This window comes from Nocardioides taihuensis, assembly GCF_042657275.1.
GTDB lineage: Bacteria > Actinomycetota > Actinomycetes > Propionibacteriales > Nocardioidaceae > Nocardioides > Nocardioides taihuensis.
The window spans coordinates 1-56,393 of the sequence record NZ_JBHSKD010000029.1 but is presented as its reverse complement, the minus strand read 5'-3'; the positions used below and the strand labels follow the sequence as shown (position 1 = coordinate 56,393).

Below are 56,393 nucleotides of genomic sequence, written 5' to 3'. Positions count from 1 at the left end.
GCCGGGGGCGGCATGATGACCCGGTGACCCACGGCATCTCCTTCCCCCGGCGCCCCGACGGTCGACGCAGCACCACCGCCGTGGGACGAGCGGTCGTGGCCGCGGCACTCGCCCCGGTGGACCCCGTGGGGTCGCGGGCTGCCGCCCAGGAGACGGCGTGGCGCAGCGGCTACCTGCTCCACTTCCGCCGCCTCGTCGAGGCCGGGCTGGCCCGGCCCGCGGACGCCCGGGCGATCGCCGCCGCCGGGCTCGGGGCCGTCCGCGAGGAGATGGTGGTGGCGCCGGACGACGAGGGCGACGACCTCCCGCTCGCGTCGCTCGCCGACGCGCCGGGGCGGCGACGCCTGCGGAGCGCGGAGGTGGTGGGCACCGGTCGCCCGGTCGAGGAGCTGGTGCTGCCCCACCACGGGCGGCGCCTGCGCGGCGCCGAGCTGCGCGGGCAGCTCGACGAGTGGGTACGCCTCGGCGTGCTCGAGCCCTCCGCCGCCGAGGCCGCGACGCAGGTGCAGGCCAACCCCGACTGGCTGCGGCTCGAGGGGCGCACCGTGGTGGTGCTGGGAGCCGGCGCGGAGATGGGGCCGCTGGGGCCGCTGCTCGGGTGGGGCGCGACGGTGGCCGCGGTCGACCTGCCCACCAGCGGGATCTGGGAGCGGGTGCTGCGCACCGCCCGGGCCGGCGCGGGCCGGCTGCTGCTGCCGGTGCCGGCCGAGGGCGACCTCGAGGACCGCGAGCTGGCCGGCGCCGCGGGGGTCGACCTGCTGGCCGAGGTGCCCGAGGTGGCCACCTGGCTGCACGACCTCCCGGGGCGCCTGGTGGTCGGGAACTACCTCTACGCCGACGGCGGGACCCACGTGCGGGTCTCGGTGGCGGCGGACGCCCTGGCCGAGCGGGTCACCCGCGAGCGGCCCGACTCGGCACTCGCCTTCCTGGCGACCCCCACCGACGTCTTCGCGGTGCCGCGCGAGGCGGTCGAGCAGTCGGCACGGGCGTACGCCGAGAGGTCGCGCGCCGGCAAGCTGGTCGGTCGTCCCCTGCGCTGGGCCAGCCGCGGCCGTCTGCTGCACCGGGCCTACGCCCCCGACGCAGACCCGGGGATCGGCGACTGCCTGGTGCCGGTGCAGGGGCCGAGCTACGCCCTGGCCAAGCGCATCCAGCGCTGGCGTGCGACGACCGCCCGCGCCGCCGGGCAGGAGGTGTCGCTGCACGTCGCGCCCTCGACCCGCACCCGCTCGGTCGTGAAGAACCGCGCGCTCGCCGCTGCCTTCGCCGGCGCCCACCGGTTCGGCGTGGAGGTGTTCGAGCCCGACACGGCGAACACCTTGATGGCCGCCCTGCTCGTCCACGACCTCGCCGCGGGCGCGCCCGTCCACGAGCACCCCTGGCAGGACGAGGCGTACGGCGCGGTGCACGGCGGCCTGTGGCGCGCGGCGTACGAGCCGCGCAGCGCCCTCGGCCTCGCCGCGATGCTCGGCTACGCGAGCGCGCGCGGCTGACGAGGGGGTACCGATGTCGACGTTCGTTCCGGGCATCGACCTCAGCCGTCGGCTGCACGACGAGGTGGTGCGACCCATCATCGAGGCCCGACTCCCCGGGCTGGCGTATGCCGCGGGGCTGCTCGGTCGCGGTTCGGAGGTCCTCGGGTTCGACGACCAGATGTCGACCGACCACGACGGGGGCCCGCGGCTCCTGCTCTTCCTGGGCGAGCGCGACGTCGAGGCCGGCGCCGGGGACGTCGTGCGCGGCGCGATGCCGCCCACCCACGACGGGCGGCCGGTCGAGCTCGAGGTGCACAACCTGCGCGGCTGGTTCCGCGACGAGCTCGCCCTCGACGTCGCCCGGGAGATCGAGGTGGCGGACTGGCTCACGTTGCCCGAGCACGTCCTGGCCACCGTCGTGGCCGGCGAGGTGTTCCACGACGACGTCGGGCTCGGTGAGGTCCGCGACCGTCTGGCGTGGTACCCGCGGGACGTGTGGCTCTACCTGCTGGCCACCGGCTGGTGGCGGATCCACCCGGAGGCGAACCTGGTCGGCCGTGCCGGCCACGTCGGCGACGACCTGGGCTCGGCGCTGATCGGGTCACGGCTCGTCACCGAGATGATGCGCCTCTGCTTCCTGATGGAACGCCGCTACCCGCCGTACCCGAAGTGGTTCGGGACGGCGTTCGCCCGGCTGGACAACGGGCCCGACCTCATGCCGGCGCTGACCGCGGTCGTCCGTGCCGAGAACTGGCAGGCGCGCCAGGCCGCCCTGGGCGAGGCCTACCGCAGGCTGGCGTCGGTGCACGACCGGCTCGGGCTCACCGAGGCCGTCCCGCTGGAGACCGTGCGGATGTGGGACCGGCCGTTCGAGGTGCCCTGGGCGGACTTCCCGGGCCTGCTCCACGCCGAGATCCGCGACCCCCAGGTCCTGGCGGTCGCCGAGCAGTTCCCCCTCGGCCCGGTCGACCGGTTCCGCGAGCTGCTGTCGCCCCCGCGGAACCGGCGCCGGTTGCGGCGCGTCCTCGACGCCGACGAGATCAGGCCACCGCGAAGCCCGGGCGCCGCAGGCTGATCCGACCCGGGACGCCGTCGGACACCCGCACTGCCGTGAAGGTCCTCCGACCAGTCCTGGAGGTCGAGGCCACGCCGCTGCGCGGGCTCGTCGATGTGCACCTCGTCGGTCTGCCCCGCCAGCCAGCCGCCCACACGCGACCTGGCCAGCCCTTCGAGGCGCGGTGGAGCACGACGAGGGCGATCGCCATGCCACGCGCGACGTCCACCCACTGCACTCGCGGGACCCGGTCGCTGCCGAATCCTGGGCCGGCGGCGCGGAGCCCGGGTCGTGCCTCGGTGGACTAGTCCTGACGGGGTCGGCGCGTTGCGGCCCTCCGTGACCGGGATCACACTCGGTATGGAGGGAGGGGGATCCCCATGACCGAGGTCATTCCTGACTACGCGGTCGACTTCCGTGGCCATCCGGCGTGTCCGTGCCAGGTCGAGTGGCTGCCGGCGTACGAGGCCGAGCTCCGGCGTCGGGGCATCATCTCGACCTCGCTGAGCATCATGCAGCTGATCGGCTTCGCTGGTACGTCGGGCGGCACCCACGCCCGCGGCGGGGCCGCGGACCTGCACCACACGTCCGACGAGGCGATCTTCGTCGCTCGGCAGATGGGGGCCGACGCGAGCTGGCACCGGCGTCCGAACTGGGACGGCGCGGGTGGCGTCGAGCACGACCACATCGTGCTCAGGGGCTGCCCGCACAACCTGCCGGCCCGTTACCAGCTCACCGCGGTCGACAACGACGGCAACGGCCTGGGTGAGGGCGGGATGGCTGCCGCCGACGACGGGCCGCGCCCGCTCTCGAAGCGGACGTGGCGTCAGGGCATCACGTGGGCCGAGAAGCAAGGGGACTGGTTGGACATGGCTACCGAGAAGGAAATCCGCGCCCTGTTGAAGGAAGAGGTCAGGGCTCCGCTGCGCGAGACGATGAAGCGGATCGCGGCGAACCAGAGGGCCCGGGTGACGAGTCAGCACGCCGAGCTCTCGAAGGGCCTCACGGACCTGCGCGAGATGGTGGCCGACGAGGCGACCAAGGCCCAGGTCGACCGATTGCGCGACATGATCAAGAAGTTCGACACCGACCTGAAGGCCGAGGCCACTGCTTTCGACAAGGACGACGGCTGACGCTCGGCACCCGGGGCGTACCGGGGTGCGTACGTCGGGGGCCGAGCTCACGGGCCCCGTCAGTCTCAGTCGCGGCCGGGAGTCGCGGCCGGCTCGCCTCGGACCAAGGAGCCACAGCGTCCCCGCGTTGCAGAGCACGCCGACCACGAACGCCGCCAGGAGCCACACGCTGCCGTCCTGGTCGACCGCTCACAGCCCGCACCCGGCCTCGATCCGGCGGCTCTTCGGTTTCCCGCATATCGGCGATGACAGGCTCAGCTCGACGGGCGATGGTGGTGCGCAAGAGGCAGTGCGCCCGACACGGCGGCGTTGTGGACCCCCGTCCATTCCCGTGTGTCGGCTGTGGAGGGCGACACTCCTCGCCACGATGCGTTGTGGCACCCGCACCCACGGGGGGCGCACTGTGGGCGCGGGGGCCACACACCAAGAGACAGCAGAGCCGCCCCGGCACCCACTTGCCGAGGCGGCTCTGTCGTCGGTGTTCAGAACTGCGCGGTCGGTTCCCTCACTGGGCACCGGCCCCTGACCTGCGTAGACGCTGGTGGGCGATACTGGGTTTGAACTTTTGAGAACCGGGATCGCGGCGGACTCGCTGGCGACACTGCTCTGACGTAAACTCGCAGGTCAAAGGGCACTTTCGGGATCTTCTGACGCCTGACAAACCAAGTCATCTCCGGACACGTTCTGACGTCTATGTTCCCCGTATGTTCCCCGAAAGGCGACACTGGAGGGACAATAGATGGCTCGGGAAACCAGTAGCGCCCGACGTGGCTTCGGCCGGATCGAGCGGCGCGAGTCGGGCCGCTACCGCGCGGCGTACACGGGACCCGACGGCCGGCTCTACCGTGCGCCCACGACCTTCGACGCCAAGGAGGACGCCGTCGCCTGGCTCGCCAACCGGCGGGCCGAGATCCAGATGGAGGTCTGGGCACCGGACGCGGCCGCGCGCGGCGCCTCGCGTCGCACGGTGCCGACGATGGAGGCGTACGGCGACCAGTGGCTCGAGGGCCGCAAGACCCGCGGCCGCGAGCTCCGACCGACCACGCGCCAGCAGTACCGGATGCTGCTCGACGTCTACATCTATCCGACCTTCGGGGACGAGCGGCTCGACCGGATCACCGCCGAAGACGTCACCAAGTGGTACGACGCGCTCGCCCCCGGGAAGGAGACGGTCCGCGCGCAGGCCTACAGCCTGCTGCGGACGGTCCTCGGCTCGGCGGCATCAGCTCGACCGAAGCCGCTGATTCCCTACAACCCTGCGCACATCCGCGGCGCCGGCAACGTGGTGCGCGCACACAAGGTCCGGCCCGCCTCGCTCCAGGAACTGGAGAAGATCGTCGAGGCCCTGCCCGATCGGTACAAGCTGATGGCGTTGCTCGCCGCCTGGTGCGCGATGAGGTTCGGCGAGCTGGCCGAGCTGCGTCGCGGCGACATCGACCTGCGGACCAACCGGGTCTCGATCACCCGTGGCGTGGTCCGCGTCGGCGGCAAGTTCGTCGTCGGCTCGCCGAAGTCCGACGCCGGGGTTCGTGATGTCGCGATCCCGCCGCACCTGCTGCCTGCAGTGAAGGCGCACCTGAAGAACCACACCGGCAAGGGCAAGGAAGCGCTGCTGTTCCCAGCTGCCGCTGATAGCAACGCCCACATGGCGCCGTCGACGCTCTACAAGGTCTACTACCCGGCCCGGAAGGCCGCCGGTCGCGAGGACCTCCGCTGGCACGACCTTCGCCACACCGGCGCGGTCCTCGCCGCCCAAACCGGCGCGACTCTTGCCGAGCTCATGGGCCGTCTCGGTCACTCGACCCCTGGTGCCGCGATGCGCTACCAGCACGCCGCCGCCGACCGCGACGCCGAGATCGCTCGGCGACTCTCCGCGTTGGTGTCGGAGCCGAGTGAAACGGTGGGCCAATGACCGAACCGATCGCCAAGCTTCGTCTCGAGGATGTCCTCCGCGGGACCGAGTCGCCCGACGATCTGGTCTTTCTGCTCCGAGCCGGTGATCAGGACGACAACCTTGATCGACTGCAGCACCAAGCCGCTCGCCTGAGCCGTCGATACACACTCGGAGGTGTCGATTGCTACGGCGTCTCTGCGTTCGCTGCCACCGAGGAGAGCGAAGCCTGGGTGCTGGCCACCAAGATGGACGTCCGGCGCCGCTATTACCGGATCACGTCCGCCGACGTGGCGGGGCTCAGGCTCGTGCCCACGTTCACGGCACCGCACTGGACCGTGCTGTTCTCCGGACCCGACGGCCCCGAGTACAAGGCATTTCTGGACGCTCTCGGCGACTTGCGGGAGAATCCATACTGGAAACGGACGGCCGGAAGGAGGCCACGATGACAACTCAGAAGCTCGACGACATGGCCGACTACCAGGTCGACCTTGAGGTGGACTTCGCCAACGAAGACGAGACCGGCTACATCTGGGTGTTCCTCGACGAAGCCCGCGAACCGGAGCGAATCGTCCCCGGCGCTGTACTCACGCTGCGCGAGGGCGAGGACCTAGCCATGGGGCAGGTGATCGACCTCGTTCCTGCGGCCGACGGGACCGTCGTGCACATCGAACTGCTCCCCGGAGCCATCGAGGAGTACCAGGCCGCGATCGAGCGACTGACCGCTCGGCACGCCTGAGCGAGCAACCCATGGCCAAGACCTTTGCGGAGTACGCCCGGGAGCGGAGGGCTCGCATGGGCTCGGAAGGCCGCGAGGCCGAGCGTGTGTTCAGGGCCTACTACGCGTCACTCACTGACGAGGAGCTCCTGGCCGTCTCGATCGAGGACGACGAAGCTCAAGACTGAGTCCGGTCGCCGGTCGGGCCCGAGGCTGCTTCAGCATTGATCGCTGCGTCCACAGCGGCGATGCGCGCGGCCTCGGAGACGTAAGCGCGCCGGAACTCGGGGTCGCCGAGGTCCGTGGCGAGGTCGTCCCAGAACGCGTTCGTGCTCACCAGTCGATTGTGCCGGGCACGCCGCGGCGCCGCCATCGCATTGCGCTCAGCCGATCGGCTCATCGTCAGCGTCCTCTTGTGTCAACTGCAGATACTTCGCCCGCTCGCTGGGGCGGAGTCGGATGAGTGCGCCAGGTGGGCCGTTGCCCTTCCGATCGGACGCGCGTCGCCGGCGGCGTGCGGGAAGGGTCTTGCGGATGAGCGGCTGCCACGCTCGACGGATCGGGTCGGGCAGCTCGAGTTCCTTCCAGATGTCGACCAGGAGCGCGCCGTCGATGAAGTCGAGCATGTCCGTCGGCCCGCCCTCGCGGAGGACGAGCTCATAGGCGCGCGCCCGGTCGGTGCGGTCGGCGAGGTGGTACTGCTGGCGCGGTGCGGACCAGTCGTGGTGGGGCCCAGGAAGCAGGACAGTGGCGAACGCTCGGTCCGGATCCAGCCGCCACAGCTGGTGGGCGAGCCAGAACGGGCGCAGCCCGTACTGCCCCGGTACCTCCACGAATTCCACGGTGGGCCGGACCTCGAGCCGGTGGTGAGCAGCCTCGATGATCCGCTCGGCGACGGCCAGGGACGGTGACTTGGTGCCGCGCTCATACGCCGAGAGCGTCGGCTGCGACGTACCGGCGAGCCGCGCGAGGGCGTCCTGGGTCAGCCCGGCCGCGCGGCGGGCGTACACGAGCAGGGCGTTCCCGGACACGTTTCGAGAATATCGGATCGGATCTGACCGTGGATCGGCCGTGATTTAGGGGCCTGACCAGCCCGAACGCGGACATCGGCCGATGTCCGCGGTGGTTCACTCGCGGCGTGTCCCTGCCAAATCTGGACGGGCCTGCACACCTACCTCTTGACAGGGGTCTGCCCTGAGACAGGAGGAGCGACGATGAGCGTGGGGAAGTGCCTCGGCCTCGACGAGATTGACGGCCCGGCGATGGTGGCTGCCGCAGGGGCGTGGCAGCGCTGGTGCCTTCAGGATCCAGAACTGGCGGTCGTGGATGACCTCCCCGACTTACCCGGCTGGACGCGCCGGGCCCCAATTGCGACCAAGGATGTCCTGCTGGTCCGTCTGCACCGGCTGGCCCAGGACGACGCCGAGGCGGCGACGGTCCTGGCATGGCTCCTGCTGCCCGGTGCGACCCGGTTGGCCGACGGCCTGCGGGATCTGTCGCCGGACATCGACGCGCTGACCGCCGGCGAGCTGTGGCTGCAGATCCGGAGCCGACCGGCGAACCGATGCGTGGCTGCGGCCATCCTCCGCGCTGTGCGCCGCTCTCTGCTCGCCGAGCTGGGCCGCTCCGAGGCAGCGCGGCGGAGCGATCGCACCTGGGCAAACACCACGCTGTGCGACAACCCCGAAGACCTCGACCTTCTCGCGAGTGTCCCCGAGCTTCACGCTGATGCCGTGTTCGAGACGAGCTTGCTCATGCAGTCAGCGCTATTGCGGGGCTTGGTGAGCCTTTCCGATGCATCGCTCCTGAAGCAGCTCGCTGAGGCCGCCGAAGAGCGTTTCGCTCCCGCGCGGCGGGGACGTGCTGGGCTCACCTCACCGTCGGTTGTCGAGTATGTCGCCCGCGACCGCCCTCAGTCGGTGCGATGGATCCGGCGCCGCGCATCGGTCCTCATGGACCGGCTCTGTCGGTACGCCATGGACGAGCGTCTCGTCGAGGAGCTCCGCGCGTTCGTCGCGGCCCACGAGGTGCCGCCGATGAGCCTCGACGAAGTCCTCGAGGAGTACCTGTGGCAGCACAGAGAGAAGTACGTCGACGAGGTTCACGGCGAGTTCGACGAGTCCGCGTGATTCAGAACGTTGCCGTGACCTTCTCTGCCGAGATGGGTGCGTCTACCTCTCCGGCTCCCATGAAGTGTTCAGGATGAAGTGTTCAGGCGACCAGCATCGAACTCGCGCAGGGTGACTTTGGCCTCGAAGGCACCGGGTCCCTCGTCTTCCACCGACCTGAAGCCATCCGGTGGCCGAGGTGGTGGTGTTCTCGAACGACTTCGCTAGGCAGCGGGACCGTGCGCAACCTCGACGCGCCAGGCGTGCCGGATGGGTCGGAAGGTGACTGCCTGTCGTCCCACCCAACCCGGCGCACTTCGACGCGGTGGTCGCGGCCGAGGGTGCGGGCCGCGGCGGCGGTGACTCCGCGGTCGACCAGGACCAGCTCGAGCCGGTCGGTGACGCCCTGCCGGTCCAGGTGCTCCAACATCAAATCGCTCGTCCGGTTCTCGTGGGTTGAGGCGGGCACGACCAGCGCGGCCACCGGGAGGCTGGTGACTTCGACGGCGACGAAGCGCTTGGCGCCCTTGGTGCGGCCGTAGGGGCCGCCGCGCTCGTGGAAGGTGAGGCCGCCGTTCGAGGCGCCGCGGGCGAGGTGGGTGTCGATGACGACCCTCGACGGGCGTCGTGACCATCGGCCCAGCCGTGAACCACAAGCACTCCCAACCCATGCGCATCGCGTGTGGGACACTCGATCGTCCTAGCCCCCGAACGTGGGGTCGTCACCGCGCGGATATGGGTGATGTGGCACCTCGCGGTCGACCACCCGGCGAGCCAGTGCTCTCGTTGATCGCATCACTCATGGTGCAATCCCTTTCGGATGCGGATGGTCGAGCTCGGGCGGGTCGTCGACTGCGGCCGCCACGGTGGGGTAGGGGTCGGCGAGGCCGGCGAGTTGCTCGTGCCCTAGGCGCGCCGCGTACTGCCGGACCCCGGCGTGGGCTCCGGCGAACCGGACGTCGATCGATGCGGCGCGGAGGTCGTCGACGGCCGTCGCCAACGCATCGGCCGCGGTCACGTCGATCTCGGAGGTGGAGTCGAAGTCGATGACGACGCGCGCCGGTCGGGGCTCGACGTCGAGGGTGAGCGAGGTGAGCTTGTCGATCACCGGATCGACGCTGGCGAAGACCAGGGGGCCGTCGGTGCGCAGGATCACGGTGCGGGGAACCGGGGTCGTGCCCGGGTTGGCGTCGATCTCGACGAACCCGCGCTCGGGGTGGCGACCGAGCACGGCGACGTGGGGCGTGCTCATCCGCTGCAGGAGCAGAACGAGGCTCAAGACGATTCCGATCAGGACGCCTGCCATCACCTCGATCAGGACGACGCCGAGGAAGGCGGACAGGGCGAGCCAGAAGTCCGGCACCCGCACCTGGTGGAGGTGCCAGATCCGGCGCGGCGTGATCATCCCGATCACGGCCGAGATGACGATGGCGCCCAGGACCGGTTCCGGGAGGTTGGTGAACAGCCCGGTCAGGAAGAGCACCGTGAGGGTGACCAGGCCGGCCGTGGTCACGAACGCCATCGGCGTACGGGCACCGCTGTCCTCCGCGGCCGCGGACTTCGAGAGGCTTCCGGCGGGCGGGAAGCCCTGCAGCACGCCGGCACCCACCGAGGCAGCGCCGTAGGCGAGAAGCTCGCGGTTGGCGTCGACGGTGGTCCGGTCCTTGGCGGCGTAGGCCTTCGCGACCGCCAGGCCCTCGGCGAACCCGACCACCACGATCCCGAACGCGCCGGGGAGCAGGTCGAGGACGTCGCGGAAGGTGACTCCGCTCCACGACACGAACGCGAAGCCTGACGGGATCGTGCCGACGATCTCGACGCCCTTGTCCTCGAGGCCGAGTGCCGGCACCAGGAGCAGTGCCAGCACGACGACCAGCAGGGCCGCGGGGGCCTTGGGTGCGTAGCGGCGGAGCAGCAGCAGGGCCGCGAGCGAGCCGACGCCCACGGTGACCGCCGCGGTGTTCCACGAACCCGCGGAGGTCGTGACCTCCCACAGCTGCATGAGCGTGCTCCCCTCGGGCGTCTCCATCCCGACCAGCTTGGGGAGTTGCCCGACGACGACGTACACGCCGAGACCGATGATGAACCCGTCGAGGACCGGCTCGGCGAACAGCCGGGAGATGAACCCGAGCCGCAGGGCGGCGAGCCCGAAGAAGACGGCGCCCACCAGGAGCGACAGCACGGCCGTCAGTGCGACGTACTGGTCCGTCGCGGTCGCCGCCAGCGGTGCCACCACCGTCGCGGTCAGCGCTGCGATGGTGGAGCTCGGCCCGACGAAGAGCCGCTGCGAGCTGCCCAGCCAGGAGTAGGCCAGGACGGCGAGCGGCACCGAGTACAGGCCGAACTGGGCGGGGACGCCGGCGATCGAGGCGTAGGCCATCGCCTCGGGCACCACCAGGGCCCAGAGCGTCAACCCGGCGACCAGATCACGGGTCAGCCACGTCGTCCGGTAGCCCCGTAGCCATGCAGGAACGACCGTCGGTCTCCTCGACCGGGCGGCCGGTGTCGGGCGCGCAACGTCCACCGGTCAACCTCTCCTGCTTCTGGGGCAAGGATCGGGATCAGTCGGGAAGATCGGCACAGTCGTCCCCCATGGGGGATTGTCCCCGCGGTGCCCCGGGCGTTGACTGCTGCCATGAACGACGAAGTCCCGAGTGCGCCACGCCAGCCCCTGCTCGACGACGACAGCCGTCGCGTCGTGGCGGCTGCGCTCGCCGGTGCTGCGCTGGGCGCCTGGCCGGCGTTCACGCTCGGCGTCTACGGCGTCATCTTCTTCGAGCAGCACCTGTCGCTCTGGGCCGCGGCGACCTCTGCCTTCCTCGCCCTCGGCTACGCGCGAGGGCCGCGCGTGTGGCGTCGGCCGGCCGTCCTGGCCCTGCTGCTGCCCACGCTGTGGATCGTGCTGGCCTGGATCCTCCCGGTCGGAGGCACCTCCGGGATCTACCAGGCGCTGTTCTGGCTCGGGGTGGTCATCACCGTCGCCGGGCTCCCCGCCATGGCCGCCTTCCTGGTGCGCCTGATCATCCCGACCGCCGAGCGCCTCCAGGGCCGCGAGCGGCTGGCGGCGGTCGGAGTCGTCGCCACCGTCATGCTCGCCTCGTTCCTCACCGGCACGCAGCACCCGCGGATCCTCACCTGCGAGGACTTCAGCATCAGCGGCAACTACTCGCCCGACAACTGCTCGCCGGGCACCGGCAGCACGGTTCGCTGAGCACCGTCCGGCGGGCACCGAGTCACCGGTCACGGTCACGAGGAGTCCTGAGCATGGCCGGCGGTCCTGGCGTGCTCCCGCCGCAGGTTCCAGAAGACGACCGCGATCGCGACGGTCGTGACCGTCCCGGAGATCACGACCGATGCGAGGGGGTACTCGCCGAGGCTCAGGCCGATCCAGTAGGCAAGCAGGCACGTGTACACGCTCCACAGCACGCCGCTGAGGACCGACCAGCCGAGGAACCGCCGGTAGCGGATGTCGGAGAGCCCCATGGTGGCGTTGACGACGAAGCGCAGCCCCGGGACGTACCGGCCGCCGACGATGAGGACCGGGACGCTCCCGGTCATGATGGCGAGTCCCTGGCTGACCTTCGGGTTCGCCTTCGCCTTGTCCAACTGCGGCCGTATGCGACGGGCAGAGCGACGGGCGATCCAGAAGAGGCTCGAGTCGCCGACGATGGCGCCGAGTGCTCCCATCACGATGACAGGTAGAAGGTCGAGCGTGCCCTGGGCCGCGGCGGTTGCAGCCGCGTTGAGCGTGGTCTCGGCCGGGAAGATGGGCACTACCCCGTCCAGGGCGACCAGGCCGAAGATGCCGAGGTAGGTCAGGAGGTCATTTGAGGCGTCGGTGACCGAGAACCCGTCACCAGTCGCCATGTACAACCCAGCCGCCACCACGGCGACCACGACCGCCACCCCCACGAGCACGACGTACGCACGGTGCCGCCCGGAGGCAGCGGCCCACCCATCCCTCGCCGCTCGTCGCCAGCCCTCCGCACGCGTCACATGCTCACGATCCCACACAGCGGGTCGACCGCAGAGTAGAGCCCGCCATCGAGCCGTGCCGGAGGTCGAGGATGGATGAAGAGTCCAGTCTGTTCGCAGCGGTGCGGCAGCCGAGGGCGGCCGGTATCGCCGGTCTCGCCTTCGGGCTGATCCTGATAAGCGTCCTGCTGCTTCTGCAGTCCGCGACGCCGACCTCGTTGGCCGAGTCCGGCACCTGGACCAGCGACGAAGGGCGACGGGAGGCTGTCTCGGCCGCGCTGGCGCTGATCCCGTGCGCGGGCATCGCCTTCCTTTGGTTCATCGCTGTCGTCCGTTCGTCGTTCGGGCACCGTCAGGGCCGGTTCTTCGACGCGGTCTTCACCGGGTCGGGGCTTCTCTTCGTCGCCATGTTGTTCGCAGCGGCCGCGGTGCTGATGGCCGCCCTGTCCCTGGTGGACGCCGGCGTCGCCCGGGATCCGGCCGTCGTCGCCGAGGCTTGGGCGCTGGCGAGCGCCCTGCTTGGCGCGTTCGGCGCGCGGATGGCTGCGGTGTTCACCCTGACCGTCTCGACCGCCGGACTGCGCCTGGGGTCGCTGCCGAAGGTCGTCGCCGCACTCGGCTACGCGACCGGGTTGCTGCTCCTGCTCACGCCGCCGCTGCCCCGATGGGCCCAGCTGCTGTTCCCGGTCTGGGTCATGGCGCTCAGCATCCTCGTGCTGGTGCGCGAGCACTCCGCACGAAGGCTCCCGTCCGCCTGACCCGTGGCCTCAGGCCTTGGGACCGACGACCCAGGCCTGTGCCTCGTTCATCGCCGCCCAGGTCGACTCGCCGAGCACGGGCGTAGCACCGAATACCTGGTCGGGCGGTTCGACTGTCACCGGCACCGTGCGGGCGAGCAGTCGTGCCATCTTCGGGTCGAGCCCCGACACGTAGAGCCTGCCGCCTGCCGCACCGATCTGCTCGGCGTACGTCGCGAGGATGCGGAAGAACGTCGCGCCCAGGGAGACCCGGCCGCGCAGCCGTAGCACGACCGCCGGCTGCTCGGCGTCCCCGACCTCCGGAAGCCGGGCCTGCAGCGTCCGGGCACCGGCGAAGAACAGGCTGCCGTACACGTCCAGGACGGTGACCTGGTGACCGACGAGCTGCTTCGGTGCGGGCTGCTCGGCGAAGCGGCCGTCCTCGGTCGGGACTAGCTCGACGACCGTGAGGTCCATCGCCTCGCGGTTGAGCTGCAGCAGCAACGAGAGGACGACGCCCACGCCGACCGCCGAGGCCACCGGCAGGAAGAGCGTGGCCACGAACGTGGCCGTGATCGCGATCTGCGACAGGCGGCCAGTGCGCCAGATCGTCATGACGACGCTGGGACGCAACGAGCCCACGGCCGCGAAGATCAGGACCGCGGCCAGGGTGGGCATGGCCACCTTGCCGACCACCCCCGCAAACACCACGAGGATGATCACCATCCAGAGACCCGACCAGATCGCCGCCCAGCGGGTCCGGCCACCGACCGACACGTTGAGCGCTGTCTGTCCGACGGATCCGCCGACCGGCTGACCACGGAAGAGTCCGGCTGCCACGTTGCCGAGGCCCTGGGCGAGGAAGTCCTGGTTCATCCTCGAGGGGCGGCCGTCCGCGTTGGGCGCTGCCTCGCTCACGCCGGCGCCCTGGACCAGGACGATGACCGCGATCGCCAGCGCCCCGGTGACCAGGTCGACCGAGAGCAGCCCGAAGTCGGGGATCGCCGGCAGCGGCAGCGACCGCGGGATGGCGCCCTGGTCATCGACTTGGGCGACGGTGACAGCGCCTGCGATCACGACCGCCACGGTCGGCACGACCAGCGCTATGAGGGCGCTCACGCTGTTCAGCTTCGTCCGCGCCAGCCCGAAGAGGATCGCCAGCGCACCCAGCCCGGTCAGCAGCGACGCTACGTCGATCTCGGACGGATGCGTGACGACGTCGATCGCCTTGGCGAGGGAGTTGTCGCCCTCGGCGGTGGTGCCGGTGAGGTCGGCCAGCTGCCCGCACAGGATGTTGACGGCCACCCCGGTCAGGAATCCGGTCATGACGGAGTGGGAGACGAAACGGGTGTAGCGGCCCAGCCGGAGCAGGCCGGCGGCGACCATGGCCAGGCCCGCCAGGAGGGTCAGCAGGAAGAGTGCGTCGGTTCGTTGTGAACCTTCGAGTCCGGACACAGCCGAGCCCGCTGCGAGCGCAGCAGCCGTGGTGGTCGTGATGACCATGAGCCGGGTGCTGGACGTGAGGCCGCCGGCGATCGGCCCCGCGAAGCTGGCGTAGAGGCCGTGGACGGGGTTCACCCCGACGAGCACGGCCGAGGCCATTCCGTCGGGAACGCTGCTGATCGCTCCTGGGAGCCCCGCAATCATGTCCTTGCCGATGGTGGCGCGCTCCGGCTTGACCGACTGCAGCCATGCGCGGAGCCCTCCGGAGGTGGCGGCACTGGCGTCGTCTTCGGCGTCGTCGGCCGGACGATGCTCGGTCATCGCCGGCTCACCCCGCTTCCACTCGGGCCCGCAACCTCGGCGGGCGAGCTAGACAGTAGGTCCGTCCAGCCGTAGCGGCGCAGGGCATAGGCCTTGCGGTGCGGTGCCCGCCGCGGTGGGCATAGAGAGGCGGTGTGGACCGGCGACAGCACCGAGAGCCCGCCGACGAACATCTCGTAGCCGGCGTGGCCGAACTCGGATCGCGACGACTCCGCCGCCGGCATGCCGCCCTCCTTACTTCCCGTGGCGCTTCGGGCCGCCGACCGCGGTCGCAGACCGGATCTGCCGCGACGAGTACGCGACCATGCCGATGAGCGGATGCTCACAGGTCGAGGAGCGCCTCCGCCCACCAGGTCGGTGGCGTTGGCAGTGGGTCGAGTTCGGGGCTGGTCTGCGAGGGTCCATGGACCGGCTGAGCAGCGTCATTCACCTTGGCCTGCCGGGCGACCACTGCGTCGCTCGTGACGTTGAAGACCGTGAAGTCCTGGCTCACCGTGACCGGCCCGCTGTAGTGGGCACCGACCTCGTCGAAGACGCTGTCCACGCCTGGTGTCACGTCGAGGTGCCACAGGGCACCCATGCGGGGCTTCGTCAGGTCGAGGATCTTTCCCATCTGGTCGGGGATCGTGTGGGCGCTTCGGGTGATGTTCAGTGCCGCCTCCAACGGAAGTCCCGCGGCGCGTGCCAGGACCGCGGGCGACTGGAAGCACTCGTGGATCAGCAGATCCGCGCCCACAGCGGCCTCCACTACGTGTCGGCACGGGCGGGTGTCGCCGGAGAAGACGACCTTGAGCCCGGCGTAGCTGACGGAGTAGCCGACCGCCCCGCTGAGCCCGTGAATGGCGGGGAAGCACGAAACGGTGACCCCGTTGCGCTCGTAGACGGTCTCTGGGCGGTCGAAGGGGATCTCGTGGCCCACCATCGCGAAGCCGGTGGACGGACGGACTCCACGGATCGAGGCGGTGTCCCAGGCCATCGCTTTGCCCATGTGCTCGACGAAAGCGGTCAGACCCAAGTCCGGGTCCTCGTTCGCCCCGCCCCAGATCTCGACCGGGTCGACCCGTCCAACCTTCGCCATACTGCCGAGCAGGCCCGGAATGTCGCCGATGTGGTCGGCGTGCAAGTGCGACAGGAAGACCTTCGTCGTGGACTCCAACGGCAGCGAGAGCGCGGTGAAGTTCGCCACGGACCCCGAGCCGAGGTCGAAGAAGAAGAAGTCCCGCTCCGGGTTGCCCACCTCGATCAGCAGCGACCCTGACGCCTGACTCCGTCGGATCCACGGATCTCCGCTCCCGAGCACTGTCACGCGGATCTCGCCGGTGGCCAGTTCTTCGGTGCCAGGAACGAATACCTGCGGGCGCACCTGGGCGGGATCCCCCACTACCGGGGTGGTGGTCAAGGCCTGGGTTCCGCCCAGGTGAGCCAGCGTGGGCATCGCGGATTCAGTCATCAGTTCATCTCCCGATCTCCGAGACGGTCTCTGCGATCAACATAGCCGCTCCCTTGGTCCGCCCGGCGCCGGTCCCCGCAAGCGGCTCGACGGTAGAGTGGAGCCCGGGATCGAGACCCGTCGGAGGTTGATCGTGGACGAGGGATCGGGTCTGTTCGCAGCGGTGCGGCAGCCGAAGGCGGCCGGTATCGCGGGCCTGGCGTTCGGGTTGATCCTGATCGGCGTCCTCCTGCTGCTGCAGTCGGCGACGCCGGACTCGGTTGCCGAGTCGGGCACCTGGACCGACGACGAGGGTCGGCGTGAGGCTGTCTCGGCCGCGCTGGCGCTGATCCCCTTCGCGGGCATCGCCTTCCTCTGGTTCATCGCCGTCGTCCGCTCGTCGTTCGGGCACCGTCAGGACCGGTTCTTCGACGCGGTCTTCACCGGGTCGGGGCTCCTCTTCGTCGCCATGTTGTTCGCAGCGGCCGCGGTGCTGATGGCCGCTCTGTCCCTCGTCGACGCCGGCGTCGCCCGGGACCCGGCCGTCGTCGCCGAGGCCTGGGCGCTCGCGAGTGCCCTGCTCGGCTCCTTCGGCGCGAGGATGGCCGCCGTGTTCGCCCTGACCGTCTCGACCGCCGGGGTGCGCCTGGGGTCGCTGCCGAAGGTCGTCGCCGCACTCGGCTACGCGACCGGGTTGCTGCTCCTGCTCACGCCGCCGCTGCCCCGATGGGCCCAGCTGCTGTTCCCGGTCTGGGTCATGGCGCTCAGCATCCTGGTGCTGGTGCGCGAGCACTCCGCACGAAGGCCCCCGGCCGCCTGACCCATATGGCCTCAGTCCCCGGGGCCAACCACAGCGGGTCGCTGGCCACCGTTGGCCCTGCACCCGATGAGCGCACCTCTCCAGCGTCACGATCGGGGACCTCGTCGGCGCCAACTGAGTGTCCATCTGGTCCGGGTTGATGCGACCGTCGGCACCGACCGACCTACCGGATCTGCCGCGATCCGCACGGGTGGGACTCAATGCGAGAGGCCGATCCGGCGCTACATGCCGATGCCCGGCGCCTGCTGTGAAGGCACCTGGCGGTGGGGCTCGACACTGGGTTCCACGTGTCGACGTTTGGGAGCCCACTGCTTGCGTATCCGGTATGCGAGCGCTGAAGTCGGATGCTCCTCTGGCAACGGGCGGACCGTCGCGTTCCTGAGCAGGCGCTCGGGGTCGCGTCCCTGCCGGTGGAGCCTGTCGAGCTCACGCGCGAGGTCGAGGGTGCGCTCGTCGGAACGACCGACGTACGCGACTATGCGCTGCTCCCAAACGCGAACGGCGTCGTCGTGCCGGCCGTTGACGGTGCGGATGAGCCCCCGGCGGAAAGCGGCGGCGCGGTCGTCGTCCGGCGCGGGACCGGCGATCGTGCGTTCGTCGGGCGTGATGCCCTGGGCAGCGCGCCAGACGGCGATGTCCGCCCGCAACTCCGGGGTGAGGACGTCGGCATAGTCGTCCAGCCAGGGCGGGAGCGTCGTGTCGGCACGGTCGCCGACCTCGGCCGCAAGGCTGCGCACGAGGCGAGCTCGTGCGGACAGACAGGGACCCCAACGCGGGTGTTCGGCCGCATCGCTCGGGATGGCGGGCAACCACGGGAGCGGACCTGGGGTGAGTGGTCCGTCCTCCTTGCCGAGCAGCTTCTGGGTCGCGAACCCCACAGCGTCGGCGTACCTCGCCGCGGCATCCTGAAGACGAGCTTCCGGAGTGGCCGCCAGTGCGCGGGTCGAAGTCGCCGACACAGCGGTGCCGTCGAGGGCGAGCACGTACTCGAGGGTCTCGGTGGCGGTGAGTTGTTCGGAAATGCCGGGGAGCTCGAAGTCGCGGTCGTCGCCCATGTCGTCGGTGATGACATGGACATGGTTCTCGGCGCGGCCGCGGGTCAGCATCGTGTAGAGCAGCTGCCGGGTCTCCTCACCGGTGACGACGCCGTGCATGACGTCGGCGGTCAGGCCTTGGGCGGTGTGAACGGTGGACGCGTAACCAAGCTCTACGTCGGCGGCGGCGTAGTCCGCAGGGAGGATCGTGGTCAGCCCGGAGTCGCGGTGTCGCACGGTTAGGTTGCCGCCGCTGATGCCGGTGACGGTCCAGCGGTCGCCGTTCTTGACCCAGTCGGTGCCGCTCACGCTGAGCCGGCGGTCGTTGCGTCGGGTGAGTACGACGTCGCCGACCGACGCGTGGGTGCCATCCCGCAGCCGGACCTCGTCGCCATCGGCCGTGTCCCCGAGCCGGGCGGACCGCGCTCGCCCGTTCAGCTCCCGCACGAGGTCGTGGGTCGGCGCCAGCATCAGACAGTCGCGACCGGCATCCTGCTCGCGGTGCCACGCGTCGAAGACCTCGTCGAGGACGGCCTGCTGGTCGCCGACGTGGATCCGTTCCTGATCGAGGTAGTAGCCGAGCGCGGACCGGTCGCCGTCCCGGAGTGCCAGCGATGCCTCGGCCTCGACCGGGTCGTCGAACCGGACGACCTCGTCGAGGCGTACGGCTCCGTGCGTGCGGGCGATGTCGCGGAGGACGCCGCCCGCTCCGATGGCGGCGAGCTGCTGGTCGTCGCCGATCAGCCGGACAGTGGCGCCGCGTTCGATCGCGAAGCCGATGACCCGATCGAGGGTGATCGTGTCGGCCATGCCGGCCTCGTCGACGACGAGCAAGGTGCCCGGTCTAACGGCGGCTGCGAGCGGTGACCCGGGCCGTGTGTCGAGGTCGTGGACGAGTTTGGCGAGCGTCTCGCACGGCATGCCGGTGGCGTCGCGCAGCGCGGCCGCGGCGGCTGCCGATGGGGCCAGCCCGAGCACCCCGGCGCCTGCCTCGGTCCACACGTCGGCGAGTACCCGCATCGCGGTCGTCTTGCCAGCTCCCGCTGGGGCGAGCGCGAGCCGCACGCGTCCGCCGCTGGTGGCCATCGCGCGGACCAGCTGCTCTTGACCGGTGTTGAGCTCGGTGCCGTCGACGCGCGCGGCCAGGAAGGCCAGTTCGACGTCCTCAATCGACCATGCCGCCGCACCGGTACTCGCGGCCGCGGCGAGGATGCGGGCCTCGGCGTCGAGCACGCGCGTTGTGGTGAAGTGGTCGCGGCCGGTGTGGCGGTAGACGCTCGTCCCGTCCGAGCGGCACAGGCCGGCTGGTTCGCTGATCAGGTCGCGGTCCGGCGTGAGGTTGACCGACAGCTCCCTGACCTCGTCGACGACCCAACCGACGGCCTGGGCGACCAACTCGGCGGGGAGCCCGGCGTCGCGGATCTGACGATGAACCTCGGCGTGCATGTGCCAGGACTGCCAGGTCGCCCGGTGCGCCTCGAGCTCGCCGAGCACGCGGTCGGCCACCTCCCGGACCCACCACGACGACACAATGGCCTGTGCGGACGCGCCGGTCGGGTGGAGCGCGGCCAGCACCATCCGATCGACGGCTTCCGGAGATCCGAGTACGTCGACAGCCTGCCTGCGCCAGGTCGTCCGCTGCTCAGCAAGCGATCGCGGCTCGTGCTTGGTCTCGCGCGTCTCCAGATTCGCCTGTTGGGCCAGTGCAACGGCTTCGACCGGCGTCGGCGTACGGCCATGAGCGTCGCGGAAGTCACGCGTCAGCTCGCGCTGCCTGGCCACGATGTCGGCTCGCCGACGCGACCACCCGTCGCAGAGTTCCCGGTCGACGCCGACGATCTCGCGGATCGGTCGCTTCTCGCGATCGGTCCCCGGCCGTTCGGCGAACTGCACTCCGAGTGCGTTGACGAGGTGTAGCTCCAGCGCTGTGTTGTAGGTCTCCGACGCGGCGACCACGTGCTGGTGCAGGACGCGCCCGTAGATCGACAGCCACTTGCCCTGCTTGGTCTGCACCCTGTTCGCGACCGCCACGTGCGTGTGCAGGTCCGGATCGCCGGCGCGCGAGTCACGGTGTTGGAAGGCAGCGGCGATGAGCCCGCGCGTCTCGACCTGCCGTACGCCGTCCTTGCCCTCGCGGGTGAGCAGGGCCTGCTGCTCGACGAAGCCCAGTGCGTCAGCGACCGCCGCCTGGTGGGCCTGCTCGATCTTCGCCGCGACCTCAGGTGGAGCGATTGCCCAGAGCGCGGAGACCGACTTCACTGGGCTGAACGTCAGGTCGAACCCGGCGACAGCCGTCTGCCGCGGCCGCGAGTACCGCGCCAGCGCCGCCGACAACTCCCGGGCCGACGCCGGCTCTCGCCCGTTCTCGGCGACGAAGAACTCACGCGCTGCAGTCGAGCGAGAAGTAGCGCGCTCGGCCGGCGTCGGCGTGGGCACGGGAGCCAACAGCTCGTCCACCCGCTTCGTGAACGCGTCGACCGTCTCGTTGGCGTAGACCTTGTACGCCACGCCGAGCGGGAGCCCGGTGACCGGGTCGCAACCGCTGCCGAACAGATGCTTCATCTGCTCGCCCGTGACGACGTCGTTGATCGCCAGGCCGTCGATGCCGTCAAGTCCCGAACCGACCCACCGTCCCGGTGCCTCGCCCTTCGCGGCGTAGTAGTCGGCGAGCGGGATGCTGCCCTTCTCCGTCGAATCGAGCGCGGCGACCTGCCGGGTCAGGTACTCGTACCCCGACCCGGCCGACAACTTCTGCAGCGTCATCGTCACGCCCCTCAAGGCCGCGAGCCGGCCGCGAGTGGCCAGGGAGACCTCGGATGAAAGAGGTGTGTGAAAGGAGGTGGTGAGGGATTGGGAGGAGGGTGGGCGGAACGACAGGGGTGAGGAGACAGGGGAAGTGGGCAAACGGATGGAGTGGCCGGGAGGTGAGGAGGCGGGAACTGAGGAGCCGGCAGGAGCCAGGGGAGATGCGGATGTCCGGGTGGGAACGCCCAATGACCTGGGGTTCGCGCCACCGCATGCGGCAGGTAGCCCGGGGAGATTGCCGCGTCTACATCGTCCGGATCTGATGACAGGTCGGTAGGATGCGCCCCTTGTCAGGGAAGCGGGGGCCGTCTGACATGAAGAACGACGAGGGTGGTCAGGCACATCACAGACAGCACGACTCCAAGTCCCAGAGTCGTCACGTCGCCTGACTGCCACATGCCGAGCGCTGTTCCTACACCCAATAGCCACGCAAGGCTGACGGGGAGCAGTTCACCGGTCCACGGCAGCCAGTCCTGTGCGCCAAGTGCGGGGCGGGGACGCCTGGGCCAATCGCGGAACCAGTGTGCAATGGGATGTGTGTGCATGGCGGTGCGCTGGCACTTCGCGCACGGCGTCGCATGCGTTCCAGCACCACCCGCTGACTCCCGGAACGGGCCCAGGAGTCTGAACGCCGAGATGAGGATGAGCAGCGTCACCGTGCCTGCCACAACCACGACCGCCACGGTCCATCTCTCCTGGGGTCGTTGTTGCGGGGTCGTCAGAACACTACTTCGTCACACCCGCGCCCGTGGCGGCCCCGGGCATCCCACCGTCACCGCTGCGCACGGATCTGCCGCGACCCGCACGTTGGCAAGGTGCCTCTATGCGCCAGTCGGGCGATTCGCTCGACCATGCCTCAGAGCGGGTGGGTGTGTCTCCGATGCGTGCATGTCGATAGACCTGCGAGGCGCCCGCGATGAGCCCCCATCTGGGAGGATGCGCCGATGGAACCTCGCGTCCGCCCGCGCCGTCCGAGTCCCATGCGGACGTTCAGGCGGGACTTGGCGATTCGAGTCTGTGCGATTGTCGCCGTGTCGGCGGTCCTATCCGGTGGCTGCAGCCTGTTCAACGACGAGGCTGTAGCCACCTGGGACCTCACCAAGGACCAGACCCCCGACTCCGACACCACCGCGTTCACCGTCGAGGTCACCCGCCTCGGCTGCAACAGCGGCGAGACCGGCACCGTCAACGACCCCGACATCGAGATGACCGACACCCAGGTCGTCATCACCTTCACCGTCAGCCCAGGCGAACCCAGCTCGGCCACCTGCCAGGGGAACAACGCAGTCTCCTACGACGTCGAACTGCCCGAGGCACTCGGCGAGCGCGAACTCGTCGACGGCGGATGCGCCTCAACCGAAGCCACTAGCACTGCGCCGTGCCAGCCCAGCGGCGTGCGCTACACACCCTGATTCAAGACCGTCGTTGCCAGTTGGCGTAATGCCGCAATCCGGGTGGGCCGACGGACGACGGTGAGGTGATCCTCGGGGCAGCCTCGGGCCCTCGCTACGGCAGGTCGGGGCGCTGCTGCGCTCGCTCGAACCGTTCGACGGCGTCTTCGTCGATCAGTCCCTCATCGGCCAGCCAGCGCACGGCGCGGGACCGCGCCCGGGCATCCCGGAACGCATGCCAGACCGAGATCAGCTCGGGATGGCGTTGGTACAACTCGTTCTTGAAGCGCCGGAACGCGCCCTTGCCCTGCAGCGAGCGGTGCAGGGCATCGCCGGCGGCTTGGTCGCTGATGCCGTCGGCGAAGTCGACCATGTCCTGGTACCAGACGTAGGACGGTAGGGGGTCGATCACGATCAGGTCCAGCTCGTCGAGCTCGACGGGGTTCTCACCGTCGATGCCGGTGTCGCTGGTCCAGAAGGCGACCTCGCCGGTCCTCGGGTCGATCAGCCATCGGTGTTCGTAGTCGGTCTGGTCCGCGAGGGCGGTGGCGATCTCCTCAACGTCGATGGCGTCCAGGTCGAGCACCGCATCAGCCTATGCCGACAGTCGGGCACGGCCAGCCCCGAAGCGCGGACCGGCCGACCAACGTGCGGCGAGAAGTGGCACCCTGATTGCGGCATGGTCGGGCTCCGCCCCGACAGCGGCAGATCCGTGCAGCGCAACCGCCACACGGGCCGCGTGCAACTGCCTCCTACTCCCACCAGAACGCTTCACCGAGGACCAGGAAGGCCAGCAGTGCCGGGAAAACCGACAGCGGGAGCCACAGCAGCGTCCACCGCTCGTGCTTGACCTTCACCGCGACCGCCATCACGAACGCCGTGACCGACGTCAGGAACCCCCCGAAGAATGACGCCACGATCAGGAACCCGACCCAGTTGTCCTCGCTGGCTTCCATCCCGCCAATGAGGTACGCCACGCCGAATACCGCGAACGCGAACGCCACGATGACTGCGGCGGCTTCCGCCAGCCTGACGGACCACCGGGCCATTTGGGCATGCACATGCGCAGGGCCTGCGGGAATCGGTGTCTGCCCGGAGATTGGACCGACCGTCATCGAACTCACCTTCTCAGGCGGAGGGCAAGATTCCTCCGCTCAACTCGATCGTCCCTCCGCACGATCGGGGACACCAGAGCCCGCATGCTTAACCGTGGATGGCGTAGGAGAGACATGGCCGTATGAGCCAACGCACCGGCACTGCCCGTTGAGAGCGCTCTCATCGGCAAAGTCGGGCGGATCCGGGATCACGGGTTCTGGGGGCGCACATGAACACGTTTGGCCACTCGCCGCAACGATTGCGCCTTGGGGGAGTGAGGGCGGCCATCCGGGGCGCCACCAACCCAAGGAGATCACCATGGTTGCCCCCATCACCCGACGCCTCGTCTCGATCGGCGACGCGGCCGACGCACTCGCCGTCTCGACCCGCACCGTCCGCCGCTACATCTCCGACGGCCAGCTCGAAGCCGTTCGGCTCGGCCGCAAGACGCTGCGGATCAAGGTCGACTCGATCGAGCGGTTCATCGATGCCCGGCCGGTGGGCAACTGGCGATGAGCTTTCAAAGGCTCAACCGCGGACAGGGCGCGGGCCGGGAGCGGCCAAACGGGGCTGTTCCTTGTTCCCCATATGTTCCCGGAAACGGGAAGAGACCCTCAAAAGGGCCTCTGACCTGGGGTTTCTCTGTGGGCGATACTGGGTTTGAACCAGTGACCTCTTCCGTGTCAAGGAAGCGCGCTACCACTGCGCCAATCGCCCGTGATCTTGAGTTGTCGGTGGGTCGGGGTGGAGGTGGGTACGGGATTTGAACCCGTGTACACGGATTTGCAGTCCGTTGCCTCGCCTCTCGGCCAACCCACCGTGGAGGCACTCCCCGAAGAGAGTTCGGCTGGGAGACCTCTCCGAGCGGACGACGAGGCTCGAACTCGCGACCTCAACCTTGGCAAGGTTGCGCTCTACCAACTGAGCTACGTCCGCCTGCGACCCGGGCCCAGGGGCTCGGTGCGGTCAGAACAGTAGCCCATGCCAGAACGTGCGCCAAAATCACCCCCGGCGCGCGTGTTGGGGCGGGTGGGACGCCGGTGGCTCCCTCCTAGAGTGGCCCTGTGCGCGCCTGGATGAACGGACAGCTGCTGGCCGATCCGACCGCCCCGGCGGTCCCGGTGACCGATCACGGGTTCACCGTCGGGGACGGTGTCTTCGAGTCGATCAAGGTGGTCGACGGCCAGCCGTTCGCGTTCGCGCGCCACCTCGAGCGGCTGGCGCGATCGGCGGCCGGCCTCTCGCTGCCCGAGGTCGACGAGGCCGCCGTGCGCGCGGGCGTGGTCGCCGTGCTGGAGGGCCAGGACCTGCCGCTGGGACGGGTGCGGATCACCTACACCGGGGGGCACGCGCCGCTGGGGTCGGGCCGGGGCGACGACTCGACGACGCTCGTGGTCGTCGCCGACGCCATGGCCCCTTGGCCGGAGACCACCTCGGTCGCGTCGGTCCCGTGGCCCCGCAACGAGCGGGGAGCGCTGTCCGGCCTCAAGACCACGTCGTACGCCGAGAACGTCGTCGCGCTCGCGCGGGCGCACGAGTGCGGCGCGACGGAGGCGATGTTCGCCAACCTGGCGGGTCACCTGTGCGAGGGCACCGGCTGCAACGTCTTCTACGTCGTGGGCGGCGAGCTGCGCACCCCGTCGCTGGCCAGCGGCTGCCTCGCCGGGGTCACCCGGGCGCTGGTGCTCGAGTGGTACGGCGGCGTCGAGGTCGACGAGCCGATCGAGGTGGCGGCGGCCGCCGACGAGGTCTTCCTGGTGTCCACCACCCGCGACGTGCAGGCCGTCGCCCGGTGGGACGACCGCGAGCTGGCGGCGCCGGGGCCGGTGACGGCGGCCGTGGCCGCCCGCTGGCGCGAACGCGAGCCGGAGCTGCTGGGCCTCGACCGTTGACCCGGGCGCGCTACTCGGAGGTGCGCGAGGTGTCGAGGAGGTCGGCGATCAGGGCGTCGAGGTCGAGGTGGTCGGCCTCGGAGCCGGCAGGGACCACGGCCAGGGACCGGGTGAGGAACCGGTAGACGTCGCGCGTCGGCGCCTCGGCGATCAGGCGCCCGTCGGGGGAGCGGAACTCCATCACCACGACGCTGTGGCCGTCCTTGTCGGTGCCCGGCCACAGCTGCACGTCGCCGTCGCCGGCGGGGTCGGTGAGGCCCTCGGCGAGCAGGTGCCGGGCGAGGCCCCACCGGATGCTCGACTCCCGCTCGCCGAAGCGGATCCACACCGCCCACGGGTCCTCGGTCTCGTACTCGAACCGGGCGTGCAGCCGGCCGCTCGTGTTGTCCCGCCCGAGGCAGCGCAGCGTCACCAGCTGGACGACCGCGGGGGCGGCAGGGGGAGTGCGCATGAGGTCACCGATCAGGGAGGCAGGGCAGCGTCTGGACAGGAGACGTCCCCGGTGGCGAAGCATGACGCCGATGTGAGATGCACAGCCGGGATAGGCTAAGGTCCACTCCGCAGCCGGGGCGATTGGCGCAGTGGTAGCGCGCTTCGTTCACACCGAAGAGGTCACTGGTTCGAACCCAGTATCGCCCACCCAGCAGCACCATCCGGAGGCCCTTGGCCCTCCGCCCGGGGGCAGTAGGTCCCTCTCCTTCCTGACACGTAGGCCGCATGCTGTCGTGCATGAGTGCCACTTCCGTGCGCGCGTGGTCGCGCCTGCTCGTCCTCGCCCTCGTGGCCGTCGCCGCGCTCTCCGCGCTGGAGGAGTGGGTGCACGCGCTCGCCGGCATCGCCGTCCTCGTGGCGGCCGGCGTCCTCGTCGTGCGCGTCCTCGAGGGCGCCGGGCGCGCCTGGCTGGTCGGGGCTCTCGTGGGCGCGGGCGGCACGGCCACCGCCTGCCTCGCCGGCTGGTGGTACCTCGACTCCGAGAACGACGCCGCGGTGACCACGATGACCGTCGCCTGGTTGGTCGCCACTGCGGCGTACGCCGGCCTGTGGTGGACCTCGCGCCGCGCCGTGCCGGCGGGTCAGCACCGGGCCTGAACGGAACGTCGCGCCGGCGCACGTCGTTGCGCCTGGCATGACCACCGTGGACTGATCGGAAGCGGACACATCGGCAGCACCGTCGAGCGGCTCGCCGTGGCAGCGGGCCCGACGTGGTGCTGAGCGACAGCCGGGGTCCGGAGGCCCCGGCGGACCTCGTCGAGGAGCTCGGCCCGCGGGCACGCGCCGCCACGGCGGTCGAGGCCGCCGAGGCGGGTGACGTCGTCGTCGTGACCATCAACTTCGAGTTCCTGCGTTCGCTGGCGCGCCCCAGTGGCAGCCCGGAGCGCAGCGTGCTGGCGATCGCCGGGGACAGCGACGAGGCCAGGAAGACGGTGTCCGACCTGCTCGACTCCCTGGGGTACGACGCCTACGACGTCGGGCCGCTCGCCGAGGGCTGGCGCTTCCAGGGCGGCACCGCGGCATACGCCTCCCTCGACAACGACGGTCCCGCGGACGTCTGGCCACCGGAGAGCCCGCGCCGGGTCACCGCCGAGATGCTGCGCGAGAAGCTGGCGCGGGCCAAGAGCTACCGCGACAGGTGACGGCACGGAAACCGCCGCGCGGGGCGGGCGGGCCGGTCGATACGATCGACGGGTCCGTTCGTCCCAGCAGTGCCCATCAGCAGGGGAGCACCTCGTGTCCGAGATCAAGGTCGCCGTCGTCCACGCCGGAGCGCGTGAGGTACGGACCACGACCACGGGCACCAAGGCGTGGGAGCTCTTCGCCGACGACCCCGCCGTGATCGCCGCCCGCGTCAACGACCGGCTGCGCGACCTCGCGCACGAGCTCGCCGACGGCGACGAGGTCGAGGGCGTGGCCATCGACAGCAAGGACGGCCGCGACATCCTGCGCCACTCGACCGCGCACGTGATGGCGCAGGCGGTGCAGGACCTGTTCCCGGACGCCAGGCTCGGCATCGGGCCGCCGGTCGAGAACGGCTTCTACTACGACTTCGACGTCGAGACGCCGTTCGTCCCGGAGGACCTCGAGAAGATCGAGACCCGGATGCGCAAGATCATCAAGGAGGGTCAGCGGTTCTCCCGCCGGCCGGTGTCCGACGCCGACGCGCTCGTGGAGCTCAGCTCCGAGCCCTACAAGCTCGAGCTGATCGGCCTCAAGGGCTCGGGCAGGGTCGAGGATGCCGCCGAGGGCGCGAACGTCGAGGTCGGCGCCGGTGAGCTCACCATCTACGACAACGTGCGGCGCAACGGCGAGGTCGCCTGGAGCGACCTGTGCCGCGGCCCGCACCTGCCGACGACCAAGCGGATCCCGGCCTTCAAGCTGATGCGCTCGGCCGCGGCGTACTGGCGCGGGGACGAGAAGAACAAGCAGCTCCAGCGCCTCTACGGCACCGCCTGGGAGACCAAGGAGGCGCTCGCCGAGCACCTCCACCGGATCGAGGAGGCCGAGCGGCGCGACCACCGCAAGCTCGGCCGCGAGCTCGACCTCTACAGCTTCCCCGAAGAGCTCGGCTCCGGGCTCGTGGTCTTCCACCCCAAGGGTGGCGTGATCAAGCGCGAGATGGAGGACTACGTCCGCCGGCGGCACATCGAGGAGGGCTTCTCCTACGTCGGCACGCCGCACATCTCCAAGGACGGCCTGTTCCACACCTCCGGCCACCTGCCCTACTACGCCGACACCATGTACCCGCCCATGGAGCTCGAGGGCGCGAGGTACCAGCTCAAGGCGATGAGCTGCCCCATGCACAACCTGATCTACCAGGCGCGCGGGCGGTCCTACCGCGAGCTGCCGCTGCGGCTCTTCGAGTTCGGCGGCGTCTACCGCTACGAGAAGTCGGGGGTCGTGCACGGGCTGACCCGCGTGCGCGGCATGACGCAGGACGACTCGCACTCCTACGTCACCCCCGAGCAGGCCAACAGCGAGATCAAGCACCTGCTGAACTTCTGCCTCGGCCTCTTCCGCGACTTCGGCCTCGACGACTTCTACCTCGAGATGTCCACGCGCGACGACTCCAAGCCCGACAAGTTCATCGGCACCGACGAGCAGTGGGAGGTCGCCACCCGGGTCCTCCGGGAGGCCGCGGACGAGTCCGGGCTCGAGCTCGTGCCCGACCCCGGCGGCGCGGCCTTCTACGGGCCGAAGATCTCCGTGCAGGCCCGGGACGCGATCGGCCGGACCTGGCAGCTCTCGACGATCCAGTACGACTTCAACCAGCCCGAGCGCTTCGGGCTGGAGTACCAGGCCGCCGACGGCACCCGCCAGCAGCCGGTGATGATCCACTCCGCCAAGTTCGGCTCGATCGAGCGGTTCCTCGGCGTTCTCGTCGAGCACTACGCCGGCGCGTTCCCCCCGTGGCTCTCGCCGGTGCAGGTGCAGGGCATCCCGATCGCCGAGCGCCACCACGACTACCTGTGGGACGTCGCGAAGCGGATGCGGGCGGCCGGGCTGCGGGTCGAGGTCGACGACTCCGACGACCGGATGCAGAAGAAGATCCGCAACGCGCAGCTGCAGAAGGTGCCGTTCATGGTGATCGCCGGGGACGACGACGTGGCCGCCGGCGCCGTGTCGTTCCGCTACCGCGACGGCCGCCAGGACAACGGCGTGCCGATCGACGAGGCGATCGCGCGCGTGGTCGAGGCCGTGCAGAACCGCACGCAGGTCTGAGCCGTCAGCGCACCTGCTTCTCGTAGCGGCGGCACGGCGAGATGAAGGTCTCGCCCATCGCCTCCACCTCGTAGGGCAGGTCGCCCGCGTCGCGCCAGCCCTGCTTGTCGTAGAAGGCGCGCGCTCGCGCGTTGCCGACCACGACCGAGAGCCACGCGACGTCGTGCCCCTGCGCGGCGACCTGTGCCTCGGCCTCGACCAGCAGCAGCGCCGCGACCCCGCTCCCGCGCTGCGCACGCGACACGAAGAGCTGCTCGACCTCGTCGTCGATCACCATCGTGAAGCCGACGACCGTCCCGTCGACCTCGGCCACCGTCGTCTCCTCGACGCGTCGGTCGGCCCGCTCGCGGAAGGCGGGGAGGGTGCGTCTCTCGGTCAGCCCGTCGGGGACGTGGCCGGCGTGGGCGTCGTGCCAGCCGGTGTGCCAGATCTCGGCAACGGCTGCCATGTCCGCGGCGGTGGCGGGTCGGAGCGTGGTCACCCGCCCACCCTAGGATCGACACCATGGACGAGGCGGTGCGGCAGGACGGCGCGGGTGACCCCGACCAGCTCGACCGGCTCTGGACGCCCCACCGGATCGCCTACATCCGCGGCGAGAACAAGCCCGCGGACTCCTCGGCCGGTGAGTGCCCCTTCTGCCGGGTCCCCGCTCTCGACGACGTCGAGGGCCTGGTGGTCCACCGCGGGGACACGGCGTACGTCGTGCTCAACCTCTACCCCTACAGCCCCGGCCACGTCATGGTCTGCCCCTACCGGCACATCGCCGACTACACCGAGACCACCGACGAGGAGGCGGCCGAGATCGCCCGGCTGACCAAGACGGCCATGGAGGTGGTCCGCGGGGTCTCCGCCGCCAAGGGCTTCAACATCGGCATGAACCAGGGCGCGATCGCGGGCGCGGGCATCTCCGCGCACCTGCACCAGCACGTCGTGCCGCGCTGGCCCGGTGACCAGAACTTCCTGCCGATCATCGGCCGCACCCGCACGCTCCCCGAGCTGCTCGCCGACACGCGCGCGCTGCTGGCGGACGCCTGGCGCTGACCGACCTAGGTGGTCACTTCTTCTTGGGCTCGAGCTTCTCGGAGAAGGTGGCCTCGTGCGACTTCGCGCGCTTGTCGGCGCGCTTCTCCTTGATCGACTTGCCCGACTTCTTGGACATGGCCTGGCGGGGGGACTTGTCGTTCATGGGGGCTCCCTGGTCGGGAGCCTGAGTGACTCCGTACCGACCACAGTACGGCGGGTCGCCGCCCCCGGCCACGGACGGAGGCCCGCGGCCGGCTCCCTGCTGCCCGCCGGAGCGGGCCCGTGGTCAGCCCCGGACGCCGTACAGGTGCTCGAGCGCCAGCTGGTCGAGACGCTCGAAGCCCATGCCGCGCCGGGCCGCGACCTCGGGGTCGAAGGACTCCGCGCGCAGGTCGGCGAGCGTCTCACCGGGCGCGACCGTGGGGACGCCGAGCTGGTCGACGCGGGCGTCGACGAGCGCCTGCTGGACCTCGGGGTCGGCGCGGAAGGCCCGCACCTTGGCCCGCAGGATCAGGTAGTTGCGCATGCACGCCTCCGCCGAGACCCACACGCCGTCGAGGTCCTCGGTGCGCGGGGGCTTGTAGTCGAAGTGGCGCGGTCCGTCGTAGCCGCCGTTCTCGACGATGTCGACGGTCCAGAAGGCGCCCCGCGCGTTGCCGGCGCCGAAGCGGAGGTCCTGGTCGTAGCGCGGCCCGTGCTGCCCGTTGAGGTCGATGTGGAAGAGCTTGCCGTGCCACAGGGCCTGGGCGAGCCCGTGGGCGTAGTTGAGCGAGGCCATCTCCTCGTGCCCGACCTCGGGGTTGAGGCCGACGAGCTCGGGGTGGTCGAGCTCGTTGATGAAGGCCAGGGCGTGGCCGACGGTGGGCAGCAGGATGTCGCCGCGCGGCTCGTTCGGCTTGGGCTCGATGGCGAAGCGCAGGTCGTAGCCCTGCTCGAGGACGTAGGCGCCGAGGAGGTTGAACGCCTCGGCGTAGCGGTCGAGCGCCGCCTTCACGTCCTTGGCCGCACCCGACTCGGCGCCCTCGCGGCCACCCCAGGCGACGAACACCCGCGCGCCCAGCTCGGCGGCGAGGTCGATGTTGTCGAGCACCTTGCGCAGCGCGAAGCGGCGCACGTCGCGGTCGTTGTTGGTGAAGCCTCCGTCGCGGAAGACCGGGTGCGAGAAGAGGTTCGTGGTCACCATCGGGACCACCAGGCCGGTCTCCTCGAGCGCCGCGCGCAGCGGCGCGAGGTGGGCCTCCTTGGCGACGGTGTCGGCGTCGAAGGGGAAGACGTCGTTGTCGTGGAAGGTGATGCCGTACGCACCGAGGTCGCTCAGCCGGCGGATCGCGTCGGCCGGTGCCATCGCGGGCCGGATCGCCGTGCCGAAGACGTCGACGCCCTGCCAGCCGACGGTCCAGAGACCGAAGGAGAAGCGGTCGTCGCGGGTCGGGGTGAAGCCGCTGTCGGGCGTCGCTGCCATCGGGGTTCTCCTCCGTGCGGGGCGGGTCGGTATTCCCGATCGAGCTTCGTTGTGCGGGAAAACACAGGCGCGCCGAGGTTTGGATGCTTGCCGGGGTGATTCAACCTGAGTATGTTGTCCCCGACAACATATACCGTGATGGTCGTCACACATCACTGGCCCCGAGCCACGGAGGTAGAAATGGGCAGGAACAGAGGGGCACGGTTCGCGTCCCTGGTAGCGGTCGCAGCGTTGGCGTTCAGTGCGCTCGCCGCATGCGGCGGCGACGACGACACCAGCAGCGACGGCTCCAGCGACGGCAGCTCCGCAGCCGCCGCCGGCAAGGTCGGGGTGATCCTCCCCGACGAGACCACGTCGCCGCGCTGGGAGGCCAACGACCGACCGAGCCTGCAGAAGGCCTTCGACGACGCTGGCGTGGAGTCGACCATCCAGAACGCTGGTGGCGACGTCGCGAAGTTCGGCGAGATCTGCGACAGCATGATCAACGAGGGCGTCACCGTCATGATGATCGTCAACCTGGACTCGGAGTCCGGCAAGGCGTGCCTGAGCAAGGCCGCGGACGCCGGCGTCCAGACCATCGACTACGACCGCCTCACGCTCGGTGGCGGCGCGTCGTACTACGTGTCGTTCGACAACGTCCAGGTCGGGGCCCTCATGGGCACGGGCCTGATCGACTGCCTCGACCAGGCCGGCAAGACCCAGGCGAACATCATCTACATCAACGGTGACCCGACCGACAACAACGCTGCGCTCTTCAAGTCCGGCTACGAGCAGGCGCTGAAGGACAAGATCGACTCGGGTGACTACACGCTGGTCGGTGACCAGAGCGGCTTCTGGGACGCCACCAAGGCCGGCGACGCCTACGAGCAGCTCTACACGCAGAACAACGGCAAGATCGACGGCGTCGTCTCGGCGAACGACACGATGGCCGGCGGCATCATCGCCCGCATGAAGGACAACGGCACCGCGGGCACCGTCCCGGTCACGGGCCAGGACGCGTCGGTCGAGGGTCTGCAGAACATCCTCGCCGGCTACCAGTGCGGCACGGTCTACAAGAACACCGACCTCGAGGCGCAGGCTGCGTCCGACCTCGCGATCGCGCTGATCAACGGTGACACCGCGGCGGCCGAGGCCCTCGCGACCGGCACCGTGACCGACACGGAGACCAACCAGGAGGTCCCGTCCGCCCTGGCCACGCCGGAGTGGATCACGGCCGACTCGGTGCAGAAGGTGATCGACGACGGCTTCGCCAGCGCCGCCGACATCTGCGTCGACGAGTACGCGAAGGACTGCCAGAAGTACAACATCTCCTAGGAGATCGCAGTCTGGCATGCTCGGGGGCCCGTCCCAGCGGGGCGGGCCCCCGAGCCCCTTCTCCCGGTCGTCCGGTCGACCCGGTCCCGACCAGCCGCATCCTTCGCCAGAGGAGACCACTGTGTCCGTCCCAGTCACCGAGCAGCCGACACCGGCTGTCTCCGCAGAGCCGATCCTGAGCCTGCGGGGGATCCACAAGAGCTTCGGGGCCGTCTCGGTCCTGCGGGGCGTCGACTTCGACGTCCGACCCGGCCGGGTGTCCGCCCTGGTCGGCGACAACGGTGCGGGCAAGAGCACCCTGATCAAGGGCATCGCCGGCATCCACGCCTTCGACCAGGGCGACTACTTCTTCGAGGGCCAGCACGTCAAGGTGCACGGTCCCAAGGAGGCCAACAACCTCGGCATCGAGGTCGTCTACCAGGACCTCGCACTCTGCGACAACCTCGACGTCGTCGACAACATGTTCCTCGGCCGTGAGGTCGGCCCCAGCGTCCGTCTCGACGAGATCTCGATGGAGCTGCGGGCGCGCGAGACCCTCGACGGGCTCTCCGTGCGCACCCTCCAGTCGGTGCGGACGCCGGTCGCGTCCCTCTCCGGTGGTCAGCGCCAGACGGTCGCGATCGCCCGGGCGGTGCTGTGGAACTCCAAGGTGGTCATCCTCGACGAGCCGACGGCGGCGCTCGGTGTCGCCCAGACCGAGCAGGTCCTGCTCCTGGTGCGCCGCCTCGCCGACCGCGGGCTCGGCGTCGTGCTGATCAGCCACAACCTCAACGACGTCTTCGAGGTCGCCGACGACATCGCCGTGCTCTACCTCGGCCAGCTGGTCGCGCAGGTCCAGGCCGACGAGGTGACCCGCGCCCAGGTCGTCGAGCTGATCACGACGGGCACCTCCGGCAAGCACGGCAACGCGCCCGCCAACGACCAGGGAGAGATCTGATGAGCGCCCCCACCGCCCCCGCCGTCGACCCGGTCGACGCGCCGGTCGAGGAGCACGCCACCCTCGGCAGCATCACCCGCGACTACATCGAGCGGGTCAAGGGCGGCGACGTCGGTTCGCTGCCCGCCGTCCTCGGGCTGGTCGCCCTGGTCATCGTCTTCTCGATCCTGCGGCCCGACACCTTCACCACCGAGCTCAACCTCGCGAACCTGATCGGCCAGTCCGCCGGGGTCATGGTCATCGCGATGGGCCTGATCTTCGTGCTGCTGCTCGGTGAGATCGACCTGTCCGCCGGCGTCACCGGCGGCACGGCGGCGGCGATGCTCGGCATCGTCCTCACCAACCGCGACTGGCCGCTCATCCCGTCGTTGCTCGTGGGCCTGGTGACCGGCACGGTGATCGGCCTCTTCATCGGCGCCATGGTCGCCAAGGTCGGCATCCCGTCGTTCGTCGTGACGCTGGCGCTCTTCCTCGGCCTCCAGGGCGTGATGCTCCACCTGATCGGCGAGGGCGGCACGATCGGCTACCGCAACGAGTTCATCCTCAAGCTCAACAACGGCTCCATGCCGATCTGGATGGGCTGGACGCTGGGCATCATCACCGTCCTCGGCTACGGGCTGTCGACGTTCCTGAAGATCCGCAACCGGCGCAAGCGTGGACTGACCGCCGAGCCCATGCTCCTGTGGGCGATCAAGACCGGCGCCTTCACCGTCGCCGTCCTCGCGTTCGTCTACTACCTGTCCAAGGAGCGCAGCCCCAACCCGCTGCTGAAGTCGCTCAAGGGCGTGCCGAACGTCGTCATCATCATCCTGGTGCTCGTCGTCGTCCTCAGCTACCTGCTCGCCCGGACGTCCTGGGGCCGGCACGTGTACGCCGTCGGTGGCAACACCGAGGCGGCCCGACGGTCCGGCATCAGCGTGTCGTGGGTCAAGATGTCGTGCTTCATGACCTGCTCGACGCTCGCGGCCGCCGGCGGCATCCTGCTCGCCAGTCGGACCAACTCCGTCTCGCCCTCCACCGGCGGCAGCGACACCCTGCTGCTCGCGGTGGGTGCGGCGGTCATCGGCGGCACCAGCCTCTTCGGAGGCAAGGGCCGGATCACCGACGCGGTGATCGGTGGCCTGGTGATCGCGGTGATCCGCAACGGCATGGCGCTGCTCAACCAGCCCTCGAGCGTCGTGTTCATGGTCACCGGCGGCGTGCTGCTCCTGGCTGCCTCGGTCGACGCGATCAGCCGGCGTCGAGCGTCGGCATCCGGTCGGGTCTGACCCGTGCCGATCCCGACGGGCGTCGGAGCCGAGGAGCTCCGACGCGCGAACCTGCGCGCCATCCTGCAGACGGTGCACACCCACGGGCCGACCACGCGAGCCGTCCTCACCAAGCAGCTGAGGCTCAACCGGAGCACGATCGGGGCGCTGACGGGCGAGCTGCAGTCGTTGGGCCTGGTCACCGAGCAGGCCTCGGCGGTGGCTGGCCGGTCGGGCCGGCCCTCCCACCTGGTGGTGCCGCAGAGCGACAACGTCGTGGTGGCGGTCGACGTGGGTGTCGACCGGATCGCGGTGGCCGTGGTCTGCCTGGGGGGAGAGGTCCTCGCCCACAGGTTCCGCGGTCACCAGCGGGGCCAGCACGACGTGGCCCACGTGGTCGAGTCGGTCGCCCGCATGGTCGAGGACGTGCTCGCGGTCGCACCGCCGAGGACCCGGTGCCTGGGCATCGGCGTCGCCGTGCCCGGGGCGGTGCGCGCCCGGGACGGCATGGTGCGCTCGGCGCCCAACCTCGGGTGGGTCGACGAGCCGTTCTCCGAGCTGCTCGGTGAGCGGCTGGGCCGGGCCGTCTCCGTCGGCAACGACGCCAACCTGGGCGTGGTCGCCGAGCACATGAGAGGTGCCGCGGTGGGCTACACCGAGGTCGCCTACCTCAACGCCAGCGTCGGCATCGGCGGCGGGTTCCTCGTGGGCGGGGTGCCCCTGACCGGTGCGAGCGGGTACGCCGGCGAGGTCGGCCACATGCAGGTCGACAGCGTCGGCCCCGGCTGCCGCTGCGGTGCGATCGGCTGCTGGGAGACCAAGGTGGGGGAGAACGTCCTGCTCCAGCACGCGGGGCGCCAGCCGGGCGGGGGACCACCGGCCGTCGCCGAGGTGATCGCCGCCGCGCGGGCGGGAGAGGAACGCGCGGCGAGGAGCGTGGAGGAGGTCGCCGACTGGTGCGGGGTCGGGCTCCAGGCCATCGTCAACCTGTTCAACCCCGAGATCATCGTGCTCGCGGGCAGCCTGTCGCAGGTCTGGGTCGCCGCACAGACGCGCGTCACCCGGTCCATGGAGCGCAGCGCGCTGGTCTCCCCGCACGGCGAGATCCTGATCTGCGCCGCGGGGCTGGGCGAGGACTCGCCCCTCATGGGGGCCGCCGAGCTCGCCTTCGCGCCGGTGCTCGACGACCCGCAGGGCGTACCGCAGGCCGTCTGACCCCGGGGCACCAGTAGCCTGCAGCCGACATGATGGAACGTTTCCGCGCCTTCTGGACGAAGGTCATCTCTCCCGTCGCCCACCTCCTGATCCGGATGGGCGTGAGTCCCGACGCGGTCACCCTCGTGGGGACCCTCGGGGTCTCGGCCGGCGCCCTCGTCTTCTTCCCGCAGGGCAAGCTCGCGACGGGGGTGCTGGTGATCGCCGCCTTCGTCTTCAGCGACCTGCTCGACGGCTACATGGCCCGCACCACCGGCCGGGTGAGCTCGTTCGGGGCGTTCTGGGACTCCACGCTCGACCGGGTCGCCGACGGCGCGATCTTCATCGGCCTGGCGCTCTACTTCGCGTGGGAGGAGCCGAGCCGGCTCTACCTGGTGCTCAGCCTGGTCTGCCTGCTGATGGGGGGAGTGACGTCGTACGCCCGCGCGCGCGGCGAGACCCTCGGGTTCTCGGTGAAGGTCGGCATCGCGGAGCGTGCCGACCGGCTCGTGGCGATCCTCGTGATGACCTTCTTCAGCGCTGTTCTCGACCTTCCGGTCCTGCTCTACATCGCGCTCTGGGGGCTCGCGCTCGCCTCGACGATCACCGTGGCCCAGCGGGTGTGGGTGGTCCGCAAGCAGGCCGCGGAGGAGGCCGCACTACGCTCGGAGCATGACTGACAGCACCACCGAGGCTCCGACGAGCACCAGCAGCACCGGCACCGGCACCTCGCGCGTCAAGCGCGGCATGGCGGAGATGCTCAAGGGCGGCGTGATCATGGACGTCGTCACGCCCGAGCAGGCCAAGATCGCCGAGGACGCCGGCGCCGTGGCCGTGATGGCCCTCGAGCGGGTCCCGGCCGACATCCGCGCCCAGGGCGGCGTGAGCAGGATGAGCGACCCCGACATGATCGACGGGATCATCGCGACGGTCTCGATCCCGGTGATGGCCAAGGCCCGCATCGGCCACTTCGCCGAGGCGCAGGTCCTGCAGAGCCTGGGAGTGGACTACGTCGACGAGTCCGAGGTGCTCACCCCGGCCGACTACGCCAACCACATCGACAAGTGGCAGTTCACCGTGCCGTTCGTGTGCGGTGCCACCAACCTCGGCGAGGCGCTGCGCCGGATCACCGAGGGTGCAGCCATGATCCGCTCCAAGGGCGAGGCCGGCACGGGCGACGTGTCCAACGCGGTGACCCACATGCGCACCATCCGCGCCGAGCTGCGCCGCCTGCAGGGCCTCGAGCCCGACGAGCTGTACGTCGCGGCCAAGGAGCTGCAGGCGCCGTACGAGCTGGTCAAGGAGGTCGCCGAGGCGGGCAAGCTGCCCGTCGTCCTGTTCACCGCCGGCGGGATCGCGACCCCGGCCGACGCGGCGATGATGATGCAGCTGGGGGCCGAGGGCGTGTTCGTCGGCTCGGGCATCTTCAAGTCGGGCAACCCCGCCCAGCGGGCCGAGGCCATCGTCAAGGCCACGACGTTCTACGACGACCCCGACGTGGTCGCCAAGGTCTCCCGCGGGCTGGGTGAGGCGATGGTCGGCCTCAACGTCGACGAGATCCCGCAGCCGCACCGGCTGGCCGAGCGCGGCTGGTGATCGCCTGACGCCCGCCCCAGCGGTCTGCGCCGCCGGAGCGGGGCTTCACCGGGAGCGGCCACGGCGGAGGTGTCTCCGGCCGCACGTGCCGCGGCCCCTACGATGGCGCGGTGCCAGGACCGACGGTGGGCGTGTTCGCCCTGCAGGGCGACGTGCGCGAGCACCTGCACGCGCTGGGTGAGCTCGGCGTCGCGACGCTCGGCGTACGGCGCCCCGAGGAGCTCGCCGCGTGCGACGCGCTGGTCCTGCCGGGCGGTGAGTCGACCACCATGTCCAAGCTGGCGGTGACCTTCGGGCTCCTGGACCCCCTGCGCGCGCGGATCAAGGAGGGGATGCCGGTCTTCGGCACCTGCGCCGGGATGATCCTGCTCGCCGACCACGTGCGCGACGGCATCGAGGGCCAGCAGACGCTCGGCGGGCTCGACGTGACGGTGCGGCGCAACGCCTTCGGCCGGCAGGTCGACTCCTTCGAGGACGACGTGGAGTTCGCCGGCCTCGACGAGACGGTGCACGCGGTCTTCATCCGCGCCCCGTGGGTGGAGGAGGTCGGCGAGGGGGTGGACGTCCTCGCGCGGGTCGGCCACGGACCTGCCGAGGGTAGGATCGTCGCGGTCCGCCAGGGTCCGCTGCTGGCCACCTCGTTCCACCCCGAGGTCGGCCGCGACACCCGGATCCACCGGCTCTTCGTGGACCAGGTCCGCGCGGGCTGACCGACTGACGACGTAGACGACCAGAAGAGGGACTCATGTCTGGCCACTCCAAGTGGGCGACCACCAAGCACAAGAAGGCGGTCATCGACGCCAAGCGCGGCAAGATGTTCGCGAAGCTGATCAAGAACATCGAGGTCGCGGCCCGGATGGGCGGCGGTGACCCGGCCGGCAACCCCACCCTCTACGACGCCATCCAGAAGGCCAAGAAGTCGTCGGTCCCCAACGACAACATCGACCGCGCGGTCAAGCGCGGGTCGGGCGCGGAGACCGGCGGCGCGGAGTACCAGACGATCATGTACGAGGGCTACGGCCCCTCGGGCGTCGCGATGCTCATCGAGTGCCTCACCGACAACCGCAACCGGGCCGCCATGGAGGTCCGCACGGCGATGACGCGCAACGGCGGCTCGCTGGCCGACCCCGGGTCGGTGTCGTTCCTGTTCAACCGCAAGGGCGTCGTCGTGGTGCCCAAGGCGCAGGAGGGCCGCACGGTCGGCGAGGACGACGTGCTCGAGGCGACGCTCGAGGCCGGAGCCGAGGACGTCAACGACCTCGAGGACAGCATCGAGGTCGTCTCGGAGGCGGGCGACCTGGTGGCCGTGCGCACCGCGCTCCAGGCGGCGGGCATCGACTACGACTCCGCGGAGGCGGAGTTCCGCCCCGACATGGAGGTGGCCCTCGACAAGGACGCCGCCGCCAAGATGTTCCGGCTCGTCGACGTGCTCGAGGACCTCGACGACGTGCAGAACATCTACGCCAACTTCGACGTGCCCGACCAGGTGATGGCCGAGCTCGAGGCGTAGCGCGGCCGCGCCCGGCGTGTCGGGACCCGGTGACCGGGGAGCCGACCGTAACGTGGTCCTCCGAACACCTGTTCGGACGGAAGGCGGCTCGGATGCGCGTGCTCGGGATCGACCCCGGCCTCACCCGCTGCGGCCTCGGCGTGGTCGAGGGCGGCGTGGGCCGACCGCTGCGCCTGATCGACGTGAACGTCGTGCGCACCAGCGCCGACCTGCCGATCGCCGAGCGGCTGGTGACCATCGAGCGAGGCATCGACGCCTGGCTCGACGAGTACCGCCCCGACGCCGTGGCGGTGGAGCGCGTGTTCGCCCGCTCCGACTCCAGCACCATCATGGGCACCGCGCAGGCCAGCGGGATCGCGCTGGTGGCGGCCGCCCGGCGGGGCCTCCCCGTCGCCCTGCACACCCCCAGCGAGGTCAAGGCCGCGGTGTCGGGCAACGGCCGCGCCGACAAGGCACAGGTCGGCGCGATGGTCGCCCGGATCCTGCGGCTCGACGCACCGCCGAAGCCCGCGGACGCCGCGGACGCCCTGGCCCTGGCCATCACCCACGTCTGGCGCGGAGGCGCCCAGGCCCGCATCGAGGCAGCGGCCGCGGCCGCTGCCGCCGCGAGGAGCAGCCGATGATCGCCTACGTCAGCGGGACCGTCGCCGCGGTCACCCTCACCAGCGCCGTCGTCGAGGTCGGCGGCGTCGGCCTCGAGGTGCAGTGCACGCCCGGCACGCTCGCCACGCTCCGCACCGGACACCCGGCCACGCTGCCGACGAGCATGGTGGTGCGCGAGGACTCCCTGACGCTGTTCGGCTTCGTCGACGAGGAAGAGAAGTCGACCTTCGAGCTCGTGCAGACCGCGTCGGGCGTCGGCCCCAAGCTGGCCCAGGCCATGGTCGCCGTCCTCGAGCCCGACGACCTGCGCCGTGCCGTGGCCCACGACGACGTCAAGACCCTGACGCGAGTCCCCGGCATCGGGCAGAAGGTGGCGCAGCGGATCATCCTCGAGCTCAAGGACCGGCTCGGCGCCCCGACGTCCCGCGCGGGCGGCGCCCCCGCCCCGGCCGCGGCGGCGCCGTGGCGCAGCCAGGTGCAGGAGGGCCTGGTCGGGCTCGGCTGGTCCGCCAGGGACGCCGACCGGGCGATCGACACCGTCGCCCGCGACGTCGTGACCGACGACGGCTCGGCCCCCGACGTCGGCGTGGTGCTGCGCGCCGCCCTGCGCCAGCTGAGCAAGGCGTGAGCGGCGTGGGCCCCGACGACCTCGACGAGCTCGACGAGCTCACCGCCATCGAGGACGCCCACCTGCGGTCCCTCACCGCGGTCGAGGCGGTCGACGGTGACGAGCGCGCGGTCGAGGCCGCGCTGCGCCCGCGCTCGCTCGACGAGGTGGTCGGCCAGCAGCGCGTGCGCGACCAGCTCGGCCTGGTGCTCGAGGCCGCCCGGCAGCGGGGGAGGGCTCCCGACCACGTGCTGCTCTCGGGGCCCCCCGGGCTCGGCAAGACCACGCTGGCGATGATCATCGCGGCCGAGATGACCACGCCGTTGCGGCTGACCAGCGGTCCGGCGATCACCCACGCGGGTGACCTCGCCGCCATCCTGTCCGGCCTCAACGAGGGCGACGTCCTCTTCGTCGACGAGATCCACCGGATGTCGCGGCCTGCGGAGGAGATGCTCTACCTCGCGATGGAGGACTTCCGGGTCGACGTCGTGATCGGCAAGGGTCCCGGCGCGACCGCGATCCCGATCGAGATCCCGCCGTTCACCCTGGTGGGCGCCACCACCCGGGCGGGGCTCCTGCCCGGGCCGCTGCGCGACCGGTTCGGGTTCACCGCCCACCTCGAGTTCTACGAGGCGCACGAGCTCGACGAGATCGTCCAGCGCTCGGCCCGGCTGCTCGACGTCGAGGTGCGCGCCGACGGCACCAGCGAGATCGCGTCCCGCTCGCGGGGCACCCCGCGCATCGCCAACCGGCTGCTGCGCCGGGTCCGCGACTACGCCCAGGTGCGCGCCGACGGCGTGGTCACCCGCACCGTCGCCCGCGACGCCCTCGACCTCTACGAGGTCGACGCCTCGGGCCTCGACCGCCTCGACCGGGCCGTGCTCGACGTGCTGTGCCGGCGCTTCGGCGGCGGCCCCGTCGGCGTCTCGACGCTGGCCGTGGCCGTGGGCGAGGAGCGCGAGACCGTCGAGGAGGTCGCCGAGCCCTTCCTCGTACGACGCGGCCTGCTCGCCCGGACGCCCCGCGGACGCGTGGCCACCGCCGCCGCGTGGCAGCACCTCGGCCTGGCCGCGCCCGCTGCCGCACCCGGCACGTCCGCCGACCCGGCGCTCTTCGACGAGTGACCGCGGGCAGGTCCACCGGTCCGGGGGACCCGGCGATTCAACCCGCGTAGTGGCGCCGGTTACACTTCACCGTCGCCCCGGCCACGTCGCCGGCTGGCGCCCTCGATCACATCACCACACGCTCGGAAGGTACTGCCGTGCCGGAGCTCGTCTCCCTGTTGCCCATCATCGCCATCGCGGTGCTCTTCTGGTTCCTGCTGATCCGTCCGCAGGCCCGGCGCCAGAAGGAGCAGGTCCGCATGCAGGCGTCGGTGAGGACCGGGGAGCGGGTCATGCTCACCTCCGGCATCTACGGCACCCTGCGCAGCGAGGACGGCGACACGGTCACGCTCGAGGTGGCCGACGGCGTCGTGCTCGAGGTGGCGCGCGCCGCGATCGCCCAGGTGCTGGCGGCCGACGAGCCGACCCCGCCCGCAGCCGGCGAGTCCGCGACCGGCACCGAGGAGAACTGACGTGGCACGCAAGAACTACCGTCCGGGGCGGACCGTCCTCATCTTCTTCTCGGTCATCGCCGCGGGCTACGCCCTCGTCGCTGCCACCGGCACCGCCTGGACCCCCGCCCTCGGCCTCGACCTCCAGGGCGGCACCCGGATCACCCTGGTGACCAACGACAAGAACGCCACGCCCGAGAGCATGGACCAGGCCGTGACGATCATCGACCAGCGCGTCAACGGCTCGGGCGTCAACGAGGCCGAGGTCACCAAGCAGGGCAACAACCTGATCGTCGTCGAAATCCCCGGTGACACCCGCCGCGACCTCGTCGAGACCGTGAAGCGCCAGGCGCAGCTGCGGTTCCGCCTGGTGGCCTGCACCGCCCCCGGTCCGGCCTGCGGGTCGTCGTCCGCGACCACCCAGACCCCGCAGGAGCTCCCCGGCGTGCCCGGCGTGACCCTGCCGTCGGGCGCCAGCATCTCCATCGACCCGGGCTCCGGCAGCACCGGCGGCGGTGGCAACGGCGGCGGCAACCAGAGCGGCACGGCCAACCGCCCGCCGCTCGGCTTCGCCGACAAGAGCGGCAGCACCTCCTCGCCGACCGGCTCGCCGACGAGCACCTCCAGTCCGACGAGCACTTCCAGCCCGACCGACGGTGGCAGCGCGAGCGCGCCGGCCCAGCCCGACGCCACGGGCGACCTCGTCGACCAGCCGCTGAAGTGGATGGACAACCCCGACCCTGCGTCGATCAAGGCGTTCAACCAGTTCACGTGCCCCCCGAAGGGTGAGGCGCCCGTCGCCGAGGACGACCCCGACAAGCCCCTCGTCACCTGCGACGAGAACGGCGTGAAGTACCTGCTCTCCGTGGCCGCCATCGAGGGCACCGACCTCAGCAGCGCGAGCGCCGGCATCCCGCAGAACGCCGTGGACTGGGTGGTCGACCTCGGCTTCAACGGCAGCGCCACCGACACCTTCACCGAGATCTCCCGCGCGCTCTACGGCACGCAGAAGCAGTTCGCGATCGTGCTCGACGGCCAGGTGATCTCCGCGCCGACGATGAACGGCCTGATCACCAACGGCCAGGCCCAGATCAGCGGCAACTTCAACCAGGCGGAGGCGCAGAGCCTCGCCACCAGCCTGAAGTTCGGCGCGTTGCCGATCTCCTTCGACGACCAGAGCACCCAGGTGGAGACGATCGGCCCCTCGCTGGCCGGCAACCAGCTCTCCGCCGGTCTGATGGCCGGAGCGCTCGGGCTCGCGCTGGTGATGATCTACTGCCTCTTCTACTACCGCGGGCTCGGCCTGGTCGTCGTCGCGTCGCTGTTCGTCGCGGCGGCTGCGACGTACGTCCTCGTGCTGCTGCTCAGCGAGAGCGCCGGCTTCACGTTGTCGCTGCCGGGCATCGCGGGCCTGATCGTGGCGGTCGGCATCACCGCCGACTCGTTCATCGTGTACTTCGAGCGGATCCGTGACGAGATGCGAGACGGCAAGAGCATGCGGGTTGCCGTTGAGAGCGGCTGGGCGCGAGCCAGGAACACCTGCCTGGCCGCGGACTCCGTGTCGCTGCTGGCGGCGATCGTCCTCTACATCTTCGCCGCCGGCGTGGTGAAGGGCTTCGCGTTCGCGCTCGGGCTCTCCACGCTGATCGACCTCGCCGTGTTCTTCTGGTTCACGCACCCGATGGTGTCGTGGCTGGCCCGCTTCGAGTTCTTCTACAAGGGCCACCGGCTCTCCGGTCTCGACCGTGAGGCACTGGGTATCGACGACCGACGAGTCCCCGCGGGAGGGGCGGCCTGATGAGCAAGATCACGCGGCTCGGCAACGAGCTCTACACCGGTCGCAAGTCGATCGACTTCGTCGGACGACGCTGGCTCTGGTACACCATCTCCGGTGTGATCGTCGTGGTGGCGATCCTCGCCCTGACCCTCAAGGGCCTCAACTGGGGCATCGAGTTCACCGGCGGCGCGGAGTTCCGCGTCACCACGCCCGGCCAGACCGTGTCCCAGGACGAGGTCGACCAGGTCCGCCAGGAAGTCGCCGCTACGGGCATCGACGCCGCCTCGGCCCCCGTGGTCAGCTCCTCGGGCACCGACACGATCCTGGTGCAGACCGAGCCGCTCACCGACGCCGAGAGCGTGACGGTGACCCAGGTCATCCTCGACGTCACCGGCGGCACGGAGAGCGACTTCTCGCAGTCGGAGATCGGCCCCAGCTGGGGAGCGGAGGTCGCCCAGCGGGCGTTGCTCGGCCTCGGCGTCTTCCTCGTCCTGGTCACCCTGTTCATCTGGGCCTACTTCCGCGAGTGGAAGATGTCGGTGGCCGCTCTGGTCGCACTCGCGCACGACCTGATCATCACCACGGGTGTCTACGCCCTGTCGGGCTTCGAGGTCAGTCCCGCGACCGTGACGGGTCTGCTCACGATCCTCGGCTTCTCGCTCTACGACACCGTCGTGGTCTTCGACAAGGTCCGCGAGAACACCAAGGACCTGCGCGCCCGCCGCACGACGTACGCCGCGGCCGCGAACCTCGCGGTCAACCAGACCCTGGTCCGCTCGATCAACACCTCGATCGTCGCGCTGATCCCGGTCGGCTGCATCCTCTACGTCGGCGTCGTCCAGCTCGGCTCCGGCGCGATGAAGGACCTCGCGCTCGCGCTCTTCGTGGGCATGGCGGCCGGCGTCTACTCCTCGATCTTCATCGCGACCCCGCTGGTGGCGCACCTGAAGTCCAGCGAGTCCGAGGTCCAGGCAGCCGAGCGGCGCGCCAAGGCCCGCGAGCGCCAGCAGGCCGACCGCTACGCGACGGTCCCGTCGTTCAGCGAGGACATGCCGATCACCGACGAGCCCGGTGCCGGCGGCGAGCCCGGCGCCGAGGGCACGCCCGTGGGCGGCGCGTCCGGGTCGTCCGGTGCACGACCCGAGGCGTCCGGCCGCGGCCGGGTGGCCCCGGCGTCGCGCGGGCCGGTCCAGCAGAGCAGCGCGTCCGGCCGGCAGCAGCCGACCCGCCAGCCGAGGTCCAAGCGGGGCAAGAAGTGACCGATGGGCCCGCGGCCCGCGCCCGGGCCCGCGCGGCCCTCGAGCAGCTGGTCGTCGACGTCCCCGACTTCCCCGAGCCCGGGGTCGTCTTCAAGGACATCACGCCCGTCCTGGCCGACCACACGGCGTTCACCGACCTCGTCGCCGGGCTGGCCTCGGCCGGCCGCGACGCCGACGGGACGGTGCGGGTCGACAAGGTGATCGGCATGGAGGCGCGTGGCTTCATCCTGGCCGCGCCGGTGGCCCTGAGCCTCGGCGCCGGCTTCGTGCCGGTGCGCAAGGCCGGGAAGCTGCCGCGCGCCACGCACGCGGTCTCGTACTCCCTGGAGTACGGCAGGGCCACGCTCGAGATGCACGCGGACGCCGTGGAGGCGGGTGACCGGGTGCTCCTCGTGGACGACGTCCTCGCCACCGGCGGCACGGTCGCGGCGACCGCCGAGCTCGTCGCCCGCGCCGGCGCCACCACCGTCGGGGTGGCCGTGCTGATGGAGCTCGGCTTCCTCTCCGGGCGCGACGTGGTCGGCGACCTCGCCATCACCACCCTGCTGACCATCTGAAGGCGCGCGGGGCCAGGTCGCGCGACCTCCTAGACTGGCCTCGTGACCGACGACCAGGCCGTGACCGCTCCCGAGGAGGAGCGCGCACCCGAGTCGGTCACCTCGGCGCGCGGCATGCGCGCCCGGCTCGCCCGGATGGGCACCCGGACCTCGGTCGGCAACCCGGTGCTCGAGCCGCTCTTCCGCTCGGTCCGGGCCAGCCACCCCAAGGCCGACCTCGCCCTGCTCGAGCGCGCGTACACGACCGCCGAGCGCATGCACGGCACCCAGATGCGCAAGAGCGGCGACCCCTACATCACCCACCCGCTGGCCGTCACCGCGATCCTCGCCGACATCGGCATGACCGAGCCGACCCTGGTCGCCGCCCTGCTCCACGACACCGTGGAGGACACGCCGTACACCCTGGACCAGCTGCGCGCCGACTTCGGCGACGAGGTCGCCCAGCTCGTCGACGGCGTGACCAAGCTCGACAAGGTGAAGTACGGCGACGCCGCGCAGGCCGAGACCATCCGCAAGATGATCGTGGCGATGTCGCGCGACATCCGCGTGCTCGTGATCAAGCTCGCCGACCGGCTGCACAACATGCGCACGCTGCGCTACGTGCCCCAGGCCTCGCAGGAGCGCACCGCCCGCGAGACGCTCGACATCTACGCGCCGCTGGCCCACCGGCTCGGCATGAACACCCTCAAGTGGGAGCTCGAGGACCTCGCCTTCGCCACGCTGCACCCCAAGATCTACGACGAGATCGTGCGGCTGGTGGCCGAGCGCGCGCCGTCGCGCGGCAAGTTCCTCGCCGAGGTGATCAGCCAGGTCGAGGCCGACCTCAAGGAGGCCAAGGTCAAGGCCAAGGTCACCGGGCGGCCGAAGCACTACTACTCGATCTACCAGAAGATGATCCTCGGCGGCCGGGAGTTCTCCGACATCTACGACCTGGTCGGCATCCGGATCCTGGTCGAGGAGGACCGCGACTGCTACTCGGCGCTCGGCGTGCTCCACTCCCGCTGGAACCCGGTGCTGGGCCGGTTCAAGGACTTCGTGGCGATGCCGAAGTTCAACATGTACCAGTCGCTGCACACCACGGTGATCGGGCCGCAGGGCAAGCCCGTCGAGATCCAGATCCGCACCTTCGCGATGCACCGCCGGGCGGAGTACGGCGTGGCCGCGCACTGGAAGTACAAGGAGGACGGCCGCAACGGCGTCGACACCGACCGGGCGGGCGACTTCGACGACATGACCTGGGTGCGCCAGCTGCTGGACTGGCAGAGCGACGTCGAGGACCCGGGCGAGTTCCTCGAGTCGCTGCGCTTCGAGATCAACCGCGCCGAGGTCTACGTCTTCACGCCGCGCGGCGACGTGATCGCGCTGCCGGTGGGGGCCACGCCGGTCGACTTCGCCTACGCCGTGCACACCGAGGTCGGGCACCACACGATCGGCGCGCGCGTGAACGGCCGGCTGGTGCCGCTGGAGTCGACGCTGGAGAACTCCGACGTGGTCGAGGTCTTCACCTCGAAGTCCCCGACCGCCGGCCCGTCGCGCGACTGGCTGACCTTCGTCAAGTCACCGCGCGCCCGCTCCAAGATCCGGCAGTGGTTCACCAAGGAGCGGCGCGAGGAGGCGATCGAGCGGGGCAAGGAGCAGATCGCCAAGCTGATGCGCAAGGAGGGGCTGCCGCTCAAGCGGCTGATGTCGCACGAGTCGCTGATGCTCGTGGCCGCGCACTTCAACATCGCCGACGTCTCCGCGCTCTACGCCGCGGTGGGGGAGGGCAACCTCAGCGCCCAGGCGGTCGTCCGGCGGGTGATCGACCTGCACGGCGGCGACGACGGCGCGGCCGAGGACCTCTCGGAGGCCGTGACGATCACGGGCCGGCGTGCCCGCGGCAAGGCCAGTGCCGGCGGCGACGCTGGCGTGATCGTCAAGGGCGCCCCCGACGTGTGGGTGAAGCTGGCCAAGTGCTGCACACCCGTGCCGCCCGACGACATCCTCGGCTTCGTCACCAAGGGGGGTGGCGTCTCGGTGCACCGCACCGACTGCACCAACGCCGCCAGCCTGCGCAGCCAGCCGGAGAAGCTGCTCGAGGTGGAGTGGGCGCCGACCGGGCAGTCGACGTTCCTCGTCAACATCCAGGTCGAGGCGCTCGACCGGGCCCGGCTGCTCTCGGACATCACGATGGTGCTCTCCGACGCCCACGTGAACATCCTCAGCGCCAACCTGTCGACCTCGCGCGACCGCGTGGCCAAGAGCCGCTTCACCTTCGAGATGGCGGAGTCCAAGCACCTCGACACCGTGCTGCGGGCGGTGCGGTCGGTGCCCGGCGTCTTCGACGCCTACCGCGTCACGCAGTAGCGCCGTCGACCGTCGGCCGCCTCCGGGTCAGCCGGAGAAGTCGGCGGAGGCCCGGCGGGCCATGTCGAGGAAGGCCTGGCGCGAGGCGAGGTTCTCCTCGAGGTCGGCGACCTTCTTCTGGTCACCCGCGGCACGGGCCGCCTCGAGGTCGCGCTCGATCTTGCCGAGCGCCGCCTCGAGCTTGGAGACCATGTCGTCGGCCCGCGCGGACTTCTCCGGGTCGGTGCGGCGCCACTGCTCCTCCTCCTTCGAGCGGATCTCCTGCTCGACGCGGCGGATCCGCCCCTCGAGCTCCTTGATCCGGTCGCGGGGGACCTTGCCCGCAGCCTCCCAGCGCTCGGCGATGTCGCGCATCGCGCGCTTGGCCGCCTCCAGGTCGGTCACCGGCAGCAGCGCCTCCGCCTCGGCGAGCAGCTGCTCCTTCACCTCGGCGTTGGCGGCGAACTCGCGGTCCTGCTCGGCGTTGGCGGCGTCACGGGCGCCGAAGAACGTGTCCTGCGCGCCGCGGAAGCGCTTCCACAGCGCGTCGTCGACGTCGCGGGGCGCCGGCCCGGCGGCCTTCCACTCGCGCATCAGGTCCCGGAAGCGACCCGCCGTCGGGCCCCACTCGGTGGAGCCGGCGAGCGCCTCGGCCTCCTTGGCGAGCCGCTCCTTGACCACCCGGGAGGCCTCGCGCTTCTCGTGCTGCTCGGAGAAGTGAACCTTGCGGCGCCGGGTGTACGTCGTGCGGGCGGAGGAGAAGCGTCGCCACAGGGCGTCGTCGGAGGCGCGGTCGATCCGCGGGAGTGCCTTCCACTGGTCGAGCAGCTCGCGCAGGCGGTTCGCGCCGTTGCGCCAGTCGGAGCCCTCCGCGAGGCGCTCGGCCTCGGCGACCAGGGCCTCCTTCTGCTCCTTGGTCTCCGCCGAACGCTTGGCGCGCTCGGCCTTGCGGGCCTCGCGCTGGCTGGCGATCACGGGGCTCAACGCGTCGAGCCGGCCGGCCAGGCTGGCGAGGTCGCCGACGGCGTTGGCGTCGACGACCTGGGCGCGCACGGTCCTGATCGACTCCTGGGCTTCCTCGGGCGAGAGCACCCCGGCCTGGACGCGCTGCTCGAGCAGGCCCACCTCGAAGGCGAGGGCGTCGTACCGCTCGGTGTAGAACTTCAGGGCGTCCTCGGGGGTCGCGTCGGGCACCTGCCCGACCGGTCGCTCGCCGTCGGCGGTGGTCACGAAGACCGTGCCGTCCTCGGCGACCCGACCCCATGCTTGCTCAGTCACAGCCTGTCCCTCTTCGCTCGGTCCCTGCGGGCGCAGGTGCCCATGCTAGTCACGAGCGGCCGTGCCTCCACCGGTGACCGTGGGCCCGCACCCGGTGGGTAGTGTGCTCGGGTGTTCATCGCCGGTTTCCCCGCGGGTCCGTGGGGCACCAACTGCTACGTCGTCGCGACGGCCCCGGGGGCGGAGTGCGTGGTCGTCGACCCCGGCAAGGACGCCGCCGCGGGCGTCGCCGAGCTCGTCCGCGAGCACCGGCTCAAGCCGGTCTCCGTGCTCGTCACCCACGGCCACGTCGACCACATGTGGTGCGTGGCGCCCGTGGCCGGCAGCTACGACGCCACCGCCTGGATCCACCCCGCCGACCGGCACCTGCTCAGCGACCCGATGGCCGGCATGTCGCGGGAGACCACGCAGATGATGCTCGGCGGCGACTACTCGTGGGCCGAGCCGGACGACGTGCGCGAGCTCGCCGACGGTCAGGACCTCGAGCTCGCCGGGCTCTCGTTCACCGTCGACCACACACCCGGGCACACGGCGGGGTCGGTCACCTTCCGCTCGCCGTACTCCGGCGCTGAGGTCTCCGAGGTCATGTTCGCCGGGGACCTGCTCTTCGCCGGGTCGATCGGGCGCACCGACCTGCCCGGCGGCGACCACCCCACCATGCTGCGCAGCCTGCGCGAGAAGGTGCTGACGCTGCGTGACGACGTCGTCGTGCTGCCCGGCCACGGCGAGCAGACGTCCATCGGGCGCGAGCGCGCCACCAACCCCTTCCTGCTCGAGCTGCAGCACGACGGCTCGGCCGGCCAGGTCACGCGAGGTCTCTAGATGAGCAAGCCCACGCCGCTCAGCGGCTTCCCCGAGCTGCTGCCCGCCCAGCGCGTCGTCGAGCGCGAGGTGATCGCCTCGCTCTCGCGCACCTTCGAGCTGCACGGCTTCGCCAACATCGAGACGCGGGTGGTCGAGCCGCTCGAGCGCCTCGCCAAGGGCGGCGAGATCGACAAGGAGATCTACGTCCTGCGGCGGCTGCAGGCGGGGGAGTCCCAGGACGGGCCGAGCGACTCCGGCCTCGGCATGCACTTCGACCTCACCGTGCCGTTCGCCCGCTACGTGCTGGAGAACGCCGGCAAGCTCGAGTTCCCCTTCCGGCGGTTCCAGATCCAGCCGGCGTGGCGCGGGGAGCGGCCGCAGGAAGGCCGCTACCGCCAGTTCACCCAGGCCGACATCGACATCGTCGGACGCGACGAGCTGCCCTTCCACCACGACGTCGAGGTGGTGCGGGTGATGGTGGAGGCACTGGCCGCGCTGCCGGTGCCGCCGCTCTCGGTCCAGCTCAACAACCGCAAGCTGATCCAAGGCTTCTACCGGGGCCTCGGCATCGCCGACGTCACGGCGGCCATCCGGGTCATCGACAAGCTCGACAAGCTGCCGGCCGAGCAGGTCGCCGCGCAGCTCGTCGAGGTCGCCGGAGCCACCCCCGAGCAGGCCGAGCGCTGTCTCGAGCTGGCGCGGATCCGGGTGCCGGACACCTCGTTCGTCGAGACGGTCCGCGGGCTCGGCGTCACCGACGACCTGCTCGAGACCGGCCTCGCCGAGCTGGCCGCCGTGGTCGACGGCTGCCCGGCGTCCGACCGGGTCCGCGTCGAGGCCAACCTCCGCATCGCGCGCGGGCTCGACTACTACACCGGCACGGTCGTCGAGATCTTCATGAGCGGCTACGAGCGGTTGAAGTCGGTCGGCGGCGGGGGCCGCTACGACGCGCTGGCCGACGACGGCCGCACGACCTACCCCGGCGTCGGCGTCTCGTTCGGCGTCTCGCGCACGCTCGTGCCGCTGATCGCCGACGGTGTGCTCTCCGGAAGCCGGCCGGTGCCGAGCGCGGTGCTCGTGGCACTGGTCGACGAGGAGTCGCGACCGGGCAGCGAGCAGGTCGCGGCCGCGCTGCGCGCCCGCGGCATCCCCTGCGAGGTCGCCCCTAGCCCACAGAAGTTCGGCAAGCAGATCCGCTTCGCCGAGCGGCGGGGCATCCCGTTCGTGTGGTTCCCGGGGGAGTCGCACGAGGTCAAGGACATCCGCAGCGGCGAGCAGGTGCCCGCCGACCCCGACCAGTGGGCGCCACCGCACGGCGACCTGCGACCCACCATCGTGACGAAGGAGCAGACCTCGTGATCCGCACCCATGACGCCGGAGCCCTGCGCGGCACCGACGCCGGCCAGACCGTGACCCTCGCCGGGTGGGTGGCGCGCCGTCGCGACCACGGCGGCGTCGCGTTCCTCGACCTGCGGGAGGCCAGCGGCGTCGTGCAGGTCGTGGTCCGCGACGAGGAGGTCGCGCACAGCCTGCGCAGCGAGTACTGCCTCAAGGTGACCGGCGAGGTCAGCCTGCGCCCGGAGGGCAACGCCAACCCGCAGCTGCCCACCGGCGAGGTCGAGGTGATCGCCTCGGAGGTCGAGGTGCTCAACCCGAGCGCGCCGTTGCCGTTCCCGATCGACGAGACCGGCCACGAGGGCGGGTCGGTGGGCGAGGAGGTCCGCCTGGCGCACCGGTACCTCGACCTGCGTCGAGCCGGCCCCAGCCAGGCCCTGCGTCTGCGCAGCCGGGTCAACAAGGCGGCCCGCGACGTGCTCGACGGGCGCGGCTTCGTCGAGGTCGAGACCCCGACGCTGACCCGGTCCACGCCGGAGGGCGCGCGCGACTTCCTGGTGCCGGCGCGCCTTCAGCCCGGCAGCTGGTACGCCCTGCCGCAGAGCCCGCAGCTGTTCAAGCAGCTGCTGATGGTCGCCGGCATGGAGCGCTACTACCAGATCGCCCGGTGCTACCGCGACGAGGACTTCCGCGCCGACCGCCAGCCGGAGTTCACCCAGCTCGACATCGAGATGTCGTTCGTCGACCAGGACGACGTCATCGCCGTCGCCGAGGAGGTGCTCGCCTCGGTGTGGGCGCTGATCGGGCACGAGCTCGAGAGGCCAGTGCCGCGGATGACCTACGCCGAGGCGATGGCGCGGTTCGGCACCGACAAGCCCGACCTGCGCATGGGCCAGGAGCTCGTCGACTGCACGTCGTACTTCGCCGGGACGCCGTTCCGCGTCTTCCAGGCGCCGTACGTCGGTGCGGTGGTGATGCCGGGGGGCGCCTCCCAGCCGCGCAAGCAGCTCGACGCCTGGCAGGACTGGGCCAAGCAGCGCGGGGCCAGGGGCCTCGCCTACCTCCTGGTCAAGGAGGACGGTGAGATCACCGGACCGGTCGCCAAGAACATCTCCGACGCCGAGCGCGAGGGCATCGCCGCCCACGTCGGTGCACAGCCGGGGGACTGCGTCTTCTTCGCCGCCGGCCCCGCGAAGTCCAGCCGGGCCCTGCTCGGGGCGGCGCGCCTCGAGATCGGCCGGCGGTGCGGCCTGATCGACGAGGGCGCGTGGAGCTTCGTGTGGGTCGTCGACGCCCCGCTCTTCGAGCCGGCCGCCGAGGCCACCGCCTCCGGCGACGTCGCACTGGGCTACAGCGCGTGGACGGCCGTCCACCACGCCTTCACCTCGCCGCAGGACCTCGACGCCTTCGACCGCGACCCCGGCAACGCCTTGGCGTGGGCCTACGACATCGTCTGCAACGGCAACGAGATCGGCGGGGGATCGGTCCGTATCCACCGCCGTGACGTGCAGGAGCGCGTGTTCGCGGTCATGGGCATCGACGAGGCCGAGGCGCAGGAGAAGTTCGGCTTCCTCCTCGACGCCTTCGCCTACGGCGCGCCGCCGCACGGCGGCATCGCCTTCGGCTGGGACCGGATCGTGGCCCTGCTCGCCCGGACCGACTCGATCCGCGACGTGATCGCCTTCCCCAAGTCCGGCGGCGGGTTCGACCCGCTCACGGCGGCTCCTGCTCCGATCACGCCCCAGCAGCGCAAGGAAGCCGGTGTCGACGCCGTCGCGCCGAAGGACGTCCCGGAAACCGCTTGACACAAGCGTGATCTTCGCCCGGGGTCGAGACCAGATCGTTACGCACGAGTGATCGTCCGTGCGGTCGGCGTCACATAGAGTCTCGTCCCGGCGCAACCCGGAGGCAGGGGGATCCCCGGCCCCGAGCTACACCCCCCGAACCACACCCAGCGTGCGAACCGAACCACGACCAGATGGGGAGAAGATGTCGGCACAGATCGCCGGACCCGAGACCGTGGGCCACCTGACGGACCAAGCGCCGCCGCCGGACCCCAGCAGCACCAAGGCCAAGGAGATCGCCGGCAAGTCGCCGATGCAGATCGCCTTCGGGCGCCTGGTCCGCGACAAGATCGCCCTGTTCTGCGCGTTCGTCATCCTGGTGTTCGTCCTGGTCGCGGTCTTCGCCGGCGTGATCTGCTCGATCTTCGGCGTCACCACCGACACGGTGTTCGCCTCGGAGTACGTCGACGGCCTGACCGGCATGCCGCTCACCGGCCCGCCGCTGCACGGCTTCGACCCCAACCACCCGTTCGGGCTGGCGCCCCAGACCGGTGAGGACAACCTCGCCTACTGGGTGTACGGCTGCCGCACCTCGCTCTCGATCGCCTTCATGGCCACCGTGTTCGCGTCGTCGGTCGGCATCGTGCTCGGCCTGCTGGCCGGCTTCCTCGGCGGGACCACCGACCGGATCATCTCGTTCTTCACCGACCTCTTCCTGACGATCCCGTTCCTGCTGGCCGCCCTCGTCATCGCGCCGATCATCAGCGAGCGGTTCGCGGCCAGTGACCACTACAAGCAGATCCAGTTCTGGAACCTCGTCGCGGTGCTCAGCATCTTCACCTGGATGGGCACCGCCCGCCTGATCCGTGGCGAGGTGCTCTCGCTGCGCGAGCGCGAGTTCATCATGGCCGCCCGGGTGATCGGCATGCCGACGCGACGGATCCTGGTCAAGGAGCTGCTGCCCAACCTCGCTGCCCCGATCGTCATCTCGATCTCGCTCATGCTGCCGCTGTTCGTCGCGGCGGAGGCGGGCCTGGCGTTCCTCGGCATCGGTGTCACCAGCGGCATCTCCTGGGGCCAGACCATCAACAAGGCTGTCACCTTCTTCGACACCTACCCGCTCTACCTCTGGGAGCCGACGCTCGGCATCGTCGCGCTGTGCCTCGCACTCAACCTCCTCGGTGACGCGATCCGCGACGCCCTGGACCCCAAGACCCGTCGCTGACGGGCACCTCTGACGTCGCCCACGACTCTCCCGTGGGCGCGAACATGAAAGGAAAGGCTGGATAATGAGACGGAGCAAGCCGCTGGCGGTCGTCGCCGGTGCCGCGCTGTTCGCGCTCGCCGCCTGTGGTGGCAGTTCGGACACGCCGACGTCGGGCGAGAGCCGGACGCAGCAGGCAGCGGACACCGAGATCGCCAAGAACGCAGACATGAAGGGTCCCGCGCCCGACATCGAGGGTGCGACGGCCGGAGGGACCATCACCGTCTTCCTGCCGGGTGACCCCGGGCCGAACGACCTCGACCCGACGAACGGGTGGTCGGTGACGGGCAACTCGATCCAGCAGGCGCTGACGAGCCGGTCCCTGACGCAGTACTACCGCGACCCCGACACCGGCAAGATGATCCTGGTCCCGGACCTCGCGACCGACCTCGGCACGCCGAACGACGACTTCACGGAGTGGACCTTCACCATCCGTGACGACGCCACCTGGCAGACCGGCGAGCCGATCACGGCCGAGGAGGTCGCCTGGGGCATCTGCCGCTCCATGGACTCCGACACCTTCCCGTCCGGCCCCGGCACCGAGTACTCGCAGACCTACTTCTACGGTGCGGGCAAGTACAACGGTCCCTACACCGAGAAGGACAACGACACCTGCGACAAGTGGGGCGGCGTCTCGGTCAGCGGCCAGGACGTGACCATCAAGATGGCCAAGCCGTTCCCCGACATGGACTACTGGGGCGCCTTCATGGCGATGGGCCCGGCCCCGCTGGGCAAGGCCAGCACCCCGCCGGACTACGGCCAGAACATCCTGTCCAACGGTCCGTACATGGTCGAGAGCTTCCGCCCGTCGGAGGAGCTGACCCTGGTCAAGAACCCGCAGTGGGACCCCGCCTCTGACCCGGCGCGTCACCAGTACGCCGACAAGTGGGTCTTCAAGTTCGACCAGGACCAGAACAAGGTCGACCAGATCATGCTCTCGGGCAACACCGAGTCGCAGGCCGCGGTCGCGATCGGCATCGGCTCCAGCAACTACGAGCGCGCGAACAGCGAGCTCGGTGACCGCCTGGTGCAGAACGCCGAGCAGTGCGTCAGCTTCCTGTCGCCCGACTACACCAAGATCACCGACATCAACGTCCGCAAGGCGCTCGCGTACGCCTACCCGTACCAGGACGTCTGGCTGGCCAGCGGTGAGATCCCGGGCGTGACCCGCGTCCCGGCGAACGGCATCATGCCTCCGGGCATGGCGGGCAAGAAGGACTTCTACGCCGACGGCGAGCAGTTCACCTACCAGCCCGAGAAGTCCAAGGAGCTCCTGGCCGAGGCCGGCTACGAGGACAAGCCGTACCCGATCACGATGGTCTACTACGAGGTCGACCCCCTGGCCGTGGCTGCCCAGAAGCAGCTGGAGAAGGGCTTCGAGGAGGGCGGCTTCGACGTCAAGTCGATCCCGGTCCAGGTCTCGCCGTACGACATCTGGCTCGACCCGGACAACAAGATCAACAAGACGCTCAACCTGCGTGGTGTCAACTGGTGCTCCGACTGGCCGTCGGCTCTCACCATGATCCCGCCGCTGGTCAAGACCGGCGCGACCTACAACACCTCGCAGTTCTCCGAGCCGTCTGTCGACAAGGAGATCGCGGACATCCCGCTCATGCCGCTGGAGGACCAGGCGGCTGCGTGGGGTGACCTGGACGAGACGATCAACAAGGAGTACTTCCCGATCATCCCGACCGCCTTCCGCAACTCCCTGTTCGTCTTCGGCGAGCAGGTCGGCAACCCCTCGGGTGACAGTTCGATCGGAGCCCCGAACTACAAGGGTCTCTACGTCAGCCAGTGAGCCATGACGGTCACTGACAGCAGTGAAGCGGCGTCGGTGTGATGCCGATCCGCTGATCAGCCCCTAGCCTCGCGCTTTCACGTTGCCGGTGTGGAGTACGGCGTGTAAAGCACGGAAGTGCCTGTC

54 protein-coding genes and 4 tRNA genes are annotated in these 56,393 nt (G+C 70.5%); 40 read left to right on the top strand and 18 right to left on the bottom strand.

Annotated elements, in window-relative coordinates; genetic code table 11:
* The first annotated feature begins 23 nt into the window (after window positions 1–23).
* From ACFPGP_RS22930 to ACFPGP_RS22900, 7 genes are all read left to right on the top strand, one after another.
* Window positions 24–1,493: a hypothetical protein gene (locus ACFPGP_RS22930; RefSeq protein WP_378593814.1), complete on the top strand. Its 1,470-nt coding sequence runs from the start codon at window positions 24–26 to the stop codon at window positions 1,491–1,493.
* Between the two features lie 13 nt (window positions 1,494–1,506).
* Window positions 1,507–2,550, top strand: coding sequence for a DUF4037 domain-containing protein (locus ACFPGP_RS22925; protein ID WP_378593812.1), 1,044 nt, complete (start codon window positions 1,507–1,509; stop codon window positions 2,548–2,550).
* A gap of 491 nt (window positions 2,551–3,041) precedes the next feature.
* Window positions 3,042–3,662, top strand: a complete 621-nt coding sequence (locus ACFPGP_RS22920; RefSeq protein ID WP_378593810.1) for a hypothetical protein — start codon at window positions 3,042–3,044, stop codon at window positions 3,660–3,662.
* A 739-nt stretch (window positions 3,663–4,401) separates the two neighbouring features.
* Entirely contained in the window at window positions 4,402–5,574 is a 1,173-nt protein-coding gene (locus ACFPGP_RS22915; protein WP_378593808.1) for a tyrosine-type recombinase/integrase, read from the top strand.
* Window positions 5,571–6,002 carry a hypothetical protein gene (locus ACFPGP_RS22910; protein ID WP_378593806.1) on the top strand — a complete coding sequence of 144 codons (432 nt, stop codon included), beginning with the start codon at window positions 5,571–5,573 and terminating at the stop codon, window positions 6,000–6,002. The genes ACFPGP_RS22915 and ACFPGP_RS22910 overlap by 4 nt, the downstream gene beginning before the upstream one ends.
* Window positions 6,003–6,022: 20 nt before the next feature.
* Window positions 6,023–6,292: a hypothetical protein gene (locus tag ACFPGP_RS22905; RefSeq protein WP_378593804.1), complete on the top strand. Its 270-nt coding sequence runs from the start codon at window positions 6,023–6,025 to the stop codon at window positions 6,290–6,292.
* Window positions 6,293–6,303: 11 nt separating this feature from the next.
* Window positions 6,304–6,459, top strand: coding sequence for a hypothetical protein (locus ACFPGP_RS22900; RefSeq protein WP_324500036.1), 156 nt, complete (start codon window positions 6,304–6,306; stop codon window positions 6,457–6,459).
* Here the strand turns inward: ACFPGP_RS22900 and ACFPGP_RS22895 are convergent.
* Together ACFPGP_RS22895 and ACFPGP_RS22890 are read right to left on the bottom strand one after the other, a co-directional pair.
* A complete protein-coding gene (locus tag ACFPGP_RS22895) occupies window positions 6,450–6,608 on the bottom strand; it encodes a hypothetical protein (protein ID WP_378593802.1) in 159 nt (52 codons plus the stop codon). The genes ACFPGP_RS22900 and ACFPGP_RS22895 overlap by 10 nt on opposite strands.
* Before the next feature lie 46 nt (window positions 6,609–6,654).
* A complete protein-coding gene (locus ACFPGP_RS22890) occupies window positions 6,655–7,302 on the bottom strand; it encodes a helix-turn-helix domain-containing protein (RefSeq protein ID WP_378593800.1) in 648 nt (215 codons plus the stop codon).
* Between the two features lie 183 nt (window positions 7,303–7,485).
* On the opposite strand from ACFPGP_RS22890, the gene ACFPGP_RS22885 reads away from it, so the two are divergent.
* Window positions 7,486–8,400 carry a hypothetical protein gene (locus ACFPGP_RS22885; RefSeq protein ID WP_378593798.1) on the top strand — a complete coding sequence of 305 codons (915 nt, stop codon included), beginning with the start codon at window positions 7,486–7,488 and terminating at the stop codon, window positions 8,398–8,400.
* Between the two features lie 82 nt (window positions 8,401–8,482).
* Here the strand turns inward: ACFPGP_RS22885 and ACFPGP_RS22880 are convergent, their stop codons facing one another.
* Both ACFPGP_RS22880 and ACFPGP_RS22875 read right to left on the bottom strand, forming a co-directional pair.
* Window positions 8,483–9,070 carry a transposase gene (locus ACFPGP_RS22880; protein WP_324503582.1) on the bottom strand — a complete coding sequence of 196 codons (588 nt, stop codon included), beginning with the start codon at window positions 9,068–9,070 and terminating at the stop codon, window positions 8,483–8,485.
* Window positions 9,071–9,178: 108 nt separating this feature from the next.
* On the bottom strand, window positions 9,179–10,903 hold the full coding sequence (locus ACFPGP_RS22875; protein WP_324503583.1) for a SulP family inorganic anion transporter: 1,725 nt from the start codon (window positions 10,901–10,903) through the stop codon (window positions 9,179–9,181).
* 111 nt (window positions 10,904–11,014) lie between these two features.
* On the opposite strand from ACFPGP_RS22875, the gene ACFPGP_RS22870 reads away from it, so the two are divergent.
* Complete coding sequence (locus ACFPGP_RS22870) at window positions 11,015–11,590, top strand: hypothetical protein (RefSeq protein WP_324503584.1); 576 nt, start codon at window positions 11,015–11,017, stop codon at window positions 11,588–11,590.
* A gap of 35 nt (window positions 11,591–11,625) precedes the next feature.
* On the opposite strand, the gene ACFPGP_RS22865 is transcribed toward ACFPGP_RS22870, so the two are convergent.
* Window positions 11,626–12,297, bottom strand: a complete 672-nt coding sequence (locus tag ACFPGP_RS22865) for a DedA family protein (RefSeq protein WP_378593795.1) — start codon at window positions 12,295–12,297, stop codon at window positions 11,626–11,628.
* Between the two features lie 149 nt (window positions 12,298–12,446).
* Here ACFPGP_RS22865 and ACFPGP_RS22860 point away from each other — a divergent pair, with 149 nt between their 5' ends.
* On the top strand, window positions 12,447–13,112 hold the full coding sequence (locus tag ACFPGP_RS22860; protein WP_378593794.1) for a hypothetical protein: 666 nt from the start codon (window positions 12,447–12,449) through the stop codon (window positions 13,110–13,112).
* Between the two features lie 9 nt (window positions 13,113–13,121).
* On the opposite strand, the gene ACFPGP_RS22855 is transcribed toward ACFPGP_RS22860, so the two are convergent.
* Window positions 13,122–14,855 carry a SulP family inorganic anion transporter gene (locus ACFPGP_RS22855; RefSeq protein WP_378593792.1) on the bottom strand — a complete coding sequence of 578 codons (1,734 nt, stop codon included), beginning with the start codon at window positions 14,853–14,855 and terminating at the stop codon, window positions 13,122–13,124.
* Between the two features lie 322 nt (window positions 14,856–15,177).
* Window positions 15,178–16,305, bottom strand: coding sequence for a guanitoxin biosynthesis MBL fold metallo-hydrolase GntH (gene gntH, locus ACFPGP_RS22850; RefSeq protein ID WP_378593790.1), 1,128 nt, complete (start codon window positions 16,303–16,305; stop codon window positions 15,178–15,180).
* 133 nt (window positions 16,306–16,438) lie between these two features.
* Here gntH and ACFPGP_RS22845 point away from each other — a divergent pair, with 133 nt between their 5' ends.
* Window positions 16,439–17,104, top strand: coding sequence for a hypothetical protein (locus tag ACFPGP_RS22845; RefSeq protein WP_378593788.1), 666 nt, complete (start codon window positions 16,439–16,441; stop codon window positions 17,102–17,104).
* A gap of 221 nt (window positions 17,105–17,325) precedes the next feature.
* Here the strand turns inward: ACFPGP_RS22845 and mobF are convergent, their stop codons facing one another.
* The gene (gene mobF, locus ACFPGP_RS22840) at window positions 17,326–20,901 is read right to left on the bottom strand and encodes a MobF family relaxase (protein ID WP_378593786.1); all 3,576 of its coding nucleotides are present in this window, start codon (window positions 20,899–20,901) and stop codon (window positions 17,326–17,328) included.
* A 986-nt stretch (window positions 20,902–21,887) separates the two neighbouring features.
* Between mobF and ACFPGP_RS22835 the strand changes: the two genes are divergently transcribed.
* Complete coding sequence (locus ACFPGP_RS22835) at window positions 21,888–22,355, top strand: hypothetical protein (RefSeq protein ID WP_378593784.1); 468 nt, start codon at window positions 21,888–21,890, stop codon at window positions 22,353–22,355.
* A 94-nt stretch (window positions 22,356–22,449) separates the two neighbouring features.
* Here ACFPGP_RS22835 and ACFPGP_RS22830 read toward each other — a convergent pair whose 3' ends face one another.
* The gene (locus tag ACFPGP_RS22830) at window positions 22,450–22,920 is read right to left on the bottom strand and encodes a UPF0158 family protein (RefSeq protein WP_378593782.1); all 471 of its coding nucleotides are present in this window, start codon (window positions 22,918–22,920) and stop codon (window positions 22,450–22,452) included.
* 166 nt (window positions 22,921–23,086) lie between these two features.
* The gene (locus ACFPGP_RS22825; protein WP_378593780.1) at window positions 23,087–23,458 is read right to left on the bottom strand and encodes a hypothetical protein; all 372 of its coding nucleotides are present in this window, start codon (window positions 23,456–23,458) and stop codon (window positions 23,087–23,089) included.
* A 289-nt stretch (window positions 23,459–23,747) separates the two neighbouring features.
* On the opposite strand from ACFPGP_RS22825, the gene ACFPGP_RS22820 reads away from it, so the two are divergent.
* On the top strand, window positions 23,748–23,945 hold the full coding sequence (locus ACFPGP_RS22820) for a helix-turn-helix domain-containing protein (protein ID WP_324502914.1): 198 nt from the start codon (window positions 23,748–23,750) through the stop codon (window positions 23,943–23,945).
* Window positions 23,946–24,074: 129 nt separating this feature from the next.
* On the opposite strand, the gene ACFPGP_RS22815 is transcribed toward ACFPGP_RS22820, so the two are convergent.
* From ACFPGP_RS22815 to ACFPGP_RS22805, 3 genes are all read right to left on the bottom strand, one after another.
* A tRNA-Val gene (locus tag ACFPGP_RS22815) sits at window positions 24,075–24,146 on the bottom strand.
* Window positions 24,147–24,174: 28 nt separating this feature from the next.
* Window positions 24,175–24,248: transfer RNA gene (locus tag ACFPGP_RS22810), tRNA-Cys, on the bottom strand.
* Window positions 24,249–24,292: 44 nt separating this feature from the next.
* A tRNA-Gly gene (locus tag ACFPGP_RS22805) sits at window positions 24,293–24,365 on the bottom strand.
* A 128-nt stretch (window positions 24,366–24,493) separates the two neighbouring features.
* On the opposite strand from ACFPGP_RS22805, the gene ACFPGP_RS22800 reads away from it, so the two are divergent.
* A complete protein-coding gene (locus ACFPGP_RS22800) occupies window positions 24,494–25,321 on the top strand; it encodes an aminotransferase class IV (RefSeq protein WP_378593777.1) in 828 nt (275 codons plus the stop codon).
* A 10-nt stretch (window positions 25,322–25,331) separates the two neighbouring features.
* Here ACFPGP_RS22800 and ACFPGP_RS22795 read toward each other — a convergent pair whose 3' ends face one another.
* Window positions 25,332–25,772 carry an SsgA family sporulation/cell division regulator gene (locus ACFPGP_RS22795; RefSeq protein ID WP_378593775.1) on the bottom strand — a complete coding sequence of 147 codons (441 nt, stop codon included), beginning with the start codon at window positions 25,770–25,772 and terminating at the stop codon, window positions 25,332–25,334.
* 116 nt (window positions 25,773–25,888) lie between these two features.
* On the opposite strand from ACFPGP_RS22795, the gene ACFPGP_RS22790 reads away from it, so the two are divergent.
* The 4 genes from ACFPGP_RS22790 (at window position 25,889) to thrS (ending at window position 29,038) form a co-directional block, all read left to right on the top strand.
* A tRNA-Val gene (locus ACFPGP_RS22790) sits at window positions 25,889–25,960 on the top strand.
* 90 nt (window positions 25,961–26,050) lie between these two features.
* Entirely contained in the window at window positions 26,051–26,410 is a 360-nt protein-coding gene (locus ACFPGP_RS22785; RefSeq protein WP_378593773.1) for a hypothetical protein, read from the top strand.
* A gap of 113 nt (window positions 26,411–26,523) precedes the next feature.
* Complete coding sequence (locus ACFPGP_RS22780) at window positions 26,524–26,955, top strand: NAD(P)-binding domain-containing protein (RefSeq protein ID WP_378593771.1); 432 nt, start codon at window positions 26,524–26,526, stop codon at window positions 26,953–26,955.
* A 94-nt stretch (window positions 26,956–27,049) separates the two neighbouring features.
* Window positions 27,050–29,038, top strand: coding sequence for a threonine--tRNA ligase (gene thrS, locus ACFPGP_RS22775; RefSeq protein WP_378593769.1), 1,989 nt, complete (start codon window positions 27,050–27,052; stop codon window positions 29,036–29,038).
* A gap of 4 nt (window positions 29,039–29,042) precedes the next feature.
* On the opposite strand, the gene ACFPGP_RS22770 is transcribed toward thrS, so the two are convergent.
* Entirely contained in the window at window positions 29,043–29,519 is a 477-nt protein-coding gene (locus ACFPGP_RS22770; RefSeq protein ID WP_378593767.1) for a GNAT family N-acetyltransferase, read from the bottom strand.
* Window positions 29,520–29,542: 23 nt separating this feature from the next.
* On the opposite strand from ACFPGP_RS22770, the gene ACFPGP_RS22765 reads away from it, so the two are divergent.
* A complete protein-coding gene (locus ACFPGP_RS22765; RefSeq protein WP_378593765.1) occupies window positions 29,543–30,079 on the top strand; it encodes an HIT family protein in 537 nt (178 codons plus the stop codon).
* A 13-nt stretch (window positions 30,080–30,092) separates the two neighbouring features.
* Here the strand turns inward: ACFPGP_RS22765 and ACFPGP_RS22760 are convergent, their stop codons facing one another.
* Together ACFPGP_RS22760 and xylA are read right to left on the bottom strand one after the other, a co-directional pair.
* Entirely contained in the window at window positions 30,093–30,224 is a 132-nt protein-coding gene (locus ACFPGP_RS22760) for a hypothetical protein (protein WP_378593763.1), read from the bottom strand.
* Between the two features lie 123 nt (window positions 30,225–30,347).
* On the bottom strand, window positions 30,348–31,523 hold the full coding sequence (xylA, locus tag ACFPGP_RS22755) for a xylose isomerase (RefSeq protein ID WP_378593761.1): 1,176 nt from the start codon (window positions 31,521–31,523) through the stop codon (window positions 30,348–30,350).
* Between the two features lie 231 nt (window positions 31,524–31,754).
* On the opposite strand from xylA, the gene ACFPGP_RS22750 reads away from it, so the two are divergent.
* From ACFPGP_RS22750 to ACFPGP_RS22675, 16 genes are all read left to right on the top strand, one after another.
* Window positions 31,755–32,837 (top strand): sugar ABC transporter substrate-binding protein, encoded by a 1,083-nt coding sequence (locus tag ACFPGP_RS22750; RefSeq protein ID WP_378593759.1) that lies wholly within the window; start codon window positions 31,755–31,757, stop codon window positions 32,835–32,837.
* Between the two features lie 121 nt (window positions 32,838–32,958).
* The gene (locus ACFPGP_RS22745; protein WP_378593757.1) at window positions 32,959–33,774 is read left to right on the top strand and encodes an ATP-binding cassette domain-containing protein; all 816 of its coding nucleotides are present in this window, start codon (window positions 32,959–32,961) and stop codon (window positions 33,772–33,774) included.
* Window positions 33,774–35,042: a sugar ABC transporter permease gene (locus ACFPGP_RS22740; protein ID WP_378593755.1), complete on the top strand. Its 1,269-nt coding sequence runs from the start codon at window positions 33,774–33,776 to the stop codon at window positions 35,040–35,042. Before ACFPGP_RS22745 ends, ACFPGP_RS22740 begins: the two co-directional genes overlap by 1 nt.
* A 3-nt stretch (window positions 35,043–35,045) precedes the next feature.
* Window positions 35,046–36,236: an ROK family transcriptional regulator gene (locus tag ACFPGP_RS22735; RefSeq protein ID WP_378593753.1), complete on the top strand. Its 1,191-nt coding sequence runs from the start codon at window positions 35,046–35,048 to the stop codon at window positions 36,234–36,236.
* A 29-nt stretch (window positions 36,237–36,265) separates the two neighbouring features.
* Entirely contained in the window at window positions 36,266–36,895 is a 630-nt protein-coding gene (gene pgsA / locus ACFPGP_RS22730) for a phosphatidylinositol phosphate synthase (RefSeq protein WP_378593751.1), read from the top strand.
* On the top strand, window positions 36,888–37,811 hold the full coding sequence (gene pdxS, locus ACFPGP_RS22725; RefSeq protein ID WP_378593749.1) for a pyridoxal 5'-phosphate synthase lyase subunit PdxS: 924 nt from the start codon (window positions 36,888–36,890) through the stop codon (window positions 37,809–37,811). The genes pgsA and pdxS overlap by 8 nt, the downstream gene beginning before the upstream one ends.
* Before the next feature lie 110 nt (window positions 37,812–37,921).
* Complete coding sequence (gene pdxT, locus ACFPGP_RS22720; protein ID WP_378593747.1) at window positions 37,922–38,521, top strand: pyridoxal 5'-phosphate synthase glutaminase subunit PdxT; 600 nt, start codon at window positions 37,922–37,924, stop codon at window positions 38,519–38,521.
* Between the two features lie 35 nt (window positions 38,522–38,556).
* On the top strand, window positions 38,557–39,321 hold the full coding sequence (locus ACFPGP_RS22715) for a YebC/PmpR family DNA-binding transcriptional regulator (RefSeq protein WP_378593745.1): 765 nt from the start codon (window positions 38,557–38,559) through the stop codon (window positions 39,319–39,321).
* Between the two features lie 92 nt (window positions 39,322–39,413).
* Window positions 39,414–39,944 (top strand): crossover junction endodeoxyribonuclease RuvC, encoded by a 531-nt coding sequence (gene ruvC, locus ACFPGP_RS22710; RefSeq protein ID WP_378593743.1) that lies wholly within the window; start codon window positions 39,414–39,416, stop codon window positions 39,942–39,944.
* Window positions 39,941–40,552 (top strand): Holliday junction branch migration protein RuvA, encoded by a 612-nt coding sequence (ruvA, locus tag ACFPGP_RS22705; RefSeq protein WP_378593741.1) that lies wholly within the window; start codon window positions 39,941–39,943, stop codon window positions 40,550–40,552. The genes ruvC and ruvA overlap by 4 nt, the downstream gene beginning before the upstream one ends.
* 47 nt (window positions 40,553–40,599) lie before the next feature.
* Complete coding sequence (gene ruvB, locus ACFPGP_RS22700) at window positions 40,600–41,655, top strand: Holliday junction branch migration DNA helicase RuvB (protein WP_378593950.1); 1,056 nt, start codon at window positions 40,600–40,602, stop codon at window positions 41,653–41,655.
* Window positions 41,656–41,792: 137 nt separating this feature from the next.
* Window positions 41,793–42,107: a preprotein translocase subunit YajC gene (yajC, locus tag ACFPGP_RS22695; RefSeq protein WP_378593739.1), complete on the top strand. Its 315-nt coding sequence runs from the start codon at window positions 41,793–41,795 to the stop codon at window positions 42,105–42,107.
* A 1-nt stretch (window position 42,108) separates the two neighbouring features.
* A complete protein-coding gene (secD, locus tag ACFPGP_RS22690) occupies window positions 42,109–43,884 on the top strand; it encodes a protein translocase subunit SecD (RefSeq protein ID WP_378593737.1) in 1,776 nt (591 codons plus the stop codon).
* Window positions 43,884–45,122, top strand: a complete 1,239-nt coding sequence (gene secF / locus ACFPGP_RS22685; protein ID WP_378593735.1) for a protein translocase subunit SecF — start codon at window positions 43,884–43,886, stop codon at window positions 45,120–45,122. Before secD ends, secF begins: the two co-directional genes overlap by 1 nt.
* Window positions 45,119–45,679, top strand: coding sequence for an adenine phosphoribosyltransferase (locus tag ACFPGP_RS22680; RefSeq protein WP_378593733.1), 561 nt, complete (start codon window positions 45,119–45,121; stop codon window positions 45,677–45,679). Before secF ends, ACFPGP_RS22680 begins: the two co-directional genes overlap by 4 nt.
* Window positions 45,680–45,793: 114 nt before the next feature.
* Window positions 45,794–48,025 carry a RelA/SpoT family protein gene (locus ACFPGP_RS22675; protein WP_378593949.1) on the top strand — a complete coding sequence of 744 codons (2,232 nt, stop codon included), beginning with the start codon at window positions 45,794–45,796 and terminating at the stop codon, window positions 48,023–48,025.
* A gap of 27 nt (window positions 48,026–48,052) precedes the next feature.
* On the opposite strand, the gene ACFPGP_RS22670 is transcribed toward ACFPGP_RS22675, so the two are convergent.
* Complete coding sequence (locus ACFPGP_RS22670; RefSeq protein ID WP_378593731.1) at window positions 48,053–49,282, bottom strand: DUF349 domain-containing protein; 1,230 nt, start codon at window positions 49,280–49,282, stop codon at window positions 48,053–48,055.
* Between the two features lie 111 nt (window positions 49,283–49,393).
* Here ACFPGP_RS22670 and ACFPGP_RS22665 point away from each other — a divergent pair, with 111 nt between their 5' ends.
* The 5 genes from ACFPGP_RS22665 (at window position 49,394) to ACFPGP_RS22645 (ending at window position 56,267) form a co-directional block, all read left to right on the top strand.
* The gene (locus tag ACFPGP_RS22665; RefSeq protein ID WP_378593729.1) at window positions 49,394–50,104 is read left to right on the top strand and encodes an MBL fold metallo-hydrolase; all 711 of its coding nucleotides are present in this window, start codon (window positions 49,394–49,396) and stop codon (window positions 50,102–50,104) included.
* Window positions 50,105–51,445: a histidine--tRNA ligase gene (gene hisS / locus ACFPGP_RS22660; protein WP_378593727.1), complete on the top strand. Its 1,341-nt coding sequence runs from the start codon at window positions 50,105–50,107 to the stop codon at window positions 51,443–51,445.
* Window positions 51,442–53,226, top strand: a complete 1,785-nt coding sequence (gene aspS, locus ACFPGP_RS22655) for an aspartate--tRNA ligase (RefSeq protein WP_378593725.1) — start codon at window positions 51,442–51,444, stop codon at window positions 53,224–53,226. The genes hisS and aspS overlap by 4 nt, the downstream gene beginning before the upstream one ends.
* Window positions 53,227–53,410: 184 nt before the next feature.
* The gene (locus tag ACFPGP_RS22650; RefSeq protein ID WP_378593723.1) at window positions 53,411–54,430 is read left to right on the top strand and encodes an ABC transporter permease; all 1,020 of its coding nucleotides are present in this window, start codon (window positions 53,411–53,413) and stop codon (window positions 54,428–54,430) included.
* A 64-nt stretch (window positions 54,431–54,494) separates the two neighbouring features.
* Window positions 54,495–56,267, top strand: a complete 1,773-nt coding sequence (locus ACFPGP_RS22645) for an ABC transporter substrate-binding protein (protein WP_378593721.1) — start codon at window positions 54,495–54,497, stop codon at window positions 56,265–56,267.
* The last annotated feature ends 126 nt before the right edge of the window (window positions 56,268–56,393 follow it).

Bases quoted from the DNA above. Each gene is read 5' to 3' on its own strand.
- ACFPGP_RS22925 (WP_378593812.1), top strand. From the start codon at position 1,507: ATGTCGACGTTCGTTCCGGGCATCGACCTCAGCCGTCGGCTGCACGAC.
- ACFPGP_RS22920 (WP_378593810.1), top strand. From the start codon at position 3,042: ATGCAGCTGATCGGCTTCGCTGGTACGTCGGGCGGCACCCACGCCCGC.
- ACFPGP_RS22915 (WP_378593808.1), top strand. From the start codon at position 4,402: ATGGCTCGGGAAACCAGTAGCGCCCGACGTGGCTTCGGCCGGATCGAG.
- ACFPGP_RS22910 (WP_378593806.1), top strand. From the start codon at position 5,571: ATGACCGAACCGATCGCCAAGCTTCGTCTCGAGGATGTCCTCCGCGGG.
- ACFPGP_RS22905 (WP_378593804.1), top strand. From the start codon at position 6,023: ATGGCCGACTACCAGGTCGACCTTGAGGTGGACTTCGCCAACGAAGAC.
- ACFPGP_RS22900 (WP_324500036.1), top strand. From the start codon at position 6,304: ATGGCCAAGACCTTTGCGGAGTACGCCCGGGAGCGGAGGGCTCGCATG.
- ACFPGP_RS22885 (WP_378593798.1), top strand. From the start codon at position 7,486: ATGAGCGTGGGGAAGTGCCTCGGCCTCGACGAGATTGACGGCCCGGCG.
- ACFPGP_RS22870 (WP_324503584.1), top strand. From the start codon at position 11,015: ATGAACGACGAAGTCCCGAGTGCGCCACGCCAGCCCCTGCTCGACGAC.
- ACFPGP_RS22860 (WP_378593794.1), top strand. From the start codon at position 12,447: ATGGATGAAGAGTCCAGTCTGTTCGCAGCGGTGCGGCAGCCGAGGGCG.
- ACFPGP_RS22855 (WP_378593792.1), bottom strand. From the start codon at position 14,855: ATGACCGAGCATCGTCCGGCCGACGACGCCGAAGACGACGCCAGTGCC.
- gntH (WP_378593790.1), bottom strand. From the start codon at position 16,305: ATGACTGAATCCGCGATGCCCACGCTGGCTCACCTGGGCGGAACCCAG.
- mobF (WP_378593786.1), bottom strand. From the start codon at position 20,901: ATGACGCTGCAGAAGTTGTCGGCCGGGTCGGGGTACGAGTACCTGACC.
- ACFPGP_RS22835 (WP_378593784.1), top strand. From the start codon at position 21,888: ATGGAACCTCGCGTCCGCCCGCGCCGTCCGAGTCCCATGCGGACGTTC.
- ACFPGP_RS22820 (WP_324502914.1), top strand. From the start codon at position 23,748: ATGGTTGCCCCCATCACCCGACGCCTCGTCTCGATCGGCGACGCGGCC.
- ACFPGP_RS22795 (WP_378593775.1), bottom strand. From the start codon at position 25,772: ATGCGCACTCCCCCTGCCGCCCCCGCGGTCGTCCAGCTGGTGACGCTG.
- ACFPGP_RS22785 (WP_378593773.1), top strand. From the start codon at position 26,051: ATGAGTGCCACTTCCGTGCGCGCGTGGTCGCGCCTGCTCGTCCTCGCC.
- ACFPGP_RS22765 (WP_378593765.1), top strand. From the start codon at position 29,543: ATGGACGAGGCGGTGCGGCAGGACGGCGCGGGTGACCCCGACCAGCTC.
- ACFPGP_RS22760 (WP_378593763.1), bottom strand. From the start codon at position 30,224: ATGAACGACAAGTCCCCCCGCCAGGCCATGTCCAAGAAGTCGGGCAAG.
- xylA (WP_378593761.1), bottom strand. From the start codon at position 31,523: ATGGCAGCGACGCCCGACAGCGGCTTCACCCCGACCCGCGACGACCGC.
- ACFPGP_RS22740 (WP_378593755.1), top strand. From the start codon at position 33,774: ATGAGCGCCCCCACCGCCCCCGCCGTCGACCCGGTCGACGCGCCGGTC.
- pgsA (WP_378593751.1), top strand. From the start codon at position 36,266: ATGATGGAACGTTTCCGCGCCTTCTGGACGAAGGTCATCTCTCCCGTC.
- pdxS (WP_378593749.1), top strand. From the start codon at position 36,888: ATGACTGACAGCACCACCGAGGCTCCGACGAGCACCAGCAGCACCGGC.
- ACFPGP_RS22715 (WP_378593745.1), top strand. From the start codon at position 38,557: ATGTCTGGCCACTCCAAGTGGGCGACCACCAAGCACAAGAAGGCGGTC.
- ruvC (WP_378593743.1), top strand. From the start codon at position 39,414: ATGCGCGTGCTCGGGATCGACCCCGGCCTCACCCGCTGCGGCCTCGGC.
- ruvA (WP_378593741.1), top strand. From the start codon at position 39,941: ATGATCGCCTACGTCAGCGGGACCGTCGCCGCGGTCACCCTCACCAGC.
- secF (WP_378593735.1), top strand. From the start codon at position 43,884: ATGAGCAAGATCACGCGGCTCGGCAACGAGCTCTACACCGGTCGCAAG.
- ACFPGP_RS22675 (WP_378593949.1), top strand. From the start codon at position 45,794: ATGCGCGCCCGGCTCGCCCGGATGGGCACCCGGACCTCGGTCGGCAAC.
- hisS (WP_378593727.1), top strand. From the start codon at position 50,105: ATGAGCAAGCCCACGCCGCTCAGCGGCTTCCCCGAGCTGCTGCCCGCC.
- ACFPGP_RS22650 (WP_378593723.1), top strand. From the start codon at position 53,411: ATGTCGGCACAGATCGCCGGACCCGAGACCGTGGGCCACCTGACGGAC.
- ACFPGP_RS22645 (WP_378593721.1), top strand. From the start codon at position 54,495: ATGAGACGGAGCAAGCCGCTGGCGGTCGTCGCCGGTGCCGCGCTGTTC.